This is a genomic window from Hoeflea sp., from assembly GCF_984452065.1.
In genome coordinates, this window is the sequence record NZ_CFHWAF010000011.1 from 1 (window position 1) to 55,439 (window position 55,439).

The following is a 55,439-nucleotide window of genomic DNA, read 5'->3' on the forward strand; positions in this document are numbered from 1 at the left end:
TCGCGAACGGCTTTGCTAACGCACTGCTACACCACTTCAGGGGACACGACCCCGGACTGCGCTGGACGGTCGAGGAATGCTTCCTGCGCGCCAAGGACGATTTGGGGCTCGATCATTGCGAGGCGCGTTCATGGCATGGTTGGCACCGTCACATATCCTTGGTCATGGCTGGTGCGGCATTCCTGGCAAAACTTGCCGCCGATCAACGGCGCTCTGCTGGCAAACGGGACAAAACGAGTCCAAAACCCGGCGCGGCCTGACAATCGCAATCCAGGAACTGCTCACCACATCTGAATTGAAGCATCTCATTGAAAAGAGCCTTGCCGCACCGGCAGTCTCGCCGGCATACTATTGGACATGGTCACGATGGCGACGAAGGCATCAACGCATCGCCGCCCTGTCTCACCGAAAAATGAGAGAACAGGCGCAACTGTAGTACTAATATAGCGGATGGCTGTTGCTGAAGTTTTCTGGTCGATCACTTAGTGTCCTCATTGCCTGCTTCGTATGGAGCCGCCATCGCCCTCACATCCAGGGGGGCGATGCGCTCCAAGAAACAAGGCACCGCCCGCTTTGGCGGTGAGCTTGAGCCTTACTCATCAACATCCCATCGCCGTTGAAGGCGATAACTTAGTATTGGTGCTTTTCGATACCGTAACTTCTCGCCCGTCAAATTGGGATACCGTAACTGCTTTGCAGCAAGCATAGTAAGCACCGGCGGCAATGCATCTTGCGGCATCCAGGCCGTTGCACGGAGAGCCCTTTGGTAAAGATGTATATGACCGACAGTCTTCGGTTGGTGGCTTTCACGGCGACAAAAATCGTGTCCAGGATTAGGCATGAACGTAAACTCGGAGTGCTCGATGTAAAGTGCCTCCGGTCGCAACAGCCTCCCGAACAAACTGAGATGCCGGAACTCGCGATAAGGTCCCTCATGTTTGAGTTCATCGACGCCAAATGAATAGTCCCAATTCCAGTCTTCGATCTCCAGCACATATGAGAGATATGAGAGGATCGCGGGGACCTCGGGTTTCTTGCGGCCTTTTGTTTTTGGCTTTGCGTTGGCAGTCATCACAACGAACCTAAAGAACCCTCAATATGTTAGGAGCATCACTGGCTTATCGCGACGTGTGACCGAGTGATTACAAAGTACAGCCCGGACAAAGCCGGGCTAAACGTAAAAGAATTCACCAGGACTATAGGCCCTAGCAAGCATTGCAATTCAAGCAATATCTTCGTGTTCAACATGCAATCTGTGTATGTTATCGGCAGCACGCTGTGCATTCGCCGCTGTGGCAATAAAAGCCACGCCCGCTATCTGCGGGCGTAGCAAATCTATCCAAATCCGTTCAGACGCTCCCTACTGATATCGAGCATTTTTTGAGCGCTATACTTGAGCTTATCGCTGATGCCATCTATTTCCGGCAGGGAAACAAGTTCCAATCCCGTCTTGAACTTGCCAAGCAGTTCATCCATCGCTCCATTGGCATCGCCGGCGGTCAAGCCTGCTGTTGCCGCCGCTTTGATGAAGTCGGCGCGGCGCAGCCTGTTGTCCTTTCCACATAGCTTGAGCGCCATACGATCATCCTCAAGGTTTGGAAAGACCCGTGTGGTTACAGCATCGTAGAGCGGTGCCATCCTGACGGTTTCAAATGTTCGGGCACCTGGCTGCGTGATTTTGAGTAGAGCCAGATTTTTCAGGTGCATATCGCCATCAGCAATAAGCCAGGCAAACATAGCCCGCTTGAGGATCAATAGCATGTCCTCTTCTGGACTGGTCGATAGTGGTCGAACAGCCCGCGCCATACGTTCGATCGTGCCGTCGTATTTCGCACCTGGAGGCAGATCCAGAACAGAACAAAGATCTTCCAGAGCAAGACGACGCTTATCGTCAGCGGCAATTCGAATATCAAAACGCTCGACGATTAGTGCCGGCGGCATCTCATCGGGCATCGCAGTCAATGCAATCTGCGGTGCTTCAAACCCGGCATGATGACCAAGTGTCATGGAAAGATATTCAATGATAGGAAGCGCTTCGAATCCGCTGGTTCCGGCCGGTTTGAGAATATGCGTAAAAGGCTTCTCGGAGGCCGGGACCAACCCACCGTATTCGTCCAGATACATCGGCGCCTTGATCTGAACACCAGATAGTCTGGGCGTATCCGACCTTGCATAAAGCCGCGCAAGATTTTCTTCGAAGCTCTTTTCGATGTCACCGCGCTCCGGCCCGCCATAGGTGCCGGAAAAGACACCGTCCTGAGAATGGTCCGTAAGGCGACTGACCATTACATCATCCGGCAATTCAGTCAGATCATCGGGCTGATCGGTGATGATGATGTTGGACATGTAACGCTTGCCCGAGCGCAGCATCGAGCGTTCATCCGCTTCTTTGAGAACACGTTCCAGCCAACCTTCAGGAAGCAGGGACAGTATGAAGGGTGGAAGCTGTCCCGGAATGCGCTGCTGAATGAGTGGCAAGTCAAACTCAGGGTCAGCACTCCACCGCCATTCATATCCGTCATGGCGAAGATGCCCGATCGGCTTATGATGCCATGCGACTAAAAATTCGAGGGCTGCTTCGTTGCGAACCTCGATCATTTCAGGCGCTTTCTTGAGATAGCGCTCGGCCTGTTCCCCTTCGCGATACCATTCATTTTCGCGAGCAAGAGCCCAAAGGGCATCAGCTGCCTTTGTCGGGTCACCAAACTCTTCAATCAACCTTTCCGCAATCGCGGTACGCATGGACTCATCAATTGATGCTGCGTGTTCGCTCCGAATACGAAACGCTTCGAGAAAACGCTGCCGCATGGAGGAAACAGGTATTTTGAATTCGCCAAGACCATCCTTGACCGTGGCTGTTGCTATTGAGGGGTGATCAGACGCAGCATTTTGGACGATCTCCAATGACCTTATCCGAGTACGCTGCGAGCGCGGCCCGCTTAAGTAAAGACGACCATCACGTGTGGGTGCGAGCAAAGAGGCACTCGCAGCTGATAGAAAAGCTTTTGGATAGAGATAGTGAGCAATACGGACGGCAAAACGTAAAACGGTTTCATCGATATCATCGTTGGCGTCGGCATAAATACCACGCATCAGCTGCACGATCTTGCCGGTTTCAGCCTGATAGTGGGCGCGTGTCTTATCAATGTTTTCACCAACGAGATAGATCATTTTCTAACTTTCGCGTATTTCATCTACGTGAAAGTTAGAATCTTTAGCGACAAAAATCAAGATTTTCTAACTTTTCCGTATATGAAATACGCGAAAGTTAGAATCCACCATTGCGGCTACGAGTCGGTAAATTGCTAAAGCGTTTCTGATTTTCACCGAATCGGAGAGGGATTCCGTTTTGAGTTGATTTGTGATTCAAGATGCGTGCTGGAAGAGGAGGACAGCATGCATGACCCGAGCCTTGAACCTGCGACCTTCAAGTTATGAGCCTGACATTATTGGTTCTATGCAATCCATTGTCACCTGCCCGTCGAAGGATCGATACGAGCGATTTTAGTTTTAAAGTCTTCATAGCGACTAAGAGCCGGTCTTGAAAGTCGAATTAAAGGTGGATGATCGGGTTTAGATGTGCTTCCAAACGGTTGTCGAAGCCAGTTTGGCGGACCTCATGTGGACACCGACCACCCGGCGGCAACGTAGCCGCAATGATCTGCGTTATGGAAGCGATCTGACCGATATGGAATGGAAGATTTTGGCTCCGTTGATGCCACAGCCGGGACGAACGGGCAGGCCTCGCAAGTGGCCGATGCGTGAAATCGTAAACGCCATCTTCTACGTCTTGCGAGGCGGCATTGCCTGGCGGCTGCTGGCGAAGGACTTTCCGCCGATGACGACGGTTTATGGCTGGTTTCTGCGCTTCCGGCGGGATCGTCTGTTCGAGGCGATCAACCACCATCTCGTGATGATCGATCGCCAGAGAGTGGGACGCAAGGCATCGCCTTCAGCGGCCGTGATTGACAGCCAGAGCGTCAAGACGACCGAGGCCGGCGGCCCCAGAGGCTATGACGCAGCCAAGAAGATCAAGGGCCGCAAGCGTCACGCCATGGTCGATACCGACGGACGCGCCCTGATCATCCAGGCGCATCCGGCTGATGTCCAGGATCGCGACGGCGCGGTCCGGCTGCTCAAGGCATCGCGCAAATCCTTCCCATCTGTCGAACATGCCTTCGCCGACAGCGCCTATAATGCACAAAGGGTCTGCGATGCCACGTGTATCACCATAGAGATCGTCAGCAAGATCGCCGATCAGGTCGGCTTTCAGGTCTTGCCGCGACGCTGGGTGGTCGAGCGCTTCTTGCCACGGATCCTGCGCGGTTGCCGTCTCAACAGGCTCAGGAAGGACAGGGCGGCCGCGTCGGTTGCGCAAAGCACGCTTCCCGCCGGCCCGAAACGCGTCGCGCCATCGGTATAGCAATGGACGCTGAATATCCAATTCGCGCGAAAGAGCCGCAACGTTATCACCGGCCTCCATGCGCTTGACGACTTTCAGCTTGAAATCCCGGCTGAAACTGCGGGGCTTCTTGGGTCGGAAACATCAATCCTCCTTACAGAGAACTGTAACCTGTTTCACTGACTCATTTACCGGGTTCAGTCCAGATGGAGCCTGGTAGCGGGAGAGGGACTCGAACCCCCGACACGCGGATTATGATTCCGCTGCTCTAACCACCTGAGCTACCCCGCCGGAGAGCCAAGAACGGCGCGATATAAGGGCGCGGGCTCTGCGGTGTCAAGCAAAAGCTTGCAGAAAATCAGGCCTGCCACTTGCATGCCGCGGGACAGGCCGATATGGCAACGCCAAAACCACGAAGGACGCCGACAATACTTATGAATTCCAATCCGGCAATTGCCGTCATCGGATGCGGATATTGGGGCGGGAACCATGTCAGGACGCTGAGCGGGCTCGGCGTGCTGGCAGCGGTTTGCGACGAGGACAAGGCCCGGGCGGCCGATCTCGCGAACGAATTCGGCGTCGCATCGATGGACATGGCTGCAGTCCTTGCAAGCCGCGAGATCGACGCGGTCGTGCTCGCCCTGCCGCCGCAGTTCCATGCACCGGCCGCGCTCCAGGTCATCGAGGCCGGCAAACATCTCCTCGTCGAAAAGCCGATCGCGCTCAATGTCGAGGACGCGACGGCCGTGGTGGAAGCCGCGGCGGCGACGGATCTCACGGTCATGACCGGCCATGTCCTGCGCTTCCATCCGGCATTCGAAACACTCGAACGCATGGCCCTCGGCGGGGAACTGGGCCAAATCCGGTACATCCACTCCCACCGTGTCGGCCTTGGCCGGTTCCACACCGAGAACGATGCCCTTTGGGATATCGCACCGCACGACCTGTCGCTCATCCTGGCGCTGACGGGCGAGGAGCCGGCCGACATCCGCGGCGAAGGCTCGGCGGTCCTCGACCATCTGAGCGATTTCGCGCACCTGCATCTCACATTCCCGGGCGGCGTTCGCTCGCATGTCTTTGCATCCCGGCTGAACCCCTATCGCGAACGGCGACTGACGGTCATCGGCGACAAGGCAATGGCCGTCTTCGATGATGTCGCACCCTGGGCGCAGAAGCTCGCCGTCTACGATCACCGGGTGTGGAGGGGCGACAACGGCATGCAGTTCGAGACGGCCGAGCCACGTTTTGTCGATATTCCCGAAGGGCTGCCGCTGACGCGGGAATGCGCCCATTTCATCGAATGTATCGCCGAGGGCACGCCCGCGCGCACCCCGGTCGATGACGGTCTGGCGGTCATCAAAATCCTGTCGGCGGGCACGGTCACCCATGACTGATCCGTGATTTTCACGGCAAACATTGCATCAAATGCCGATCACCTGCGGTTACAAACTGCACCTTTGTGTGATGTCCGAGGGGTGGAAATATGTGCAATGACAGCGTATTAGCTAGATTTGAAGGGATTTGACGTTATTGTCGGTGAGAGTGTGGACATCCGGCATGTTGGGGTCCGGGTGTCCACGATACTCTCAATACGGCACTGACTGGCAACCGGCACATTCCGGACCATCACTCGGTGCGACCGCAGGGGACTGAAGCAAATATGCAGTTTATCGATCTTGCTGCGCAAAGAGCGCGCATTGGTGATCGTCTTGAAAAGGCAGTCTCCAAGGTTCTGAGCGAAGGCCGCTACATTCTCGGCCCCGAAGTCTTCGAATTCGAGAAGAAGATTGCCGACTATGTGGGCGTCAGGCACGCGGTCGCCTGCGCCAACGGGACCGATGCCCTGCTGATCCCGCTCATGGCCTGGGAAATCGGCCCGGGAGACGCGGTCTTCGTACCCTCCTTCACATTTGCAGCAACCGCCGAAGTCGTGGTGCTCACCGGCGCCACCCCTGTTTTTGTCGAGGTCTCGCACGAGACTTACAATATCGACCCGGCGCGCCTCGAAGAGGCGGTCGTCGCCACCCGCGCCGAGGGACGCCTCAATCCGAGGGCCGTCATCCCGGTCGATCTGTTCGGCACGCCTGCCGACTACCCGGCACTCAGCGCCATCTGCAACAAGCACGGCCTGCTCATGCTGGAGGATGCGGCGCAAAGTGTCGGCGGCAAGACACCGGCCGGCCGTTGCGGTGCATTCGGCCATGCCGCCGCGACAAGTTTCTACCCGGCCAAGCCGCTCGGCTGCTACGGCGACGGCGGTGCGATGTTCACCAACGACGACGGCGTGATGGAAAAGCTGCGCTCCTATGCCTTCCACGGCAAGGGCGAAAGCCAGTATGACAACATCCATGTCGGCCTCAACTCCCGGCTCGACACGATCCAGGCGGCCATCCTGCTTGAAAAGCTGGCGATCTTCGATGAAGAACTGGAAGCACGCCAGAGGATCGCCGGCTATTACCGCGACAATCTGAAAGACCATGTCCGCGTTCCCCATATTCCGCGGGGCATGGTTTCGGCCTGGGCCCAGTTCGCAATCGAAACGGTCGACCGGGATGCGCTCAAGGCCCTGCTTGCCGAACGGGACATTCCGTCGGTGATCTATTACGTCAAGCCGCTGCACCGGCAGCCGGCCTATGCGCATTATCCGAAGGGCTCCGGCGAACTGACGGTAACGGAACAGTTGCCCAATTCGATCCTCTGCCTGCCCATGCATCCGTATCTGCAGCGCGGCGACCAGGATCGCATCATCGAAACGATCATCGAATTCGCGTCCTCCCGCCAAGCGGTGGCGGCGGAATAATCAAACCGCTATCTGGGGCATATGGCCGGCCATTGCGTCGGCCATCTTTTTGAGCACGCATTGTTCAGCGGCAACTTTTTGAGCACGCATTGTTCAGCGGCAACGCGGCGGATGCGCTGCCGCTCAGCTCTGATGCAGAGCCGCCGGTTTTGCGGCGTTCGACAAAAGCGCCTGCAGCAGCCGCTCCGCCTCTTCGGTCCGCTCGGTGCGGTCGATGAAGCCGCCGCCGAAAATGCGTGCATCGTCTTCGTCGCTCGAATAAAGAGCGCAGGCCTGCCCCGGCGCTATACCCGCCTCCCCTTCGGCAAGCTCAACCATCAGCGTGCCGTCCTGGAACCAGACGGTGGCCGGTTTCGGGGGGCGCGTCGACCGGACCTTGGCAAAACAGCCGAACCCGTTCTCGGGCAGCGCGGTGTGCGGCATGTCACCCAGCCAGTTTACATCGCGCAGGAAGACCCTGTGGGTGTCGAGGGCCGATCGCGGACCGACGACGACCCGGGACGACGGCGCGTCGAGATGAACGACGTAAAGAGGCTCGCCGATCGCAACGCCGATGCCGCGGCGCTGACCGATCGTGTAATGCATGATCCCGTCATGACGCCCCAGAACCCGGCCGTCCAAATGCACGATCTCGCCTTTCGCGGCCGCCTCCGGCCGCAGCTTGGCGATAATGTCGCTGTATTTTCCCTGCGGCACGAAACAAATATCCTGGCTCTCCGCCTTGTCGGCGACGCTCAGCCCCATACTGGCCGCCAGTGCCCGGGTCTCGGCCTTCGGCAGGTTGCCGAGCGGAAACCGCAGGAAATCGATCTGCTCCTGGGTGGTGGCAAAGAGAAAGTAGCTCTGGTCCTTGTCGCAATCGAGCGGGCGATAGAGCGCACGATGCTCGCCATTGGGCCGCGAACGGATATAGTGCCCCGTCGCCAGCGCGTCGGCTCCGAGCTCGCGTGCGGTCTTGAGAAGATCGGCGAATTTGACCGTCTGATTGCAGGCAACGCACGGAATGGGCGTTTCGCCTGCCACATAGCTTTCCGCAAACGGGTTGATGACCGCCTCGCGGAAGCGCTGCTCGTAATCGAGCACATAATGGGGAATGCCGAGCGTATCGGACACACGCCGCGCGTCGTCAATGTCCTGGCCCGCACAACACGATCCCGCCCGGTGCACGGCGGCGCCGTGATCGTAGAGCTGCAGTGTGACGCCGACGACGTCATATCCTTCGCGCTTCAACAGGCCGGCAACGACCGACGAGTCGACGCCGCCGGACATGGCGACGACAACCCGCGTGTCTTCGGGCTTCTTGTCGATATCAAGTGTATTCAAAACAGTTTTCCGCGTTCAAAGGCGTTAAAGGCGCCAATCAAGCTTTCCCGCATGATATATGCAATCGGCCGTCTGACGGCAAGTTGTTCGTGAAGACGGCGGATTGGCGACATCTGTCCGTGGCCGGAAGGCCGCAATCCCGATCCGTTGGAAAATCCTTCCGCGGCCCAAGGCCCGGCCGGCCCGAAAGGCTGCAGCCAAAGAGAGCACCGGGACTTCCATTCAATTGCCTTGCCGGACCGCCAATACCCGGCCGTCAGGTTTAGCGACGTAATTTTCACGTTTTTAAACAATAGATTAAACAATAAGCGCAGAAGACGACAGAAACCGCCTCGCAACCGCCCGCGACGCCATCACTCAAATTCGTATAAAGTCACGAGCTTTTGTTTAGACAATCTTTAAACCTCAATCTGTATGGTTGGCACAGATAGGTCTTTGAGTTTGTGTAGAGTGTCCAATGACCGAGATGGTACGATCGAGAATTAAATATGTTATCGGCCCCGACGGCAGTCCGTTGACGATCGCCGATCTTCCCCCCAGCACCACGAGGCGCTGGGTGATCCGCCGCAAGGCGGAGGTGGTTGCGGCCGTGCGCGGCGGGCTTCTCAGCCTCGAGGAGGCGTGTGAGCGCTACACACTGACCGTTGAGGAATTCCTTTCCTGGCAGGCGTCCATCGACGCCCATGGCCTCGCCGGGCTGCGGACAACCCGCATCCAGCAATACCGCCACTGACCGTGGTGCATTCGAGCCGGCCGACCCCCGGACCGGCTTGACATTCTCTCCTGCGATCACAGCACAATACCCAACCCGGACCGCGATCATGCCAGGTCGGACGAGGGCCTTGCCTGTATCAGCCAGTGCGCCAGGGTCACGGTCAGAGCTGAGCCTGCATAGCACCATAATCCCGGTTGTGTGAAAGCGCTGGCAACACCGCTCGTCTTGGCGGCAACGATGACCAGGGCCACCAGCAGCACATCCATCATCGACCATTTTGACAGCAGCGGGATAAATCTGCTCATCAGCGCCGGATGACCCGGTTCATTATCCCGCCTGGCGGCTTCATAGAGGACGGTCAGGATCTTCGCGATGGGAAAAACGGCCGAAAACAGCGCCACCAGCAGCGAGAGTGCAATGCTGCCGTCCTGCCAGAGCGAGACGATGATGTCCGCAAGCGACGGCGTTTCCTCGAAAAAATACAGCTTCTCAAACCGCACCAGCGGCAGGATCAGCCCGAGTGCCAGCAGGAACGGACCTGCAAACAACAAGGGCGGCAACAACAGCGGATAGCGCAAGAGCGAACCTCGGCCTGAGAATGTTCGGGCGTTCCGTCCCCGGATTGCCCGCCTGGCTTCGGAGCCGATCTGCTCCAGCCCGCAAACAGCAAAGCACATCCGCGCTGGCAGAACCAGCCGGATGCTCTTGCGTCAGGCGGAACGGGTTCGGCTATCCGACCTTTGTGCCGCGCGCATTCGCGTCGCGCACTTCAAGCGCCTCTGCCTTCTCCAGGTCGGCTTCGGCCTCCTCGACCGCAAGCTCGGCGGCGTCCTGCTGCACGCGCAATTCACGGATCGAACCCTGAAGGTTCTCGGCACGCTGACGCGCCGCCTTGGCGAATGTGGGATAGGCGAAGTGGGAAGGATCCGAAATCCCCGCCTTCTTTTCTTCTGCGGCAATCTGATATTCGAGCTCGGCGGCCATGCGCTCGAACTCCGACATCATCAGCTGAATCTGGTTCAGCTGCCGGCGTTTGTCGTTGACCTGAAACTCCTTCAGGCGAACGAGGCTCTCACTAGACTTCATACGCATTACTCCCGTGACGCGAGATCCCGGCAATTCAATTCCGTTATCCGTCCCCGGTTACCGTTTTCGCAAAGCTTCAAGCCGACGAAACAGCCGTTTGGCCGTTTTGGTAACCTTTCGTTTACGGACATCGTTAATCATAGGGCCAATCGCTTAAAACCGGGTAAATGAAATTCACCTGAATCGAGTTTTCTTTCGTGAATCTACCGAGTCGGTTATAAGCTTTTCTTAATGTATCAAATTAACTTCTGTTTTTTTGATTCACATTAAGAATCAGTGGTTTGAACATCACAACTGACGACAGAATTAAGGGTTGCGTTACCGAATTAGAATTTGTTAACCATTTCGTGACAGGTTCGGCGGGCGACGACTCGGTCCATAGAGTGCACATGGCCGTTGCGGCCTTTTGCGGCGGAAAAGGGGAAATTCATGCGGGTTTTATTGATCGAGGACGACAGTGCGACAGCACAGAGCATTGAGTTGATGCTCAAATCGGAAAGTTTCAATGTATATACCACCGACCTCGGCGAAGAAGGCGTGGACCTGGGAAAGCTGTATGATTACGACATTATTCTGCTTGACCTGAACCTGCCGGATATGTCCGGCTACGAGGTTCTGCGCACCCTGCGCCTCTCGAAGGTCAAGACACCCATTCTCATACTGTCCGGCATGGCCGGCATCGAGGACAAGGTCCGCGGTCTCGGCTTCGGCGCCGACGACTATATGACCAAGCCGTTCCACAAGGACGAGCTGATTGCCCGCATCCATGCCATCGTTCGCCGCTCCAAGGGGCATGCACAGTCGGTCATCACGACCGGAGACCTGCTGGTCAATCTCGACGCCAAGACCGTCGAAGTCGCCGGACAGCGCGTCCACCTGACCGGCAAGGAATATCAGATGCTGGAACTTCTTTCCCTGCGCAAGGGCACGACCCTGACCAAGGAAATGTTCCTCAACCATCTTTACGGCGGAATGGACGAGCCGGAACTCAAGATCATCGACGTCTTCATCTGCAAGCTGCGCAAGAAACTGGCGACGGCGGCTGGCGGCCGCAACTATATCGAGACCGTATGGGGTCGCGGTTACGTGCTCCGCGAGCCGGAAGACAGCGAGATACTCGAGAGCGCCTGATCGGAGGCGACTCACAGAAAACCGAATGGTTGGACCCGCCGAGGCAGATGCTTCCGGCGGGTTTTGCTTGTCCTGAAATACGTCATTGGCAAAACCATCCGTTACGGTTCGGCCACCGAGGGGAAAAACTCCTCAAGATCAGACCAGACCGGCATCAGAAAAAAGCAATGCGGCGCAGTTCACTGCGCCGCAATCGGCTGTGGAGGAGCGATGGGAAAGGAGCAGCGCCCGGTCAGGCCGCCGTCTTCGCCTGATCGGAGAAGACTTTTGTCAGAATTTCCCGGTCAAACGGCTTGAGCAGGAAATCGTCCGCACCGGCGCGCTTTCCCTGCATCATGTTCTTCAGCTTGCCCTCGATCAGGCAGTAGTAGATCTTCACCTTGTCGCCGCCGGGAAGGTTCCTCACGTCGCTGATAAGCTCGGTCGCTCCCGGCAGATCCGCATCGACGATCAGCACGGCCGGCACACGACCCTTGCAGATCGACATGGCGGTCTCGACATCGTCGGCCTCTGAAACCAGAAAACCGAGATCCGCCAGTATCCGTTTGGCGACCTTCCGAATGATCACCGATTTATCGACCAGAATAAGCCGTTGCATCATCGTATCTCCCCAATAACTGGCCCGAACCCCAAACACCCGTCTACGAGCGATCGGAGTAAGGAGCCGTTGCGGCGCCCGTTCGACACCAATTTAGGCTGGAGAGCTTCAGATTTGGTTACTGGAAAGGCTTAACGGCCGGTTAAGATGAAAGCCGTTTGCATGGCTGCGACATGCATTCAGGACGCCGTAAAGACCACGTCCTCGGCGCCGGCAGTGCTTGTCAGCGTCATCCCGGCGGTCTCGGCCAAAAGCACGGTGTAGTATGGCTGAATGGAATGCGCATCGATCGGCTCACTGCTTTCGCCGCTGTGAATTTCCAGGAATTTGGGCGGCACCCGCAGCATGCCGCCGCTGGCCTTCAGCGTGAATTTGGGAGCGGTCTCGAGATCTTCCAGAACCACCGATATGGATCCGCCGCGCGGGATCGATCCATAGGCGACGAGAAACAGGTTGAGGAGCAGCTTGACCTTGTTCTTTGCGACAATCGCCCGTGTTCCCTGCCAGGAGATCTCGGTTTTGTTGTCGGCTCCGGCAAAGTCCATGATCACCTTTTCCGCCTCGCCGGTATCGATCGACGCGCCGACGGAGCCTGACGCGCCAAACGCCAGCCGGGCAAATTTCAGGCGCACAGAAGCGTTATGCGCACTGGTCCGGATGAGGTTCATTGCATCTTCGTCCGCACCGCCTTCATCGAGCAGTTCCAGTCCGTTGTTGATGGCGCCGACGGGCGAAATGATGTCATGGCACACCCGGCTGCAAAGGAGCGCCGCTAGGTCCGGACCGGAAAGCGTAAGATTAGGATTTGAAGACATGTCGTGCTCCTTGTTCAGGCCTGCCCAGGCAGATGTCCGAGACCCGGCTACAGCCTGTTAGACACCATTCGAAGCCACAATGACAACACATTTGGTAAACCGACTGTTAACGTCCTCGAGCGATGATACCCAGGCATTATGAGTGCCAGGTTAATTCCGAATCGGAGATATAAAATGAACCGCGTGCATCGCGCAATCACTGCCTTGTTTCTGCATGTGACAATCGCCTCCATACTCGCGGCGGCGACCTTTTCCGCGGCAAGCGCGCAACAGGTCGAGCCGGCCGGCTCGCAACAATACACGATGCAGGAAATGGTCGACGCCGGGCACAATTATTTCGGGTCCGCGACCGACGGCCTTGCCCGCGTCGTCGAAAGGGCATTCCAGCAATACGGCCTGCCCAACGGCTATGTCCTCGGCGAGGAGGCCTCCGGCGCCCTTGTCGGCGGGCTGACCTACGGGGAAGGCCAGCTCTATACAAAAAATGCCGGTGAACATCAGGTCTTCTGGCAGGGGCCATCCCTCGGCTTCGACTATGGCGGCCAGGGCAGCCGGGTCATGATGCTGGTTTATGAACTCGGCAGCGTCGACGACATATATGGCCGCTTTGCCGGTGTCAGCGGTCAGGCTTACGCGATCGCCGGTGCGGGCATGACCGTGCTGCAGGGCGGGCATGTCGTCATTGTACCCATCCGCACCGGTGTGGGCGCCCGTATCGGCATCAATATCGGCTATTTGAAGCTGACCCCCCGTCCGACCTGGAACCCGTTCTGACCGGGCCGCCGGCGCCATCGCCGCCGCGACCGAAAGGACACGTTGGTTAACCAGAAGTAATCGGGAGCCCTTTACCCGTATCTGCTAGCATGCTTTATGCAGGTGGGCGCGGCAAACGACGGAATATCCGGCACATCCTGTGTGTTGCGGTTGCCGCGAGAACGGGTGTCGGTAATCGGCCCCGGCCATCCCGCGGGAACGGATACGTGCAACCAGAAAACCGCAAGTCAGCTTTGTCTGTATTGTCTGCGATAAAGGGGCCAGACCGGTCAGCGGGTACGCCGCGTGATTGAGTTCCTCCTCATATTCGCCCTGGGTTTTCTGGCGGCTGCGATCCTCGCAATGCTGGTCACGCCGGCCATATATGGCCGTATCGTCAAACTGACCGAAAAGCGCATCGAGGCGACGGTGCCGCTGAGCCTTTCGGAGATCAAGGGCAAGGCGGATCAGATACGCGCCGTCTTTGCCGCCGAATCCGCCAAACTGACGACCGAATTGAAGTCCGAGCGCGAACAGGTCGTGCTCCAGAAGGTCAGGGCCGAAAAGCTCCAATCCGACCTCGCCGAGCTTGCCGGCGACAAAAAGCTGGCGGATCAGCACATCGAGGAACTGGTCACCGAAGCCGGTGAATTGCGTTCCGACGGCCGCAAGCAACAACAGCTCATCGACAAGCTGTCGGAAACCGTGCGCGAGTTTGAGCGCATGAAGAAGATGGACAATGCCCAGATCGCGCGGCTGCACAACGACCTGATCGCCATGTCCACGGAAGTCGAGAGCACCAAGATCGACCTCGCCGCCAGCCACACGGAGATGGTCAATCTGCGCACGCAACTCGATGCGGTGACGATGGAGCGCGATCAATTGCTCAATGACATCGCCTCCATCGCCGATGCGGCGCAGACACTTGAACAGACCCTGCAACAGGAGCAGGAAGCGCACAACCAGACACGCATCGAACTGGCGGCGGCCCAATCCTCACACGCCGACACCGAGGCCCAGTTGCAGGACACGTTTGAACTGCTTGAACTTCAGAAGAAACGGCTCGGAGACGAAATCAGCGCGCTGGAAGAGAGCCTGAAGGCCGCGGCGGAAGCGGCCGTCGATCAGGAAAACGTCCTGCAGGGCGAAAAACAGGAACACGAGGCGACCCGCATAGAACTGGCGGCCGCCCAATCCGGCGTCGCAGACCGCGACAGTCAGCTCGCCCAGCTCGACGGCGCAATGAAACAGCAGGCCAATGAACTGAACGGCCAGATCGATGCACTCATCAAGGAGGGCGAGACGCTGACCGCCGAACTGACGCGTCAGGCGGAACGATACAGCCTGCTTGAGCGCGAGCTGAGCACGGAGCAGGACACCCACAAGCAAACCGGCGCCGAGCTTAAGGCGGCCGATGCTGCCTTCAAGGACAGCGTTGCGCAGCACGAAAAGACGCAGAAGGAAAACGCCAAAACCACCGCCGCTCTGGAGAAACAGATAAAGGCGCTGCAAAATGAGGGCGACAAACGCACCTCGGAACTCGAAACGGCGCACAAACGCCACGAGGCGCTTCAGGATAATTTGAGCACCGAGAAGGCAAACCATAAGGAAACCCGGATCGAGCTCTCCACCCGGCAGTCCCTGCTCGACGAGCGCATCCGCCAGCTCGGCGAAGCAAACGCGCAGATCGACGACCTGCATGGCAAGGTCGAGGAGGCGAGCGAGGCCCACCGGCTGAGCCTGGCCGACCAGCAAAAGGCGCAACGCGAGATCGAAGCGCTCACCGGACGTGTCGAGAATACCAAGACGGCACTGGAAAAGAGCAGGGTGACGGAGCGCGGCGGACGCGAACAGATCATCGTGCTCAAAGCTGAAAACCGGCAGCTTCGGAAGGATCTGAAAACCTCAGAGGCCGCGGCGAAGGATTGGCAGCGCCGCCTTGAACACGAGCGGGAACAGACGATCAGGCTGGCAAAGACCGTCAAGTCGAAGGAACAGGAGATTGCCGGGGCGGCCCGCAAGCTCGAGAGCGCAAAAAAAGCCCTGGCCGGACAGGAAGAGATGCTGAGGCGTGCGCCTGCGGCACAATCGGCGCCGCAGGCGCAGGCGACCAACGGATCTGTGCGTGTCGCAAACGGTGATGCCGAGGAGATAAAAGAGGAGAAAAGGGACATTAACGGAACCATAAAAGGACGGATGGAGGATCTTCGCCTGCGCCACACCGCTTTGGTCGACAAGCTGAAGAGCACGCCGGACAGCAGCGACGATTCGGGAATGCGCGAGGAGATCGCCGCCATTGCCGCCGCCGTCGTCGGCCTGTCCGGGCGGCGTGAAGGCGACGCTTCACCGATCCATAAAATCATCTCGGACGCGGGAACGCCGGTTCATGCGGGCGCCGAACGGGTCAGTCTCGCCAGCCGGGCGAAATCCGAACTGGAAAGCTGAGCTGCCTGCACGGGATTTACGTCAGTCGCTGCTGGCCTGTCGCAACGCAGTAAAGGGCGATGCCTGCCGCGGTCGCGACATTGAGGCTGTCCAATCCCTTCGCCTGCGGGATTCGCACCCTGCCAAGCCGGTCGAGCAGCGCTTTCGGCAGCCCCTCCCCCTCGGTTCCGACGAGCAGCGCGGTGCGCGATCCGACATTCACACCGCCGATCGCCTGCCCGCCATCGGGAGAAAGCGCGACGAGCTCGAACTGCCGGTCGGATAACTGCTCCGCAATCTCATCAACGCGTCCGCCGCGGACGAAAGGCACCGTCAGGGCAGCGCCGACGGAAACGCGGATGGATTTGCGGTACAGCGGATCGCAGCATTCGGTATCCAGGCAGACAAGGTCGACACCGAACGCCGCAGCATTGCGGAACAGCCCGCCCAGATTGTCATGATTGGAAATGGCGTTGCACACCAGGACGAGCGCGTTCGCGGGCAGGCCGGCGATCGCATCCCCGAAAGGCTGAGCCCGGCGCACCCTGCCGACCGCAAGGACACCGCGATGCATGGGAAAACCGGCAATGGCGTCGATGGTCTCGCGCCCGCAGACCATTACCTGGACAGTCGGGCCGAACGCCTCGAGGATATCCGCCACACCCGCCAGCCGGCTCTCCAGAAGCAGGAGCTTTTCCGCCTCGAAACGGTCGGAAGCGGCAAGCATGCGAAGGACCACCGTGCCTTCGGCAATGAAGCGTCCCTCGCGGCCGACAAGATCGCGCTCGCGGATATGCCTGAATTCGGCGACGCGCTCATCATCGGGATCAAGAATGCGAACAAACCGGCCGGTCGCCTCGGTCATCTCCCGGTCGCCTCGGTCATCTCCCGGTCGCCTCGGTCATTTCAATGTGATTTCCGCAGCCATGCGGCCGGTCTCGACATCCAGAACATAGGCTTTTTGCGAATCGTCGGCCATCCGGCCGAAAAACAGGATACGCGGTCCGTCGAGCGCAACATCGTCAACGATAAAGCCCTGCGGCAGGGACGCATCGCGCTGAACGGGCCCTTCCGAGGGCACGACGAGGCCCTGCCCGGCGGCAACACGGTTTTCCTCATCCGGCTGCACGACCCTGTAGACAACACCGGCAAGGACCGCCATAACTCCCAAAATCATAATGCCGATGGAAACGACAAGCAGCCGAACCATCTTTCGCCGCACTTTTTCCATTTCCGGATCAAGCGGCTTTTCCTCTTCCGGTTCGATTTCCACCTTGTTCATCTGGGCCCCTGTTTCACCGATTGCAGTTCCATGACTGATCCCTTTACCCAAGCATCGCACGAGAAGAAAGTGCTCAAGGCGGACGCTTCCGCCGCCGGCCGGCTCGATGCATGGCTGGTTTCGGCACTTTCCGGCAAGCTTTCGCGCAGCCGGCTGCAGTCGTTGATACGAAACGGTTCCGTCAGCGTGAACGGCATCGTGGTCACCGAGCCGAAGCGTGCAGTCGCGCCCGGCGACGCCATAGAACTGGCAGTGCCGGAGCCGCGTGACGCCGCGCCGAAAGGCGAAGCGCTGGCGCTGGACATTCTTTACGAGGACGACGATCTCATCGTGATATCGAAAGCCGCCGGCATGGTCGTCCATCCCGGCGCGGGCAACCACACCGGAACGCTGGTCAATGCGCTCATTCACCACTGCGGCGACAGCCTGTCCGGTATCGGCGGGGTCAAACGGCCCGGCATCGTTCATCGCTTGGACAAGAACACCAGCGGCGTGATGGTGGCGGCCAAAAACGACTTCGCCCACAACCGCCTGGCCGAACAGTTCGCGGATCATGGCCTGTCCGGCCCCCTGCGGCGCGCATATCTCGCTCTTGTCTGGGGCTGCCCCTCACCGCTGAAAGGCACGATCGACGCGCCCATCGGCCGCTCACCCTCAGACCGGACAAAGCGTTCGGTCCATCGCGCGCAGGGACCCGACACGCGTCACGCCGTGACCCATTACGAAGTCAAACAACGGTTTGGCGCAAGAGACGGAACACCGGCTTCGGCATCCCTGGTGGATTGCCGGCTTGAAACCGGGCGGACGCACCAGATCCGCGTTCATCTGGAACATGTGGGACATCCTCTTATCGGCGATCCCGAATACGGTGCGGCCTTCCGCACCAAGATCAACACGCTGCCCGCCGAGATCGCCGAAGCGGTGGCGAAAATGAACCGGCAGGCCCTGCATGCCTATCTCCTGCAGTTTTCCCATCCGCGCGACGGACACACGCTGCGCTTCGAGGCGCCGCTTGCGCCCGATATGAGCGAGATTATTGCAGCGTTTTCATAGTCTTGGACAAATTATGATACCCGTGCGGATTTGTCGCAAAAAATCGTGTCTTTCAAGCTAAAAGCCGCCTGAAATCAAAGGCATAAATGGATTCATGCGGCGCTGGCTTGATCTCGCCGCTATTCGTGACTATGTCAAAACCGAATGTGCCTGGCGAACAACGGGCACGGCGGGCTTGCCTCGAAGAGGGAGCCTCAAACAAGGAAGGAGGGGTGCTGTAATGGCCCGAAACACCTTACCGACGGTGACTGCTGGCGAAGGTGGCCTGAACCGTTATCTCGAAGAAATCCGACGTTTTCCGATGCTGGAGCCCCAGCAGGAATACATGCTGGCCAAGCGTTATCACGAACATCACGATACCGAGGCGGCCCATGAACTGGTGACCAGCCATCTGCGCCTTGTCGCCAAGATCGCCATGGGTTATCGCGGCTATGGCCTGCCGATCGGTGAAGTCATCTCCGAAGGCAATGTCGGATTGATGCAGGCCGTGAAAAAATTCGATCCCGAGCGCGGCTTCCGCCTCGCGACCTATGCCATGTGGTGGATCAAGGCCTCCATACAGGAGTACATCTTGCGCTCCTGGTCGCTGGTGAAAATGGGCACGACGGCGAATCAGAAGCGCCTTTTCTTCAACCTGCGCAAGCTGAAGGGCCGCATCCAGGCCCTCGAAGAGGGCGATCTCAGACCGGACCAGGTCGCCGAGATCGCCACCAAGCTCAATGTCAGCGAAGACGAGGTCGTGTCGATGAACCGCCGCCTGTCGGGCGACGCGTCGCTGAACGCACCGATCAAGGCTTCGGAAGGCGAATCGGGACAGTGGCAGGACTGGCTCGTCGATGAAAGCGACGATCAGGAAACCCTGCTGATCCAGCAGGATGAGCTGGAAGACCGTCGTGCCATGCTGGCCTCGGCGATGGATGTGCTGAACGATCGCGAAAAACGCATCTTCCAGGCCCGCAGGCTGTCGGAGAAGCCGATGACGCTCGAGGAGTTGTCCGGCGAATTCGACATCAGCCGCGAGCGTGTGCGGCAGATCGAAGTCCGGGCTTTCGAGAAAGTACAGAACGCGGTCCGCAAGGCCGCGGTCGAGCGGGCAAACAGCCTTCAGCCGGTGTCACAATAGATCAACGGCTTCGCTTCTTGTATCGCCGCCGGCACTACTGGGTGCCGCTGGCCGTGCGCGCTTCCCAGGCACGAATGACCTGATCGAAGACCTCCGCTCCGGTTGACCCTTTTTCGAGGGTCATCAGCGCCCTGCGGCCGTTGCCGTAGCTGACGGGAAGGTCGATCCAGTTTCTCTCGCGCAAGAGGCGCAGATTGAGCTGGACCGCTTCGACATAGTCGTTGAGCGCGATCATGAAGAAGCTGTCGGTGATCTTTGCCGGTACGGCAATGAGCGAATCGCCCGTGTCCTGCTCCGTCTGCTTGAGCGCGAAATTCTGGATGGAACCGATCCCGCTGCCGTCGAATTCCTCCGTCACGGCAAACACGATCTCTATGAGATGGCTCGCGGGCAATGACTGATCGGCATTGCGCTTGATGGTCATGATCGCGCTCAGCCCCTTGCCGGGCACGTTGATCTGCGCCTCGATCGCGGGTTCCGGAGGAAGATTGTCTCCAGGAGATTCGCGCACGATGGACCACACCACGCTGCCTTCTTCGGCGGTCGGCGCCTGCTGGCCGAGACGCTCCTCGTAAAGGAACATCTTCTGCCCGACCTGAGGCGGCGTGGCCGCAGCCGGCACGCCGGTCTCATCGGCCAGATTCGCCGCCGCTGCCGGCTGGTCGTCCGTTGCGGCCGCATCGGGCTGCGACAGGTCGAGCGCCGCAACCGATTTGCCCTCCGCATCCACGGCGAGGTCCGCATTGACACCCGGACCTTCATCGACCTCCGATCCGTCCGGCATCAGCCGTTGGGTGAATTTCTCCGGACCCGACGTCGCGGCCCCGGCGGACTGACCGGCATCGCTGCCGGCAGCAGGCGCCTCGCCTCCGGCGGATGCAGGCTGACCGTCCGCCGTCTCGACATCGCTTGAAGGTCCGAAAACCAGCGCGGAAAGATCACTTCGGAATGTCCACAGCCCGACCGCGACAACCACGATGACAAGCAGCGCCGCGGCAACGGAAATGATCGTTCCGTAGCCTCCGCTTCGGCGCGGCTGGAGATAGTCGGCACTGCTGTTGTCGCTGAGACGACGCGCTTCGGGACGAACCGAATCGTCGAGCGAAAAATCGTCATATTCCTCGTCTTCCTCGTCCTCTTCATCATCGAATTCGTCTTCGATGGCTTGACGGTGGGGACGCGAGGAACGAGCGCCTTGCGGCTCCCGCGGAAGGATTTCTTCCTCATCGCCGATATCACCGGCATCTATCTCGGCGTCCGACAGGATATCGGCAAAGGCATCCTCGTCGAATTCGGAGAGCGCCTGCGTGTTCCGGTCCTCGATCTCCTGAATGGCCTCTTCAAGTTTCGCGAGCTGTTTGTCGCGCACCGCATCGCTGACGGGCGGGTTCAGATTTTCCAGTTGACGGCGAATTGCTCCGCGGGCTTTTTCATAGACCTTCCCACGCATCTCCGGCGTGTTGTCGCCCAGCCCGCTAACAGCCTTTTCAATAACTGCTACAAAATCCACCATATAACTGCTCTGTAAATATAAGTCCTTGCGGGCTCAACCCTAATCTTCAAACGGGTCGGTCACAAGGATTGTGTCATCGCGTTCAGGACTTGTCGACAAGAGTGCGACCGGCGCGCCGATGAGTTCCTCGATATGACGGACATATTTGACCGCCTGCGCGGGCAGGTCATTCCAGCTTCGCGCACCCACCGTCGAGCCTTTCCATCCCTCCAGCGTCTCGTAGATCGGCTCCACCCGCGCCTGCTGCCCCTGGCTGGCCGGCAGAAAGTCGACCTCATGACCGTCAAGCTTGTAACCGACGCAGATTTTCAGCTCGTCCAGACCGTCAAGCACGTCGAGCTTGGTCAGCGCGATGCCGGTGATGCCGTTGGTCGCCACGGCCTGCCGCACAAGCACGGCATCAAACCAGCCGCAGCGCCTTTTGCGCCCGGTCACCGTGCCGAATTCATTGCCCCGCTCGCCGAGAAACTGGCCGACATCATTGTCCTGCTCGGTCGGGAAAGGCCCCTCGCCCACGCGCGTCGTATAGGCCTTGGTGATGCCCAGCACATAGCCGACCGAGCCAGGGCCCATGCCGGAGCCTGCCGCGGCCTGCCCGGCCACCGTGTTGGACGACGTCACGAACGGATAGGTGCCGTGGTCGATATCCAGAAGCGTGCCCTGCGCGCCCTCGAAGAGAATGCGCTTGCCGGCGCGGCGCTTGGTGTCCAGCAGCCGCCAGACGGTTTCGCGGAACGGAAGAATGCGCCCGGCCACGTCCTTCAGCTCATTCATGATCGCTTCGTGCGCAACCTCTTCCTGGTCGAGGCCGCGCCGCAGGGCGTTGTGATGGGTCAGCATGCGGTCGACCTTCGCCGGCAGGGTTTCCATATTGGCAAGATCCATGACCCGCACGGCGCGCCGGCCGACCTTGTCCTCATAGGCGGGCCCGATGCCGCGACGCGTGGTGCCGATCTTCGTTCCCGAATTGGATGCCGCATCCTCGCGGATGCCGTCCAGTTCGCGATGCAGTGACAAAATGAGCGTCGCATTGTCGGCGATACGCAGATTCTCAGGCGAGATCGGCACGCCCTGCTCGCCGAGCCTGTCGATTTCGGCAACCAGCGCATGCGGGTCGATAACGACGCCGTTGCCGATAACGGCGAGCTTGCCCTGGCGCACGACGCCCGAAGGCAGAAGCGAGAGCTTGTAGCTCACACCGTCGATTACGAGCGTGTGGCCGGCATTGTGCCCGCCCTGGAAGCGGACGACGACATCGGCGCGCTCGGACAGCCAGTCCACGATCTTTCCCTTGCCCTCATCGCCCCATTGCGAGCCGACAACCACGACATTCGTCATGTGTTTCCTCAAATTGTTGGACCGCAACCGGTCGCAAGTGCACCAAACCGGCGCATCTATAACGCAAGTTCAACGCAAGTAAAATCGCTGCCGGGCGATTTCGAAGGCAGCCGGCGCATGACGGCGGAGAACTTGTAAATCACGTTGACTTTTAACGGCTTTTGCGAAAAAGCTGCGATCTCTCTTTTCTCCTGTTCGGACAGGCCATGGCGGTCAAAGCCTATATTCTGCTGGTCATCACGACGCTTGGCTGGGGCGGTAACGCCGTTGCCGGCAAGTTTGCCGCGGGTCATATCAGCCCGGCGCTGCTGACGAGCGGACGATGGCTGCTCGCCTTGCTGCTCCTGCTGCCGTTCGCATTGCCGCATCTCAGGCGCGAATGGCCGGTCATTCGCGCGCATTTCCTGTTTCTGCTCGCTATGGGAACGGTCGGCTTCGCTCTGTTCAACAATTTCTATTATCTGGCGCTCAACTATACCAGCGCGATCAACGGAGCCATCGAACAGGCGGCAATGCCGCTTCTGGTGTTTGCGGCAAATTTCCTGCTCTTTGGCCAAAGGGTCAGCTACAGCCAGATCGCCGGCTTCTTCATCTCGCTGACCGGTGTCGCGCTGGTTGTCACCAACGGCAACCTGCCCGGCCTTTTGAGGCTGGACGTCGGTTACGGCGATGCGCTGCTGATCCTGTCCATTTCGTTCTACGGCGCATACACGGTTGCCTTGCGCTGGATGCCGAAGCTGCACTGGAGCAGCGCGATGACCGCGCTCGCGCTGGGCGCTCTCATCGGCGGAGCGCCCTTTACCGCATATGAGGCGTGGTCCGGAAACCTCATCCCGCCCGATACGCGCGGATGGCTGGTCATCGCATTCGCCGCGATCTTTCCGTCTATCATATCGCAGGCATGTTTTATCGGCGGCGTGGCGTTGATCGGCGCCAACCGGGCCGGTCTGTTCATCAATCTCGTCCCGATCTTCGGAACCCTGTTCGCCGTTGTTCTTCTCGGCGAGCAGCTCCGGACGTTCCATCTGATCGCGATGGGTCTTGTGCTCGGCGGCATAGCGCTCGCCGAGCGCAAGCCCGGTCGCGTTCAGGTCTGAGCCGACGGTTGCGCGCCTTACGCCACGTCGAACACCAGCGGTTTGGCCGAAGCGATTTCCTTGTGGCTTCGCACCAGATCGAGAACTTTTTCGTCGACGGGCGCATCGACGTAAAGGAGCGCGATGGCGTCGCCACCCGGCCTGTTGCGGCCAAGGGAAAAGTTCGCGATGTTGACGCCGGCCGTGCCGAAGACCGTGCCCAGAAGACCGATGATGCCCGGCGCGTCCGCATTGGTAGTGTAGACCATATTGGCGCCCACCTCCGCGTCCAGATTGATGCCCTTGATCTGGATGAATCGCGGCTTTCCGTCGGAGAAGCACGTGCCGGCGATCGACCGCGTCTTGTTGGCGGTCTTGACCGTCAGCTTGATGTAACCGTCGAACACACCGGACTTGTCGCGACGCGCCTCGGACAGGATGATGCCGCGCTCCTTGACCATGACCGGCGCCGAAACCATGTTCACATCCGCCACCTGCGGACGGATCAGTCCGGCAAGCACCGCACTCGTCAGCGCATTGGTGTTCATCTGCGCGGTCGAGCCGTCGTAAAGAATCTCGACCTCCTTGATGGCGCTTTCGGTCACCTGTCCGACAAACGCACCGAGCACCTCGGCCAGCTTCACGAAGGGCCGCAGGCGCGGCGCTTCCTCGGCGCTGATCGACGGCATGTTGATCGCATTGGCCACCGCGCCCTTGATCAGATAATCGGACATCTGCTCGGCAACCTGAACGGCCACATTCTCCTGCGCCTCGCTCGTGGAGGCGCCGAGATGCGGCGTGCAGACGACATTGGGAAGCCCGAAGAGCGGGCTGTTGGTGGCAGGCTCCTGCTCGAAGACATCGAATCCGGCGCCGGCGACCTTGCCCGACTTGATGGCCTCGGCAAGATCCGCTTCGACCACAAGCCCGCCGCGCGCGCAATTGATGATGCGCACACCGTTCTTCATTTTCGAGATCGCTTCGGCGTCGATGATGTTGCGCGTCTTGTCGGTAAGAGGAACATGCAGGGTGATGAAGTCGGACCGCGCGAGAAGTTCGTCCAGTTCGACCTTTTCGACACCCAGTTCCTGCGCCCGTTCCTCCGAAAGAAAAGGATCGAATGCGATCGCCCGCATCTTCAGGCCGATCCCGCGGGTGGCTGCCACCGAACCGATATTGCCGCAGCCGATCACCCCCAATGTCTTGCCGGTGATCTCGACACCCATGAAACGGGATTTTTCCCATTTGCCGGCCTGGGTAGACGCATCGGCGGACGGTATCTGACGGGCGACGGCCATCAGCATGGCAATCGCGTGCTCGGCCGTGGTGATGGAGTTTCCGAACGGCGTATTCATCACGATGATACCGCGGCGCGAGGCCGCCGGTATCTCGACATTGTCGACACCGATGCCGGCGCGGCCGACGACCTTGAGCCGGCTCGCGGCGTCGATCAGCTTGGACGTTACTTTGGTCGCGGAACGGATGGCGAGACCGTCATACCGATCAATGATCTCAAGCATCTTGTCCTTGTCCTTGCCGACATCCGGCAGGAAATCGACGTCGATGCCGCGATCCTTGAAGATCTGGACGGCGGTCTCGGAAAGCTTGTCGGAAACAAGTACGCGCGGTGCCATTATGGCCTCCCTTTAGTCGCGATGGATGATGTGAAAGCGGGCCGTATGAAACCGGCGGTTCGAAAACTCAGTCAGGCAGCTGACTCGATTGCGGAAATCTGCACGCCAAAGGCCCAGTCGAGCCACGGCATCAACGCCTCGAGATCGGATTTCTCGACCGTACCGCCGGTCCAGATACGAAGGCCGGCGGGCGCGTCACGATACGCTCCGACATCAAAGGCCACGCCTTCCTTCTCAAGCAGCGTTGCCAGGCCTTTCGCAAAGGCGGCCTGTGCATCCGGAGCCAGAGCGGCCACCCGTGGATCGACGATCTTCAGACACACGGACGTGTTCGAACGGGTCGCCGGTTCCACGGCCAGATAGTCGATCCAGCCGGATCGACGGACGAAGGCGTCGATGACGGCGGCGTTTTCATCCGCCCTGCTTATGAGCTGCGGCAGGCCTCCGACCTGCCGCGCCCAGGCGAGCGCATCCAGATAGTCCTCGACGCACAGCATGGAGGGCGTATTGATCGTTGCGCCTTCAAAAATGCCCTCGATCAGCTTGCCGCCTTTGGTCATGCGGAAAATCTTGGGAAGCGGCCAGGGCGGCGTATAGGTTTCAAGGCGCTCGACCGCCCGGGGGCTGAGGATCAGCACGCCATGCGCCGCTTCCCCGCCGAGTACCTTTTGCCAGGAAAAGGTGACGACATCGAGTTTTTCGAAGGGAAGATCCTGCGCGAATGCCGCCGATGTGGCATCGCAGATCGTCAGCCCCTGCCGGTCGCTCGCAATGAAATCGCCGTTTGGAACGCGCACGCCCGACGTCGTGCCGTTCCAGGTGAAAACCACGTCGCGATCGAAATCGATCTGCCCGAGGTCCGGCAGCACGCCGTAATCGGCCTCAAGCACCTCGGCATCCGCCAGCTTGAGCTGTTTGACGACATCGCTGACCCAGCCGAAGCCAAAGGACTCCCAGGCAAGCATCTGCACGCCGCGTGCGCCGAGCATCGACCACAGCGCCATCTCCACGGCGCCGGTATCCGATGCGGGAACGATCCCGATGCGATAGTCGGCGGGAATGCCGAGTATCTCGCGGGTCTCGTCGATCGCGTGCTTGAGTTTACCTTTGCCAACCCTCGCCCGGTGGGAGCGGCCGAGGGCGGCATCGCTCAGCGCCTCGGGCGTCCAGCCAGGACGTTTTGTGCAGGGTCCGGATGAAAAACGGGAATTGGCCGGACGCACGTCCGGCTTTGCATTCTCGGTCATTTGCTATCCTTCCAGATAGTTGCCCCTCGTTGGGGAGGAGTGTCCCACCCCGGCAATTAGCGAAACCCCCGGAAAAGCGCAAGAAAAATAACAACGAACCTGTGACTTCGCGCAGCAACTTGCAGAACGAAGCGGGAACTGTGTCAAAGGATTGGCACAAAACTGACACAGCGTATTCTCCGTCTGTTCCGCGCATATCGGAGGCCGCTCGATGGTTTGCAGATAACTGCGGCAACCGAAAACGGGCCTTCATACCTCTGCTTCGCGACGAATTCGGTCTCACGCCAATTGAGGCGATAGAGGCAGCGCAATTGGCGCGGTCCATGGAGGGCAACAGCCATGGGTAAGGTAACAACGCTGAACTATTTCGGTGCGCTGCCTGGGCGAGCCAGTCACGACAGGCGGCTAACCGCCCTGCACTTCCGTGTGCTGCTGGTCATCGCCGGCCACGACCGCATGGGCCGCAATGGGCAATGCTGCTGGGCCGGTCGAAAGAAACTCGCCGCCCGCGTCGGCTGCGACCCAAGCAGCCTCAGTAGCGCCATATCCGACCTTGTGGGCATGGAATACCTGCAGGAAGAACGTCACGAAAACGACGGTCGGAAAAAGGGCTTCCGGGTGATCTACAGGGCTGAGGAAGACGCCCCTGGGATCGGGATCGAGCTTCAAAAAAATAGGTTCCCGGATGAGAACCTATCGGATGAAAATAGGTTGGCAGATGAGAACCTATCTACCGGAGATAGGTTCCCGGATCGCAACCTATCTCGCAATGATGAGCAGACGAATACTCAACAAAAACAATGCGTTGAGAAGTCTGATCACAAACCTAATATATTACGTAGAAACAAAATATATAAATCAGAAGATTCAACATATCGATCTGAAGATCAAAAATATCATCTGCAGAAGCATCGTCGGGAAGCAGGGAGAAAGCTGTACGGCCCAAACACCCACGCAACCATCGTGCAAGCCTTGGGGCCTGATGGCTGGGGAATACTGACGAGCTTGCCGCCACCGATGTTGGAATATCTTGAACAGCGCGTGACAGATGGAACGCTGAACGGTGAAGACCTGATGATTGCCCGTCGTGAAGCGAGGGAGGCAGCCCATGGCTAAGTGGCCTTACAACACGGCGCGATGGCAGCGGCTGCGAAAAGCCAAGCTATCCGTGGAGCCGCTGTGCCAGGCGTGCAAAGCGCGAGGCAAACTCACATCCGCAGATACCGTCGACCATGTGAAGCCCATCAACGACGGCGGCGATGCGTTCCCATCATTCGACGGGTTGATGTCGATGTGCTCGCGCTGCCACAACGAGAAGACGGCAGCGAACGACCGGCAGAATTCAAAGCCGTTCGCACGGCGCATCAAGGGCTTCGACGCCGATGGCAACCCAGTCGATCCGGGCGATGATTGGCATGGTGGGGGTGCATCAAATCACGAAAAATAGCGGGCGTGGGGACCGACTGGGGAATAGGGAAAATACTTAGTTACGGATGCTAGATATGGGAAAAACCTTTATAAAAGAGGATGTTATCAGATGCCCTTGCGTGGGATAGGCGCAAAGCCACTTTCAGAGCGCGGCAAGCTGGACGAACGGGCCGTCAAGCCGTGGGAAGCCGAGGGGCTGAGCCGGGCGGATCGGGTGATTGCGTTCTGTGAGGATCTACCGATCACAGCGGGTAAGCTCGCCGGCACTCAAATGCAACTGCGCGCCTGGCAGCGCGAATTCATTGCGGCCGTCTACGCCGAGAACGGTGAAGGCTTCCGGCCCGTCCGCACGGCGGTGCTTTCCATGGCCCGCAAAAACGGCAAGACGCAACTGGCCGCGGCGCTGGCGCTGTGCCACCTTCTCGGCCTGGAGGCCGAACCGCGCGGCGAGGTCTATTCCTGCGCCCTCACCCGCGACCAGGCCGCAAAGCTCTACGCCGAAATGGTGGCGATCCTCAACGCGCATCCCGAACTCGACGACCGCTGCAACGTGATCCGCTTCCGGAAGGAAATAGAGGTTCTTTCCGGTGACGGTGCCGGCTCGCTCTATTCGGCGCTGTCGGCCGACGCCGGCTCCAAGATGGGCCTTTCCCCGTCCTTCACCGTCTACGATGAACTCGGCAGTGCGCCGAACCGCGACCTGTTCGACGCCATGGACACGGCCAGCGGCGCGCGCGACAACCCGATGATGATGGTGATCTCGACACAGGCTGCCGCCGACCATGCCGTCATGTCGGAACTGATCGACTACGGCATGAAGGTCCAAGACGGCGAAATCGTCGATCCGTCATTTCACCTGACGCTCTACGCCTCGCCGCAGGACGCCGACCCGTGGAATCCGGAAACCTGGGCGCTCGCCAATCCGGCGATAGGTGATTTCCGTTCGCTGCAGGACGTGGAGCGGCAGGCCGCGCAGGCCCAGATTGTCCCGTCCAAGGAATCGGCCTTCCGAAACCTGATCCTCAACCAGCGTGTGTCTGCGGTGTCGCGCTTCATCCACAAGGCGGAATGGGACGCCTGCGGCGGGTCTGCAGATTTGCAGACCCTCGCCGGCCGCGAATGCTATGGCGGGCTTGATCTCGGCGCGACACGCGACCTGACGGCCTTTGTGATGGTGTTCCCGGGCGATGACGGCCATGTGGACGTGCTGCCGTATTTCTTCATGCCGGAAACCAACATCAAGGAACGCTCAAACGAGGACCGCGTGCCCTATGACCTATGGGCGCAACAAGGCCATATCACGCTGATACCGGGCGCAACGATCGATCCAGGCTATGTCGCCAATGTGATCGGCAATGCGGCGATGACATACGATCTCAAGGCGCTGGCCTATGACCGATGGCGCATAGAGGATCTGAAACGCGAGCTGGGCCTTTTGGGCACGCATCTGCCGCTTGTGCCGCATGGACAGGGCTTCAAGGACATGTCGCCGGCGGTCGATGTGCTGGAGCGTCACGTCGCCGAGCGCATCCTGCGCCATGGCGGCAACCCGGTGATGAACATGTGCGCCGCCAACGCGGTCATCACGCGCGATCCGGCCGGCGGGCGCAAGCTGGACAAGGGAAAGGCCACGGGGCGCATCGACGGGCTTGTGGCGCTGGCCATGGCGCTGTCCGTGGCGCAAAGGCATGAGCCGGAGGCGATTCCGGCGTGTCTTGCAGAGCTCGTGAATTGACCAACAAAAAACCCCGCTAAGCTTGGTATCGCATTGGCGGGGCTTGCCTCATTGAGGTCTTGAGATTCAACGACTTTCGCCGCGAATAATCAACCACAATATGTGTATTTTCTTACAAAATGTCAAGTTAAATCCCCAGTCCAGCTCGGATTGCCGCCTTGATCAACTCAAATTCCTCTATAGGTATTTTGCGCTGCATATACCGGCGTCTTCCATCAACACTACGTCCAGCTCGAAAGAGGTCCAGCCTCGACAAGCCAACCGTGGCCACCATGTCGCACTTTGCCCACATCGTTTGCGCATCGAAGGGCGCTGGCAGTGGTTTCGCAAGTTGCAACTCGACAACATAGGCAAGGTCTCTTGTCGGAGCTGTGGTGGATAACGGGACAACTGCACAAAGCCCATCTCTATAGGGAAGACGGGGTGAGACAACTATCGCGGGGCGTCTTTTGACCATTTCAGGCGTTCTAAATCCGCCTTGGGAATAGTCGCAGAGTAGAATTGTCCTTGGGGCAGGTGCGTATTTTAGTGGCATGAATTGGAATCAGTATCTCGATATCACTTTACACAAATTTGGCCGCCAATCCGCCGTTCAATTCTTCCAGTCCTGCTTAAATTCCTGATCAAACCAATCAATCATATCGCGCATCGGATCGGTGCTTGATTTGAAGTTCAGATACTGCGGGTGATTTAGTTCCATCCATCGATGGAAATCGTAGAAATTTGGGTCCACCGATCCGTCCGTTGGGATTTTATTTTCTCGTGCCCATACCCCGCAATAATATCGGATCATGCGTTCGCTTTCGGCCTTTTTCATTGCAACCTCCAAATGTTCTTTGTCGAAGGAATTACAACATGATTCTTGTTGGATATCCGCATCACACCTGGTGATGGAGGACTGAGCACCAGCTCCAATAAGCACACATACGGTTGTACTGTTCACGACACTAACATGCTCTTTGGAAGCCTCATATTGTGCGCTAGGATCAACCGGCTCAATCATCTTCCGACCTTTTTGCTATCCTCACACCCGCGCCACCGCCGTTTTCAGGAATGAATTCTACACCGGCGTTTGATAGCGCGAGTGCGATTGAATCAACAGTGCGCTCCCTCAGCTCTTCCCCTGCTTCAAACTTGACAATAGTGCTTGGGGAAACTTTGGCCAATGACGCCAGCTCTCTGACACCTATCCCCAGTCCGGCTCGGGCCATTCTGCATTGTGATGCTGCTAAAACTGTCACAGTGTTACATTTTCCAATTGACGTTATTATAAACACCGTGCCATAAGTGGCACAGTGTTACATTAATTACCACAGGAGCAACGCGATGGGCACCCCATTTCGCGAACGGGACAGCTTTGTCCAATTGACACCGGAACTGCGGGCGCGGCTGGAACGGACACTCGACAGCCTGGTCGAATTGCTCGACGCGCTCGACGGTGATGCGGATGAGGAATTCGACCTGGGCTGGAGCGCTACTATGGCGACCGGTGAACTTGATTCGCAATTTCCCGACCGCGAAAGGGAGGAGCACGGCGCATGAAAAACCGTCCCGCTGCGGGACGGTTTTCACGTCAGTAATCGCATTCTCAAATAAAATCAAAGGCTTCCACCGGGACAAACGTGAAGCACCTGTTTTCACCGAAGGTTTCCCGCTTGATCATTGACATTTATGCTCATCAGAGTATCTTTTTTTTGCAAAGATACTCATCAGGGCAAGAACATGAACGAGCTTAAAGAACGAAAGATTCGATTCTCCGATGCGGCTTTTGCAATCGGCGTGACAAACAAAGCTCTCAGGAACTGGCTTCAAAGGAATCCAATGAAGCTTGTTTCCGACTATGAAGGCCCCGGCTGGACGGAATTTACACTCGCCGACATAGCTGTGCTGGCGGTGACCGAGCGCATTGTGAAGTTCGGGTTTCAGGTCAGCTTTGCAAATGCACTCGCGTATGACGCGATCTTCAAACATGCCGGGTTGATGCTTGCCCAGGCGGACATGGCTTCCGACACCTTTGCTTCGGTTCTCGAGCTTTGGGAAATTGAAATCTGGTACAACGGTATCGGCAACTCAGAACACAGGATACGCAACAATGTGAAGCCGGCAAGCAGACCGGCTGACACCTATCTTGCGCTTAATATCGGCAAGGTGGTCGCTACCGCCTTCAAGCGCCTCAAGACCGACGACATCGACGACGAAACGGTCCTCTACAATGGCCTACTAAAACTGCGCCACACCATCGCATCGATGACCGAGGATATACGCTCGGATAGCGATGACACCTGAACTACAGGATTTGGCGGATACCGCCGATATCGCCCCCGTGGGCATAACCCGGATTGAACGTCGTGAGACAGTCCAGTCCCTTAGATGGAGCCTAAAATGAACCTGCAGACACTGAAAGAAAAACGCGCCGCGAAGATCGGTGAAATGACCGCCCTCAACGACAAGGCGAAGGCTGAAAACCGCGACTTCAACGACGACGAGAAAAAGCAGTGGGACACGCTCGACGGCGAGCGGCGCTCGCTGGCTGATCAGATCGATCGGCAGACGACGCTCGATGCTTTTGAGCGCGAGATTGAAGCCGGCGAAACCGTCAGCGGCGGCGAGCAACGCGGCCTGACGGAAGGCTTCTCAGTCGCCAAGGCGGTGACAGAGGCGCTTTCGGGCAAGCTGACCGGGCGCGAGGCCGAATATGCGCAGGAGCGCCGGCAGCAAGGCGAAGAACGGGCGGGGGCCGGCATTCTCGTGCCGGTGCCGACACAGGCCATTCTCGGCGAGGAAAGCCGCGTCCTCAAAACGACGACGCCGGGGGCCGGCCCCGGTTCCAATCTCATCGCCACCGATCTCGCAGCCATGACCGACCGCCGTCGCGCGGCACTCAAGATCGAGAGTATGGGCGCTGTCGTGTTGCGCAACCTGACGGGCAATCTCGACCTGCCACGCCTGAAATCCAGCGGTTCGGCGGGCTGGGTTGCTGAACACACGAACGCGACCCGTTCCGACGCCAGCTTCGAGAAGACCAGCATGGGACCGAAGACGGTGACGGGCGAGTATGAGGTCAGCCGGCGCATGTTGCTGCAAAGCAATACGGCGCTTGAGACGATCCTGCGGGCCGATCTGTCCTACCTGCTGTCGCAGGCGCTGGATTCCGCCGCCATTCGCGGCGGCGGGACCAATGAACCGACCGGCATTCTTGCCAATACCGCCGTGGCGTCCATCACCGGAGGGCCTTTCGATTCTGATATCACTGCCGATCTGATCGCCGCGTTGGAAACCGATAACGTCACCGGGACCACTGGCTTTCTGACAAACCCGGCTGTTATGAACGCGGCCCGCAAGAAGAAGGACACCGATGGCCGCGTGATCTCGCAAGCGGAGTTGTTCCACAATGAGCGCGTTGAAAGCTCCACCCAGGTACCCGGCGATCTCGGCGTTGCCAATGACAAGAACGCACTGATCTATGGCGAATGGGCATCGCTCTATCTCGGTTATTGGAGCGGCATTGACCTGCTTGTGAACCCCTATCACAGCGACGTTGCTTCCAAGGGCGGCGTGCTGCTTCACGCGTTCCTGGACTGCGATGTTGTGGTGCGTCATGCGGAAGGCTTCCGCTATACGGAGATCGATTGATGGTCACGCTTGCTGATGCAAAGGCGTATTGCCGTGTCGATTTCGACGATGATGACGTCCAGCTGGGGCAGATGATTTTGGCTGCACAAAAGCATCTGTCCGATATCGGTGTCGACATGACGCAGGATCCGATGCCGGAAGCTGTTGACCAAGCGGTGCTCATGCTTGTCGGGCATTTCTACGACAATCGAAATGCCATGACGGACGAGCGTTTGCAGATGGTTGACATCGGCGTCGACAGGCTCATCGCATCCCACCGGGGGTTTTGCTTATGACGGGCATGATCGAACATCGGGCATCGCCGTCCGAGATACGCGCCAGCGGGCGGCGGCTGGAAGGTTACGCCGCCGTTTTCGGCGTTGAGGCACGCATCGGTGACACGTTTACCGAGTCGATTGCCCCAGGCGCGTTTGCCGGTTCCTTGCGCGCCGGCAATGACGTTCTCGCCCTGGTCGACCATGACCCGTCGCGCGTGCTGGCGCGTACCCGTTCCGGCACGCTTCGGCTTTCCGAAGACAGCCGGGGGCTGGCCTTTGACCTCGACGTGCCCGACACGCAGGCCGGGCGCGACGTGCTGGCGCTCGCGGCGCGCGGCGATATCGGAGGCATGTCCTTCGGCTTTACGGCAATGGACGAACACCGCGACGGCGATCATCGCGAGTTGCGGGCGGTCGATCTTCGCGAAATCAGCGTGGTCCTGGCTTTCCCGGCCTATGACGGCACAAGCGTGGATGCGCGGTCTTTGCGGGCGGCTTCGCCATTCCGAGCCTTCGCAGACCGCGCCTTGCAGTTGATGGAGGGCGGGCAATGAGTTTCTTCAGCCGCCTTTTGGGCCGCGAAACGCGTGCAGAGACGATAACGGCGTCCGACCCCTATCTTGCCGAATTCTTTGGCCAGCGCGGCGGGCTTCTCGGGCATGTGGATGCGGCACGGGCAAGCGGGCTGGCTGTGGCGCATGGATGCGTTAGCGTGATCTCGCAGACATTGGCGAGCGTGCCGCTGCCGCTCTATCGCCGTGCCGATAATGGCGGGCGCGAGAAGGCTTCCGACCATCCGCTTTATGCGGTTCTGCATGACATGGCGAACGACGCGCAAACGGCTTTCGAGGCGCGTGAACTCCTGACCGCTTCATTGCTGATCTATGGCAATGCCTATGCCCGGCTGGAATGGAGCGGGCGGGGGCAGGTGACGGCGATGTACCCGCTTGACCCCGGAACTGTCGGCGTCGAGCGTCTGCGCAGCGGCCGGCTGCGCTATCGCGTCACCGATCAGCGCGGAACCGTCACCGTGCATACGCAGGATGAAATCCTGCATCTGCGTTATCGTCTGGCGCGGGACGGCGTGATGGGCCTGTCGCCGGTGCAGCTTGCCCGCGAGACATTCAATCTTGGCCTGACGCAACAGGAAACGGCCGGCAAGCAGGCGGCAAAGAGTTTCCGACCGGAGGGTGCCGTGGTGTTCCCGCAGGCGCTGGGACCGGGCGCGAAAGAGGGCGCACTCGCGGCACTTGCGAACAAGATCGAAAGCAGTTCAGCAACGTCCGGCGTGCTTGTTCTCGACGGCGGGGCGGACTGGCGCTCGTTCGCCTTTTCGTCCAAGGACGCTGAGTTTCTGGAAAGCCGCAAACTGACCAATCTCGACGTGTGCCGCGTGTGGAATGTGCCGCCTACCGTTGTCGGTATCACCGACAATGCGACCTATTCCAACACCGATCAGGAAAGCCGGGCGCTTGTTGTCCGTTGTCTGGCGCCCATGGCCCGGCGCATAGAGCAGGCCATGAATGCCGCCCTGTTGCCGGGCGAGAGCCGCAAGCGGCTGTTTATCGAACATGACATGGCCGGGCTCATGCGCGGCGATCTGAAAGCCCGTTATGAGGCGTACCGGATCGGCCGGGAATGGGGCTGGCTCTCACCCGACGAAATCCGCGGCTGGGAGAACCTGCCGAAGATCGAGGGCGGCGGCGAATATCTTTCGCCGCTGAATATGACCCAGCTCGGCGAGCGCGAAAAGGAAGGCGAGGATTGAGCATGGCCGATCTTCTGCCCGTTCATACAACGCCGGAGGAGCTTGCCATGCACCTAGGCGTGCCGGAGCGCACCGTGCGGGAGATCGCCCGCAATATCGGTGCTTGCTCGATGTTCGGACGCAAGATGATACTGACGGAAATCCATGTGCGCGAGATTATGGAGGCGACACGGCCATGCCACTCAAAATCCACAAGCGCGGCAAAGTCTGGCACTACCGGGGCACCGTTGCCGGACGGCGATTACGAGGCTCTACGCAGACTGCGGACAAGGCAACCGCACAGCGGATCGCAGCCGAAAAGGAAAAAGCAGCCTGGACACGTCATCTCGATGGACCGGCCGCGTCCCTGACTTTCGCCCAGGCAGCGACGGCGTACCGCTTTGCCGAAAAGCCGACCCGGTTTCTTGAGCGCATAGAGGACAATTGGCGCGACACACCGGTTAGGGAAATCACTGCCGGCGCAATCCGGCAATCGGCAATAAGGCTCTATCCGAACGGCGGGCCGGCCACGCGCAACCGGCAGGTGATCGTGCCGACACAGGCAATCATCAACCACGCGGCTGAACTCGGGTGGTGCACGCCGATCAAGGTCAAACGCTTCACCGTCGTGGCGAAAAGCAAGGATCCAGTTACTCGCGAATGGGCGGAGGCGTTTGCCGCAAACGCATCCCCTCACCTTGGCGCGCTTTGCCTTTTCATGTTCGGGACCGGAGCGCGAATCTCTGAGGCGTTAGCCGTGATCTGGGCAGATATCGATCTGGCCGCAGCAACGGTCCTGATCCGACAAACCAAGATCAATGACGAGCGCATCGCCCATCTGCCGCCGCGACTGGTCGCCGCCATCGCAAACATCCCTTCGAACCGGCAACCGCAGGAAACTGTTTTCCGATACGTGTCGAGGGACAGCGCGCGGCCTGTCTGGAACAAGGCGATCGAGCGGGCCGGTATCAAGAAACTATCGTTCCATTGCTGCCGGCACGGCTTCGCGACGACGATGCTGCACAGCGGCGTCGATGTCGTCACGGTAGCCAAAATGGGCGGCTGGAAGGACGTCGCCCAGGTGGTCCGGACCTACGGCCACGCCATGACCGACAGGACCGTCACAAACGCGATTTTTGACACAAATCTGGCACAGTCGGCAGAAGCCGATCCAGTAAGTGATTGGAAAGAAAGGAAGAAACGGTGAAACATATGAACCCCTCGTTGGGGAGGAGTGTCCCACTGGCGGGGATAGCCAAAAGACAGGCCGAGCGCAAGCCTGAAATCGGATGCCGTTGTCGCAGACCCTGAACGCCGCGCCACGGCGCTTGAATACGAAATCGCCGCCTTGACCCCAAACGCACCCGGCTATCTAATCATTTCAGGCTGAACAAAGTCGATTGGACTTCTCCATGAGGATGTATTTCGCACGGGCGCTTGTGACCCTGATCTTGCCACTGATCGCAACGGCTGCACTTGCACAAACAACAGGTTATACGACGGCGACAGTCCATATGCGGGCCGGTCCTAGCACGAATTATCCGGTGGTCGCGACTCTGCCCCAGGACACGACCATTGAAGTCTATGGCTGCCAGTCGGGCTATGACTGGTGCGACATCTCATGGAATGCGGCGCGGGGCTGGATTTCCTCGTCATATATTCTGACGGTCAACAACGGCCGGCGGGTTGTTCTCACACCGAATGTCGCCATTGCGATCGGTATCGGCATCGTGGTCTTCAACCAGGCCTATTGGCACGCACACTATCAGAACTATCCCTGGTATCCGTACTGGAACCGATACTATCACCCCTACGCACCTTATGGGCCGTACCGCCCCTATCATCCGTACCACCCCTATGGTCCGTATGGTCCCTACTACCATCCTTATCATCCGTATCACCCGTACCATCCCTATGGGCCCTACGGCCCGCTCTACGCTCCGCACCATGGTGCGTGGCATCGGCGCTAAGCAAGGTGGACGCAAGGCGGTGGTTTGCTGTCTTGCACGGGACCATGGACGAAACAAGAAGGCGGGTCCTCAGGCCCGCCCGCCAATTCATGATTTTGGGCTGGCCTACCAGAGGGCGTAGCGCAGCGAGGTCGTAATCGCGTGCGTATCGTATCCGTTATCGGTGCCCTGAACACCCGTGGCGCCCCTCCCGGCCGACCTGCTGCCGAAACCAAAGGCATCTCCGCCATCGACGCTGGTATATCTGTAACCCACGTCGACTTTCAGATTGCGCATGAACTCGTAGGACACACCGGCCATCAGCGCGTAGGTAAAGCGCCAGTCGGCCTCGCCCTCGCGGGAGACCGCAACCGGCGTTGTCAAAAAACAGGTAGCGGTGCCGTTGACACAGGTTTCCGAGGCATCGAACGTACCGTAATCCACCAGCGTCATGCCGGCGCCGGCACCGACATAGGGCGTGAAGCCGGCATAGGTGCCGAGATCGACATAACCGTTCGCCATCAGGCCATAGGAGGAGAACCCGGCCGAGCCGACGACGTCACAGCCCGTACCGGCCACGATGATGGTCGAACAGGAAACCGTGGTCGAGGAAAAGGATCCGTCAAGATCCCCATGCTGATAGTTCAGCATGCCCTCGGCCCGCAGCCAGTCGGTGAGCTGGTAACCGAAGCCAATGCCACCGCCCCAATTCGCGTCGAATGACGAGGTGGTGAAGTTGCGTGTCGTATAGCTTGTGCCGTCATAGGTGCGGAACGTATCGCCGGAGCCGTCGGTGGAAAAAGCGTAGCTGATGTCGCCGCGCAGATACCAGCCATTGCCGACTTCAACCGAAACGGTTCTGGGCAGTTCGGGCGCGTAGATTATGTTGTCCAGGTCGGCCGAGATGGCGGCGCTTGAACTTCCAAGCAGAAGCGCGGCAATCAGTGAGCGGGACATGAAACTCTTCATCATTAAACCAGTTCCTCTGCCTGTCTCGGGGTGAGAAAGCACCCGACGCAAATTCCATGGGCCGACTATCGGCCAAACTGGTTAAGTTGCGGTTAAGCATGTTTGTTCACCACGTTTGTTTACCGGCCGTTATCCAGGCGCGGGGAAGGCCTGCGCCGCACAAACGCAAACCGCCCGGCCAGCCGGGCGGTTCGAAGATGGTGTATTGTAGGGCCTTACTTGTAGACCGGCGGAACATGCGGCGGCACGTAAGGCGGCTCGCAGTCACGGCCGGGGTAATAACGCAGGCCGAGATTGACCGACTGGACGTGTATGCCGTGATCATTGCCGGGACCGGTCGAGTTTGCATATCCAAACATCGCACCCTCACCGATCTGGCGATAACGGTAGGATGCCTCGCCAGCGAAATCGCAGCGGAAGTAGTATGACGCACCGGCTTCAACCTGCCAGGCAAAGCGCCATGAGTTCTCCCCTCCATGCGTGATCGTCTCACAGTTCGTCAGATTGCCAACTTCACACGCCACGTTCGTCAGCGTGTCCCAGTTGACATAGCTGCCGCCAATACCACCGCCGACAAACGGAACGATATGACCCCAAGCAGAATAATGCTCCCAAAAATCAAGATCGACATAAAGGCTGGCCATGAGCGTATAGGCGTTCCAGCTCGTTGTGTCCGTGGAAACACAATCTACGAGCACGGGTCCGGGCGGTATTCCGACACCACATTCGCCAACCGTAGAACCATTAAAGTCTGAATCAAAAATATAGTCGAACATAAGCTCGGTTCTAAGATAACGGTTAACCTGAAAACCAGCACCAACGCCGGCAAACCAGGAATCGTCCAGTTCACCCGTGAGCTGATTGGTCCCTTCCGTCACCGCATAAGTGGCATCGCGAAAGTCGTTCCACTGATAACCGATCTGACCTTTGACATAAAATCCTTCCCACGGATCGTGCGATCCGCGCATTTCGCCGTAATGAACCGGTTGCGGTTCCGCCGCGGGCACGACGACCGGCGTGTCGGCCGCGAAAACCGGTGTGACGGCAAGTGCCGTTGTGGCTGCTAACAGGAATACTCTCATCGTTACTTCTCCAGGCCCACCAAACCGGCCGGACCCCCTAGCCCGTACCGTGGCGAAATTTCTGTTACACACCCGCAGTGTCGCTCAAAAAGGTTAAGAGCCTGTTATCTATGTCCATTTACCGAAGAAACGGAAATTATCGAGTATTTTCAGTACGTAAACCCGTTCCGGATCGTCACGCATCATGAAAGGGGAGCGGCATTCGCGCGTCGTAAACCACAATACCATGGCTCGCGCGAACAGTTGATCGCGCTGCAACCCATCGTATTTTCGACAGATATGGTGATGAACGGCCAGTGACCGCGCTGACCGCGGATCGGGACCGTCAGGCGGCGCTGCGCACCTCGGAGATAATGCTGACGAGTTCGTCGACGATGCGCTCGACCTTGTCCTGATCGTCGCCTTCCGCCATGACGCGGATCAACGGCTCGGTGCCCGACGGGCGGATCACAAGCCGACCGCTCGAACCGAGTTCGTCCTCGGCGGCGGTCACCGCTTCCTTGACATGCTTGTCCTCAAGCGGCTTGCCGCCCGATATGCGCACATTCTTCAGCACCTGGGGCACCGGCTCGAACCGGCGACACACCTCGCTGACCGGCCGGTCCATGCGCTTCACGCAGGCGAGAATCTGCAATGCGGCGACAAGCCCGTCACCGGTGGTCGCAAAATCCGACATCACGATATGCCCGGACTGCTCGCCGCCGACATTAAAGCCGTTGGCACGCATGTGCTCGACCACATAACGGTCACCGACCTTTGTGCGGGCAAGCATCAGGTCCCTCTCGCCGAGAAACCGTTCGAGACCGAGATTGGACATGACGGTCGCGACGATACCCGCGCCTGCAAGCCGCCCGTCTCCGGCCCAGGATTCGGCAATTACAGCCATCAGCTGATCGCCATCGACGACGGTCCCCTTCTCGTCGACGATCAGCACACGGTCCGCGTCGCCGTCCAGCGCAATTCCGATATCGGCGCGCACTTCGTGGACCTTTTTCGCCAGCGCGACCGGATGCGTGGAGCCGCAGTCCAGGTTGATGTTGCGGCCGTTCGGCTCATTGCCGAAGGTGACGACCTCCGCGCCAAGCTCCCACAGCGCCGCCGGCGCGACCTTGTAGGCGGCCCCGTTGGCGCAGTCGATCGCAACACGCAGCCCGCTCAGGGAAACGTTGCGCGGCAGGGTGCGTTTGGCAAACTCGATATAACGGTCGTGCACGCCGTCAATACGCTTGGCGCGGCCGATATTTTCGGAACCGGCGAGCAATTTGTCCATATCCGCATCGACAAGACGCTCGATCTGCAATTCCAGTTCATCGGACAGTTTGTAACCGTCGGGGCCGAACAGCTTGATGCCGTTGTCCTCGAACGGGTTGTGGGAAGCGGAGATCATCACGCCGATATCGGAGCGGAGCGAACGGGTCAGCATCGCAACGGCAGGCGTCGGTATCGGGCCGAGAAGAAATACATCCATACCGGCCGCGGTGAAGCCTGCCACCAGGGCATTTTCCAGCATATAACCCGACAGCCGCGTGTCCTTGCCGATCACCACACGGTGCCTGTGCTCGCCACGCCGGAAAACGCGTCCGGCGGCAAGACCGACCCGCATGGCCACATCCGGGGTCATCGGAAAACGATTGGACTTTCCGCGAATGCCGTCCGTTCCGAAATATTGACGTGACATCACTTTCCCCTGCACAGCCGCCGGCAATTCCCAATCCATACCACGGGTCTCGGACATTGCCGGTAAGATTTCGTTACAGACCGTTACTAGCAAAAATGGCCGCTCCAGGCGGCCATTTTCGCAAATTTTTGTTGATTTAGGGTTACTGCGGCTGCGGTTCCATGCCCGTATCCGGGTTGTCCGGCTCTTCCTTGCCGTCCTGGCTCTTCGCACCGGCAGTGGGCACGGCGGAGCCGCGGGAGGGCGGCGTGTCGTCACCCATGTCGCGCGAAGGCTTCTCGCCGCGAAGCAGCGCGGTGATCTCGTCACCGGAGAGCGTCTCGTATTCCAGAAGGCCCTCGGCAAGCGTTTTGAAGTCTTTTTCCTTCTCGGTCAGGATCCGTCTTGCGGCGGCATAGGCGTCATCGATCAGCCGGTGGATTTCGCTGTCGATCTTCTGCGCCGTCGATTCCGAGACATTCTTTTGCTGCGCAACGGAATGGCCGAGGAAGACTTCCTGCTGGTTCTCGCCATAGGCGACCTGTCCGAGTTCGTCGGAAAAGCCCCATTGCGTGACCATTGCCCGGGCAAGCTTGGTCGCTTGCTCGATATCCGATGCCGCGCCGGAGGTGATGTTTTCCTTGCCGAAGGTCAGCTCTTCGGCGACGCGCCCGCCCATCATGATGGCAAGCCGCGACACCATGTATTTGTAGCTCATGGAATAGCGGTCGCCTTCCGGCAACTGCATGACCATGCCGAGCGCACGGCCTCGGGGGATGATGGTCGCCTTGTGGACCGGATCGGCCGATTCCACGTTGAGCGCAACGATGGCATGACCCGATTCATGATAGGCGGTGAGCTTCTTTTCCTCCTGCGTCATCGCGGTGGAACGGCGCTCGGCGCCCATCATCACCTTGTCCTTGGCGTCCTCGAACTCAAGCATGGTGACAAGACGCTTGTTGCGCCGCGCCGCCATCAGCGCCGCCTCGTTGACGAGGTTCATCAGATCGGCGCCGGAAAAGCCCGGCGTGCCGCGTGCGATGACCTTGAGGTCGACATTCGGCGCCAGCGGAACATTGCGCACATGCACCTTCAGGATGCGTTCGCGGCCGATAATATCGGGATTGGGAACGACGACCTGACGGTCGAAGCGGCCCGGGCGCAGAAGCGCCGGATCGAGCACGTCGGGACGGTTGGTGGCGGCGATCAGGATGATGCCCTCATTGGCCTCGAAGCCGTCCATCTCCACCAGCAGCTGGTTGAGTGTCTGCTCGCGCTCGTCATTGCCGCCGCCAAGGCCCGCGCCGCGATGCCGTCCGACAGCGTCGATCTCATCGATGAAGATGATGCAGGGAGCGTTTTTCTTCGCCTGTTCGAACATGTCGCGAACGCGGCTCGCGCCGACGCCGACGAACATCTCGACGAAGTCCGAACCGGAAATCGTGAAGAACGGCACGGCCGCCTCGCCGGCGACCGAACGGGCAAGCAGCGTCTTGCCGGTTCCGGGCGGCCCGACGAGAAGAACGCCGCGCGGAATACGTCCGCCCAGACGCTGGAACTTCTGCGGATCGCGCAGGAATTCGACAATTTCCTCAAGATCCTCTTTCGCCTCGTCGACGCCGGCAACGTCGTCGAAGGTCACGCGGCCGTGCGATTCGGTCAGCAGTTTGGCCTTCGACTTGCCGAAGCCCATGGCGCCCCGCGAGCCGCCCTGCATCTGCCGCATGAAGAATATCCACACGCCGAGAATCAGCAGAATGGGAAGCCACGAGATCAGGTAACCGAAAAACGTGTTCGAACCGTCCACCTCCGGTTTCGCGGTGATACCGACGCCGCGATCCTCAAGTCTCTGAACCAGTCCCGAATCCCCCGGGGAGTATGTCTGGAACGATTTACCGCCCTCGGCATAGACGCCTGTGATGGTATCGCCGACAATCGTCACGTTGCGGATACGGCCATTATCGACGTCCTGAAGGAACTCCGAATAGCTGATCTCCCGCGACGCGCTTCGCTCGTTCGGCCCCTGAAACATATTGAACAGGGCAATCAGCAACAGCGCGATGATTGCCCAGAGGGCGAAATTTCTGAAATTTGGGTTCATACGGTTCCCCGAAACTGCCGGAACTCTGCCCTTTTGGCAGGTAAACTCATCTGTTGCACAACATAGGTCCCGGAAGGCCCCTTGCCAAGACCGCAAGCCCCCCGCATATGGCATCAACCTTAATTATTGGTCCATTTCCTCAAAGCTGCGGACCAAAGCCTCGCGGGCCCGAAGCAAACGGGGCGAGAGGGACCGAACTCCTGAAGGACAGTTTAGACGCGAAATCAGGCGAAAACGGGTCCGTCCGGCGATCAGGCGGGCGCTGGCTGCCCTATACGGGCGGCACGGGATAGGGCGCGCAGCCGAAGAGGCGGGCGCACTCATCTGCGACAGCACGGTCGAAATCCGGCAAAAACCGATCGAAATGGGTAAAATGGCGAACACAGGACACCTGGCCTTTGGCGCCGCCGGCGCCGGTCAGAGCTGTCGGTACGCCGTCATTGTCCATCAGTGCGGGCCGTGTGCGGGCCGATCGCGAAATGACCCCGCGCGGCACATCGCCGGACAGCTTTTGCACCATCCGCGGCGGATTGTCGCCCATCGGACCGATCGTCACATCCCGCCGCTTGTAACGGTTCTCGATCCAGTACCGACCGTCCCAGACGGCTCCGGCACCGGGCGCGAGCGACAAGGTGTGAAGGGACCGTCGCTCCCGGTAGATAAAGATGCGGTTTGCCCGCCGGTCGATCACGGAACGGCTGAGATTGACCCGCGGCGGCCCGCCCCCGGCGATCAGGCGGGCAATCTGGTCCTGCGAGCGCGACCCCGGCAGATGAGCTCTCCCGCCCATCACCGCGGCCATCACGGCCACCGCCTGCTGCAGCACATCCGAGAGCCCCTCGGGAACCAGCGGGAGTTCGACGGCCATATCGCCGTGGATGCGCGCGCCCTCGCCCAGAAACCGCGCCAGTCGCTCATTGTCCTTTCGCCGCGCGTCGGCCATCGCCTCGACCATCGACAACAGCTCGCTGTCCGCGCCCGGGTGATGCTCCGACATGCGGATACGCACGCGCTCGAACCGGCGGTCACGGTTGCTCGGATCGTCGCTCCAGGCGATCCCCGCCTTGACGAGGACATCGCGAAGCGCTTCCCGCCTGACCTGCAGGAGCGGCCGCATGATCCAGCAATCGCGCCGGAAGAGCACCTTGCCGGCCATGCCCGAGAGCCCCCGGCCGCCGCCGCGCTGCTGCCGCATCCGGATGGTCTCGATCTGATCGTCCCTTGTGTGGGCCGTCACGACCGCGTTGGTGTCGAGACTCAAGGCAGCCTCGCGCAACAGCGTGTAGCGGACATTGCGCGCCGCATCCTGAAGCCCGCTTGCCGGCTTGCGTCCTGTCCAGGTCATGATGCGGTGTTCTATACCGCGCGGCTTGCAGAACGCGGCAACGCCCGCCGCCTCCTGCGAGGAAGCCGGGCGCAAGGCATGGTCGATGGTAACCGCCACAAGGCGCGGCCCGCCCTTCGCGGGCATATGTTCGTGAAGCAGATGGAGGAGTGCCGTGGAATCACCGCCGCCGGAAACGGCGACACACAGGACCTTCAGCGTCCGTAATCGGGATACGAAGTCGTTGACTGCAGCTTCTGGCCGAACGTCTGGCACCGTTCCCCGTTTCTCTCACCCGGGTGGAAGCGATCCGTTCAGCAGCTCATACGGCTCTGTTCGACCGCCACTTTGCTCCTGACCGCCTCCGAGGAGCCCGGATAGCGCGTCAGCACTTCCCTGTAAGTGGCGCAGGCCGTGTCGCGATTGTCAAGCGCGGCCAGCGACATGCCCAGTTTCAAAAGCATCTCGGGAGCCTTCTGCGCCTCGGGATATTGTTTATGCGCGGTCAGCAGGGTCTTTGCGGCCTGATGAAAGGAGCCTTGCGAATATTGCGCTTCGCCGAGCCAGAAATAGGCATCGGCGATTTTCGGCTCGTCGGGATAGCGCGCTATATAGTCGTTAAAGGCGGCTTCCGCCTGGGGGTAGTCCCCGGACAGAACATAACCATATGCGGCGCGGTAAAGCTGCTCCGCATCCCTGGCGGGAAGCGAGGCGGTTTGCGTGTCGTCCTGTACAGGCGGCTCGGCGGCCGAACCGCCGACGAGCTCTCCATTTTCGTCAAAGGTGATCGTGCCGAGATCGCGCGGTGGTTCCGCCGGACCGCTGGACTGATCCGTCACGGCGACGTCACGCTCACCCTGCGGCGCGGCTTCGGTGCGTTCGCCGGTGGCGCCTTCGATCTCCTGGAAGCGGAACTCGTTGTCCTCCTGCATCTGCCGCATCTGCTCCTGCATCTGAAGCAGAAGGAAATTCATTTCCTCGACGCGCCCGTTCAGCGCCCGGATCTGCTCTTCCATCTGACCCATGCGGAAAGCGGTGTCTCCGGCCTGGGCAAGCACGACGGGCCCGCGTTCCGCCGGCTTGTATGCCTGCGTTGAAGCGCCAATAGAAACCGGTGCGGGTACCGTCCGAGAAGAGAGCGCGGCCTCAGCCATGCCCGGGGCGAGCGCCAGCGCAAGACAAGCGCCCAGAATGCGAGAATACGCGGTCATAAGTTGTTTCCTGCCTTTCTTTGGCGCGATTGCAAGGCCCCCACCCTTGTTTGCGGTCAACTGCCGACGCCGCCGACAACCGTCACGGCGCGCCGGTTCTGCGACCAGCATGAAATGTCGTCACAAACGGCCACCGGACGCTCCTTGCCGTAGGAGATCGTCTTGATGCGGTTTGCCGCCACACCCTTGGAAACAAGATAGGAACGTGTCGCTGCCGCCCTGCGCGCGCCGAGTGCGAGGTTGTACTCGCGTGTTCCGCGCTCGTCGGCGTGGCCTTCGATCGTCACCGATTTGTCCCGGTATTTCGTCAGCCACTGCGCCTGACGGTCGAGCGTCGCGGCCGAATCCGGACGGATTGCCGATGAATCGGTATCAAAGAATATCCTGTCGCCGACATTGAGCGTCAGGTCCTGCTGCGAACCGGGGACCGCGCCGCCGCCGGCAAGCCCAAGTTCGCCCGGGCTGTTGGGCAGCGTTCGTTTGGACGAGCAGCCGGCCACGGCCAGCGCCACGGCCAGCGCAAGCACGGCCGGACTGCGCGCTAAGCTCATCATTGTTGTCATGGTCGATCTCCTCGTTGTGACGACACGTCTGTTTTGCTGCCGGAGTGTACGGCGCTGCGCCGCTTTCCCCTTATACAGCACATTGCGGTTTCCTTGCGATACTATTTCAGCAATGGCGACCAGGCCGGATCCGAGCCGAAATTCGGCGTTTCCACCCGTTGCTCGTTATAGCCGGTCAGGTCGATCGAATAGAGTTGCGGCCCCGCGGCACCCGCCGGCTGGCGGAAGAACATGATCACCCGCCCGTTGGGCGACCATGTCGGTCCCTCATTGTGAAATCCGGTCGTCAGGATGCGCTCGCCGGAGCCGTCCGGCCGCATGACGCCGATGGAAAACTTGCCGCCGGACTGCTTGGTAAAGGCAATGAGATCGCCGCGCGGCGACCAGACCGGTGTCGAATAGGAGCCGTCGCCGAAGGAGATGCGGTTCTGGTTCGACCCGTCCGCGTTCATCACGTAAAGCTGCTGACGTCCGCCGCGGTCCGATTCGAAAACGATTCTGTTGCCGTCCGGCGCATAGGACGGCGATGTGTCGATCGCCGCCGTATCGGTCAGCCGCGTGGTCGCGCGGGTGCGCAGATCCATCGTGTAGATATTGGCGTTTCCGTCCTGCTGCAGGCTCATGATCACTTTTTGCCCGTCCGGCGAAAAGCGCGGCGAGAACGTCATGCCCGGGAAATTGCCGACGATTTCGCGCTGGCCGGTCTCGAGCTGGAGCAGGTAGACACGCGGCTGCCCGTCGGCGAAGGACATATAGGTGACCTCCTGGCGGCTCGGCGAGAAGCGCGGCGTCAGGACAAGATCGTTGCCCTGGGTGAGGAAGCGCAGGTTCTCGCCGTCCTGATCCATGATCGCCAGTTGCTTCTGGCGTTCGTTGCGCGGCCCGGTTTCCGACACGAACACCACGCGGGTATCGAAATAACCGGTTTCGCCGGTCAGCCGCTCATAGATGGCGTCGGCAATGATATGCGCGACCCGGCGCCAGTTTTCAGGCTGCGTGAAAAACTGCTGGCCGATGAGCTGCTCTCCGGCAAAGGTGTCCCAAAGGCGGAATTCCGCGCGCAGCCGGCCGTCCGCCTCCTTGCTGACGCGGCCGACGACCAGCACCTGGGCGTTGATCACCCGCCAGTCCTCGAAACGCGGCGAGACGTCCGGGTCCGAAATCTTCTGGATGAAGGCCTGCTTGTTGATCGGCGCGAAGAGGCCCGAGCGCCGCAGATCGTCGGCAATGACGGACGAGATGTTCGGGCCGAGATCGTCGTCGGAGATGAAGTCCGTGACAGCCATCGGCAACGGTTCGACATTCGCCTGGTTGATGTCGATCTCGACCAGCGCGAGGGCCGGACGCGCGGCCGCCAGCGCACAGCCGGCAAGCGCGACACACAGGATGAACAGGCCGCGCAGGCAACGAAGTTTGGAGTGGGTGCTGGTGGGATATGTTTCGCTCAAGATTCTTTCCTCAGAACATCTTGCTCGGATCGAAGTTTACGACGACTTCGGCCCAGGTCTCGTATTTCTCCGTGGGCAGACTGTAGGGCGCGCAGCGCAGCACGGCCCGTCGCGCCCCACCGGCCAGCACGCGGCGCACCTGCTCCGATCCACCCGTCGCCCGCACATCCGGTTGTCCGTCAATGGCACCGGAGCGGTCAAGCCGCATACTGACCTGAACACGCACTTCGCCGCCGTCGCTCAGCCCCGGGACAATCTGCCAGCAACGCTGGATCTGGCCACGCAGGGCATCCATTTCGCTCTGCGACAACTCCTGGCCGGCGGTCGTGGTTTGACCACCGAGCCCCGCTTCACGCTCGCTGCGCAGGGCGCCGCCGCCACGGGGGTCTTCGCGGTTGAGCAAAGCCGCGATTTCATCGGCGTTAAAATCGCTCTCCCGGGTCGAGGCGGCGCTGGCGGACTGACTTCTGTCCTCATTGTTCCTGCGCTCCGGCGTTTTCGCGGTCTGCGCCCTCGGCGGCGCCGGTTTCAGCGTCGGCGTCGGCACGTTGTCGGGCAACTGCTCGAATTCCGGCTTTAAATCCTCCGCTTCCGCGATCGCTTCGGCGACGGGATCGGGCACGACCTGCTGCTGCGGTTCCGGCAGCGCCGCCACTTCCGTCGCCGGAACGGGTTCCGGTTTCTCCGCCGGTCTCGGCGGTGCGTCGGGTTCGACCGACGGCGTCGGTTCGGCAATATCGGCTTTTTCAGGCTCCGCCGCCGCTTCAACGGTGCGCTCGGAAGGCTCTTCGACCGGCGTCGGCTTCAGATCGACGGTGTTGTCGCCGACATTCTGCGCGTCTTCCACCGGCTCCGGCCGGCTGGTCGGCTTCGGCGCGGCGCGCTCCTGCAGCGCCGCTGAACGGTCACCCTGCTGGATCTGGGTGATCGAAGATACCGGAATGATGTCGACCGGAATGGACTCTATCTCCAGCGCCTCATGGGATTCCGGTGCGGAGAGCCAGAAGAGCCCCCAACTCAACAACATCGCGTGGCACAGGCCGGATATGAAGATGCCGAGCTTCATGGCGGCGGATCACCCATCCTGCTCCTGGAGCGTGACGAGGCCGAGATTCTTGTACCCGGCCGACGATATGCGCGCCATGACCTTCATCACCGTGCCGTAATCGGCATTGCGGTCGCCGCGCACATAGATGCGTTCCTGATAACCGGTCGTTGCAATGGCCTGAAGCTTCGGCACAACCTCATCGAGCGGGATAGATGTCTCCTGAAGATAAATCTCCCCGGCCTCATTGACCGAAACGGTAATGGGCTGTGTCTCGGAATTGAGGGCGCTCGCCTCGGTTTCCGGCAGGTCGATCGGAACGCCCACCGTCAACAATGGTGCCGCAACCATGAAGATGATCAGCAGCACCAGCATGACGTCGACAAAGGGCGTCACGTTGATCTCGCTCATCGGTTTGCGGCGGCGGCCTTTGCGATGGTTGCCGCCTCTGCGCGGAGCCGCGCTGCCTGAAGTATCCGTTCCCATGGCCATGGCGGCTCTCCCTACTCAGCCGCCTGCCGCTGCTGCAGCTTCTCGTCGATCTGACGCGACAGGATACCGGAGAACTCGTCGGCAAATCCTTCCATGCGCCCCGTCAGCTTGCCCGCATCGGACGAAAACTTGTTATAGGCGATAACCGCCGGAATGGCTGCGAGCAGGCCCATGGCCGTCGCCAGCAGCGCTTCGGCAATGCCCGGCGCGACAACGGCGAGATTGGTCGATTTCGATCCGGCAATCGCCTGGAAGGAGGTCATGATGCCGACCACCGTTCCGAACAGCCCGATGAACGGTGCCGCCGAGCCGATCGACGCCAGTGAACCGAGCCGCGCTTCAAGCTTTTCGGATTCGCGCGCCATAGTGACATCCATGGCCTTGTCGATGCGCATCTGCAGCCCCATGGGCGAGCGCGCGCCGCGCTCGAATGACTTTTTCCATTCGCCCATGGCTGCAACGAAGATCGAGCTCATGCCGCTCGTATTGCGGTCCGAGAGCATCTGGTAGAGATCCTCCAGCGACTGGCCCGACCAGAAGACCTGCTCGAAGCGGTCGAACTGGCGCCGCGCCCGGGCATAGTTGAAGCTCTTGTCGATGATGATAGCCCATGTCCAGACCGAGGCGGCCACGAGCCCGATCATGACGAGCTTGACCACAAAACCGGCCTCGACGAAAAGCGCCCAAAGCGTCACCTCGTTCGTGGCGGCCAGACCTACCTGTTCCATTCTGTTCCGATCCTAGATGTTCAAGTGTCCCGCTTCAATCAAGCCGGGAAACCGCAATGACTGCCGCAACACGCGGTCCGGTTTCGCTGTCGTTGCCTGCACCGTCTCACTCACCCGGCCTGCCTTGTTGCGGCTAATTTTGGTCAAAGGAAGGCGCGCGAAATGCCCGGTTCCTCACATCTCATTAAGGCACGGTTATGGTTAATGACAGGTTAGGAAATAAGGCAAGCACTAACACCGCGCAATGACATGAACGTGAAAACGGCGCTCGAAACAGCCGATGCGGCGGTCTGGGAGGGCCGCTACACCGCGAACTTGCGCGCGACGTCCTCAGGCAGGCGTGTCAGACGTCCCTGTCTGTCGACAATGGCAACGGTCACGGTTGCTTCAATCAGCGTCCTGTCGCCGCACGTGATCTTCTGGTCCAGCACAAAGCGCACGCCCGTCGCCTTCTTCGGCTCGGTAACGATCTCGATTACATCATCCATCCGCGCCGCACCGCGAAAGGCGATATCCATGTGATAGACGACGAAGGCCAGCCCCTTGCCGTCGGACGCGCCGGCAAGCTCGCTCTGGCTGATCCCGAGGCAGCGAAGATAATCGGTCCGGCCGCGTTCGAGGAAATGCAGGTAGCGGGCGTGATAGACGACACCCGAGAAGTCCGTATCCTCATAATAGACACGCTGGACCAGCCTGTGCCCGTTTGCGACCAGTTCCCCGGCGAGTGCCTCGATCAACGCATTCTCCATCAACAACTATAGGGGCCGCCGCGGTTGACGCGGCATAATTCTGTTGCCACAGCAATTGTGTTTCATCACACGCGCAGGGCAATTGTCCACCGGCCATTGCAATCCTGTCACAATTGCGGGCTAACGCTCGCTCCAAGAGGCCATTGGAGGGTTTGACCATGAAGATTGCGGTTCTCGGCGGGGACGGGTTTGTCGGTTGGCCAACGTCGCTGCACCTGTCGGACCAGGGCCACGATGTCCACATCATCGATAACCTGTCCCGGCGCTGGATCGACACGGAACTGGGCGTGCAGTCGCTGACGCCGATGGACTCGATCCAGGAGCGCACCCGCATCTGGCACCAGGAGACCGGCCGGCGCATCCATTTCCACCTCATCGACATTGCCCGCGATTACGACGTTTTCAAAGCCTGGCTGACCGAGCACGAACCGGATGCGATCGTCCACTTCGCCGAACAGCGCGCCGCCCCCTATTCGATGAAATCCGACCGCCACAAGAATTACACGGTCAACAACAACGTCAACGCCACGCACAACCTGCTCAACGCCATGGTCGAGACCGGCGTCGACGCGCATCTCGTCCACCTCGGCACAATGGGCGTTTACGGATATTCGACCGTCGGCGCGGCGATCCCCGAAGGCTATCTGCCGGTCGGCATCGAAACGATGGGCGGCGACACGGTCACCCAGGATATTCTGTACCCGGCCAATCCGGGTTCGATCTATCACATGACCAAATGCCTGGATCAGCTGCTTTTCCAGTTCTACGCGAAGAATGACGGCCTGCGCATCACCGATCTGCACCAGGGCATTGTCTGGGGTACGCATACCGAACAGACGCGGCGCCACGAACAGCTGATCAACCGGTTCGACTATGACGGCGACTACGGCACCGTCCTCAACCGGTTTCTCATCCAGGCGGCGATCGGCTATCCGCTGACCGTTCACGGCACCGGCGGACAGACGCGGGCCTTTATCCACATTCAGGATTCCGTGCGCTGCGTTGATCTCGCTTTGCAGAACCCGCCCGAAGCCGGTGACAAGGTCAAGATCTTCAACCAGATGACCGAGACGCACCGGGTCAAGGATCTGGCCGAACTGGTCTCGAAGCTGACGGGCACGGACGTCGCCTATCTGCCCAACCCGCGCAAGGAAGCGGCCGAAAACGACCTCGTGGTTCACAACGAGCAGTTCCTGAAGCTCGGGCTCGATCCGATCACGCTCGAGGAAGGGCTTCTGGAAGAGGTTGTCGAGGTTGCGCGGAAATATGCCTACCGCGTCGACCGCAGCCGCATCCCGGCCGTGTCGGCATGGACAAAGGACATCGAGCCGACGATCAACCGCGATCCGGAAGGCAAATCGCTGAAATCGGCGTCCTGACCGGACCTGCCAGCCCGTGAGCGACCATCCGAAACAGACCGGCGGACCATCCACCGAAAGCCGTTTTGCCTATGTCACGCTGGTCACCAACAGCGACTACGTCATGGGCGCAGAGGCGCTGATCCGCTCGATCGCGCTGAGCGGCAGTTCCGCCGACTGTGTGGTGCTTCATACCGGGGCTGTCGCGCCCGATCGGCTTTCCCGCCTCGAAGCGCTTGGCGCGCGCCTGATGCGCGCCGACCTCCTGCCGACATCGGATGCCTTCAACGAACGGCATGCACGCAAGACGCTGCACGCCGACGCACCCTTCACCAAAGGCCGCAAACCGGCCTTCCACACCCCGCTCGACAATTTCGTCAAGCTGAGGCTGTGGCAGTTGGAAGACTATGAACGCTGCGTCTTTGTCGACGCCGATGCGCTGGTGCTTCGAAACATCGACCGCCTGTTCTCCTACCCGCAATTTTCGGCGGCACCGAACGTCTACGAATCGCTCGCCGATTTTCACCGGTTGAATTCCGGTGTTTTTGGTGCCCGGCCGTCGCCCGGAACCTTTTCCGACATGCTTGCGAAACTCGACAAGCCGGACAAATTCTGGCGCCGCACGGACCAGACGTTCCTCGAGAGTTATTTCCCGCAATGGCACGGCTTGCCGGTCTTCGACAACATGCTGCAATATGTGTGGTTCAACCTTCCGCAACTTTGGGACTGGTCCTGCGTCAACGTGCTGCATTTCCAATATGAAAAGCCCTGGGAACGGGACCACCCGAAGGCCGGGCGCCTCGCCCCGCTGATCGACCTCTGGCAGGCCTATTACACCGGCAATGCCATTCCGGATCTCGATACGCTCAGCAACCCGGCGGACACGGCGTGAAAAGGGTCCTTGTCACCGGCGGCAGCGGGACGGTCGGGCGCTTCATCGTCGAGGAACTCGCCCGAAACGGCTACGATGTCACGATTGCCGGCCGCACGGCGCCGGACCGGAGCCTCTTTGGCGAGCAGCACAGATATATTGAAATGTCGCTTGACCCGAAGACCCGGTTCCAGGAGGTCGTAAGCGGGTTCGGCAGCCTGGTTCATGCCGGGTTCTCGCATGCGCCCGGGCTCTATCGCGGCGGCGAAGGCAAGGATGTGTCCGGTTTCTGGCGGCATAATTTCCTGGCGACGCTTCTGCTGTTTCAGGCTGCGGCGCACGCCGGCGTTCAGCGTGCGGTTTTTCTCTCCAGCCGCGCAGCCTATGGCAAGCAGCGGCGGGGCGCGCGCCTTTACGAACAGACCGAATGCCGTCCCGACACGCATTACGGGGCGATCAAACTGGCGTGCGAGCGCCATCTTCCGCAACTGGCGGCGCAGACCGGACTGTGCACTGCCAGCCTTCGCATCACCGGCGTCTACGGAGCGCCGTCGACCGGTGGACCCCATAAATGGTCGGCCCTTTTTTCCGACTATCTCGAAGGCAGACCGATTGAACCGCGTTGCGGAACCGAGGTTCACGGAAGCGACGTGGCAAAGGCCGCGCGCCTGATGCTGGAGGCGAAGGACAGGGATATCCGGGCGGAAACGTTCAATGTGTCGGACCTGATGATCGACCGGCGCGATCTGCTCAGCCTGGTTCAGGCCGAGACCGGTTGCAGCAACGCGCCGCCGGAGCCCGCCGACCGGCGCGGCTACAATATCATGGATACGTCAAAGATCGCCGCGCTTGGCTGGAAACCCGGCGGAGAACCGCTGCTGGAAGAGGAGGTTTCAAGGCTTGTCGCTCGGACAGGTCAGCGTCAGTCGTCGCCTTCCTGAAACAGACTGGTCTGCTGCTGCTCAAGATCCTTCGGCACGTCCAGCCCCAAATGCCGCCAGGCATTGGCGGTCAGCATCCGGCCGCGCGGCGTGCGCTGGATCAGGCCCTGCTGGATGAGATAGGGCTCGATAATGTCCTCGATCGCATCGCGCGGTTCCGAAAGGCCCGCGGCGATCGTCTCGACGCCGACCGGTCCGCCGCCGAAACTGTGCGCGATCATGGTGAGGTACCGGGCGTCAAGCTGATCGAGTCCCTTATTGTCCACCGAAAGCCGGGTGAGCGCCTCGCCTGCGATCTGCCGGGTGACCGATTCGGCCTTCGCCACCTCGGCAAAATCCCGCACCCGCCGCAAAAGCCGGCCGGCAATGCGCGGTGTGCCGCGAGCGCGCCGGGCGATCTCCTGCGCGCCGTCGTCGGTCATGGCAAGCGCCATCAGCCGAGCGCCGCGACGCACGATCTGCTCCAGTTCCTCGACCGTGTAGAAATTGAGCCGCACCGGGATGCCGAAGCGGTCACGCAGCGGCGTGGTCAGAAGGCCGAGCCGGGTTGTCGCGGCAACCAGCGTGAACCGCGCCAGATCGATCTTGACCGAGCGGGCGGCCGGCCCCTCACCGATGATCAGATCGAGTTGATAGTCCTCCATTGCCGGATAGAGGATTTCCTCAACCGCCGGATTGAGCCGGTGAATCTCGTCGATGAACAGCACATCGCGCTCTTCAAGATTGGTGAGCAGGGCGGCCAGATCCCCGGCCTTGGCGATCACCGGCCCCGATGTCGAACGGAAATTGACGCCCAGCTCCTTCGCCATGATCTGCGCGAGCGTCGTCTTGCCGAGGCCGGGAGGGCCGACAAAGAGCACATGATCGAGCGCTTCGCCCCTCGCCTTCGCGGCCTCGATGAAAATCTTCAGGTTCGAGCGCGCCTCGGCCTGGCCGGTAAACTCGTCGAGGCTTTGCGGCCGCAGACCGGCCTCGGCATCTTCCCCGCGAATATCGGCGGTTACGATCCTGTCATGCTCACTCATCGCTCAACACCGCTTCGCAAACGCATTTTCATTGCGACAATTTCGCAAACACGTTTTCATTGCGACAATTCCTTCAGGCCGAGCCGTATCAGCGTTGCCGAATCGGGCGATTCGCCGGCCGTTTTCATCGCCGCGGCCACCGCGCCGGCCGCCTGATCCCGGGAATAACCGAGATTCGAAAGGGCCGAAACCGCATCGGTGACCGGGCCGCTTGCCGTCCCCTCTCCGAGTTCCTGCTTCAGGCCGATCCCGGCCGGGGCATCGCCGGCAACGGCTGGTGTCTTGTTTTTCAACTCGGTGACGATGCGCTGCGCCACCTTGGGACCTATCCCCGGCGCGCGGGCAACCATCGCCTTGTCCTGCAATGCAATCGCATTGGCAAGATCGGCGGAAGAGAGCGTCGAGAGCACCGCGAGCGCCACTTTGGCGCCGACGCCCTGCACGCTCTGAAGAAGCCGGAACCATTCCCGCTCCGTCGCCGACGAAAACCCGTAGAGCTTGAGTTGATCCTCCCGCACGAAGGTTTCGATATAAAGCACGACGGCTTCACCGGCCTGCCCAAGACCTGCGAGCGTTCGGGCAGAACAGAACGCCACATAACAAACCCCATGGACATCGAGCAGCACATGGTCCTCGCCGATCTCGTCGATGGTGCCCTTCAGCTTGCCGATCATGCCGCGCCCGCCCCGGCGGCAAGCCGCAGCCGGCCTGCCGCGCTCTGCCGGTGATGCGCGTGGCATATGGCGATGGCGAGCGCATCGGCCGCGTCATCCGTATCGAACCGGGCCTTGGGCAGCAGCACCTTGACCATCA

General features: G+C 59.9%; 53 protein-coding genes, 1 tRNA gene and 3 pseudogenes. 25 read left to right on the top strand and 32 right to left on the bottom strand.

Annotated elements, in window-relative coordinates:
• A pseudogene (locus tag AC5E6N_RS03835) lies at nt 1–260 on the top strand (hypothetical protein); the annotation flags it as partial.
• Between the two features lie 332 nt (nt 261–592).
• Here AC5E6N_RS03835 and AC5E6N_RS03840 read toward each other — a convergent pair.
• Together AC5E6N_RS03840 and AC5E6N_RS03845 are read right to left on the bottom strand one after the other, a co-directional pair.
• Complete coding sequence (locus AC5E6N_RS03840; RefSeq protein WP_491746577.1) at nt 593–1,072, bottom strand: hypothetical protein; 480 nt, start codon at nt 1,070–1,072, stop codon at nt 593–595.
• 263 nt (nt 1,073–1,335) lie between these two features.
• Nucleotides 1,336–3,171 (bottom strand): type II toxin-antitoxin system HipA family toxin, encoded by a 1,836-nt coding sequence (locus tag AC5E6N_RS03845; RefSeq protein WP_491746578.1) that lies wholly within the window; start codon nt 3,169–3,171, stop codon nt 1,336–1,338.
• A gap of 448 nt (nt 3,172–3,619) precedes the next feature.
• Here AC5E6N_RS03845 and AC5E6N_RS03850 point away from each other — a divergent pair, with 448 nt between their 5' ends.
• Nucleotides 3,620–4,423, top strand: coding sequence for an IS5 family transposase (locus AC5E6N_RS03850; RefSeq protein WP_491746579.1), 804 nt, complete (start codon nt 3,620–3,622; stop codon nt 4,421–4,423).
• Here AC5E6N_RS03850 and AC5E6N_RS03855 read toward each other — a convergent pair.
• A pseudogene (locus tag AC5E6N_RS03855) lies at nt 4,415–4,483 on the bottom strand (hypothetical protein); the annotation flags it as partial. The gene AC5E6N_RS03850 and the pseudogene AC5E6N_RS03855 overlap by 9 nt on opposite strands.
• A 133-nt stretch (nt 4,484–4,616) precedes the next feature.
• A tRNA-Met gene (locus AC5E6N_RS03860) sits at nt 4,617–4,693 on the bottom strand.
• A gap of 143 nt (nt 4,694–4,836) precedes the next feature.
• On the opposite strand from AC5E6N_RS03860, the gene AC5E6N_RS03865 reads away from it, so the two are divergent.
• On the top strand, nt 4,837–5,796 hold the full coding sequence (locus tag AC5E6N_RS03865) for a Gfo/Idh/MocA family protein (protein ID WP_491746580.1): 960 nt from the start codon (nt 4,837–4,839) through the stop codon (nt 5,794–5,796).
• 266 nt (nt 5,797–6,062) lie between these two features.
• Nucleotides 6,063–7,202, top strand: coding sequence for a DegT/DnrJ/EryC1/StrS family aminotransferase (locus AC5E6N_RS03870; protein ID WP_491746581.1), 1,140 nt, complete (start codon nt 6,063–6,065; stop codon nt 7,200–7,202).
• A 123-nt stretch (nt 7,203–7,325) separates the two neighbouring features.
• On the opposite strand, the gene mnmA is transcribed toward AC5E6N_RS03870, so the two are convergent.
• The gene (mnmA, locus tag AC5E6N_RS03875) at nt 7,326–8,525 is read right to left on the bottom strand and encodes a tRNA 2-thiouridine(34) synthase MnmA (protein ID WP_491746582.1); all 1,200 of its coding nucleotides are present in this window, start codon (nt 8,523–8,525) and stop codon (nt 7,326–7,328) included.
• Between the two features lie 457 nt (nt 8,526–8,982).
• Between mnmA and sciP the strand changes: the two genes are divergently transcribed.
• Nucleotides 8,983–9,258, top strand: coding sequence for a CtrA inhibitor SciP (gene sciP, locus AC5E6N_RS03880; RefSeq protein WP_491688780.1), 276 nt, complete (start codon nt 8,983–8,985; stop codon nt 9,256–9,258).
• Between the two features lie 86 nt (nt 9,259–9,344).
• Here the strand turns inward: sciP and AC5E6N_RS03885 are convergent, their stop codons facing one another.
• Both AC5E6N_RS03885 and AC5E6N_RS03890 read right to left on the bottom strand, forming a co-directional pair.
• On the bottom strand, nt 9,345–9,917 hold the full coding sequence (locus AC5E6N_RS03885; protein WP_491746583.1) for a paraquat-inducible protein A: 573 nt from the start codon (nt 9,915–9,917) through the stop codon (nt 9,345–9,347).
• A gap of 52 nt (nt 9,918–9,969) precedes the next feature.
• Nucleotides 9,970–10,326: a flagellar export protein FliJ gene (locus AC5E6N_RS03890; RefSeq protein ID WP_491746584.1), complete on the bottom strand. Its 357-nt coding sequence runs from the start codon at nt 10,324–10,326 to the stop codon at nt 9,970–9,972.
• Between the two features lie 429 nt (nt 10,327–10,755).
• Here AC5E6N_RS03890 and ctrA point away from each other — a divergent pair, with 429 nt between their 5' ends.
• Nucleotides 10,756–11,457, top strand: a complete 702-nt coding sequence (gene ctrA / locus AC5E6N_RS03895; RefSeq protein WP_267988608.1) for a response regulator transcription factor CtrA — start codon at nt 10,756–10,758, stop codon at nt 11,455–11,457.
• 232 nt (nt 11,458–11,689) lie between these two features.
• Here ctrA and AC5E6N_RS03900 read toward each other — a convergent pair whose 3' ends face one another.
• A complete protein-coding gene (locus AC5E6N_RS03900; RefSeq protein ID WP_491688916.1) occupies nt 11,690–12,055 on the bottom strand; it encodes a response regulator in 366 nt (121 codons plus the stop codon).
• A 179-nt stretch (nt 12,056–12,234) separates the two neighbouring features.
• On the bottom strand, nt 12,235–12,870 hold the full coding sequence (gene chpT / locus AC5E6N_RS03905) for a histidine phosphotransferase ChpT (protein ID WP_491746585.1): 636 nt from the start codon (nt 12,868–12,870) through the stop codon (nt 12,235–12,237).
• Between the two features lie 174 nt (nt 12,871–13,044).
• On the opposite strand from chpT, the gene AC5E6N_RS03910 reads away from it, so the two are divergent.
• Together AC5E6N_RS03910 and AC5E6N_RS03915 are read left to right on the top strand one after the other, a co-directional pair.
• Nucleotides 13,045–13,644 carry a DUF1134 domain-containing protein gene (locus tag AC5E6N_RS03910; protein WP_491746586.1) on the top strand — a complete coding sequence of 200 codons (600 nt, stop codon included), beginning with the start codon at nt 13,045–13,047 and terminating at the stop codon, nt 13,642–13,644.
• Nucleotides 13,645–13,929: 285 nt separating this feature from the next.
• Nucleotides 13,930–16,068, top strand: a complete 2,139-nt coding sequence (locus AC5E6N_RS03915; RefSeq protein WP_491746587.1) for a coiled-coil domain-containing protein — start codon at nt 13,930–13,932, stop codon at nt 16,066–16,068.
• Between the two features lie 16 nt (nt 16,069–16,084).
• On the opposite strand, the gene AC5E6N_RS03920 is transcribed toward AC5E6N_RS03915, so the two are convergent.
• Nucleotides 16,085–16,912 (bottom strand): TrmH family RNA methyltransferase, encoded by an 828-nt coding sequence (locus tag AC5E6N_RS03920; RefSeq protein WP_491746588.1) that lies wholly within the window; start codon nt 16,910–16,912, stop codon nt 16,085–16,087.
• A 36-nt stretch (nt 16,913–16,948) separates the two neighbouring features.
• On the bottom strand, nt 16,949–17,329 hold the full coding sequence (locus tag AC5E6N_RS03925) for a hypothetical protein (protein ID WP_491746589.1): 381 nt from the start codon (nt 17,327–17,329) through the stop codon (nt 16,949–16,951).
• Nucleotides 17,330–17,359: 30 nt separating this feature from the next.
• Between AC5E6N_RS03925 and AC5E6N_RS03930 the strand changes: the two genes are divergently transcribed.
• Nucleotides 17,360–18,382 (top strand): RluA family pseudouridine synthase, encoded by a 1,023-nt coding sequence (locus AC5E6N_RS03930; protein ID WP_491746590.1) that lies wholly within the window; start codon nt 17,360–17,362, stop codon nt 18,380–18,382.
• Between the two features lie 220 nt (nt 18,383–18,602).
• A complete protein-coding gene (rpoH, locus tag AC5E6N_RS03935) occupies nt 18,603–19,505 on the top strand; it encodes an RNA polymerase sigma factor RpoH (RefSeq protein ID WP_491746591.1) in 903 nt (300 codons plus the stop codon).
• A gap of 34 nt (nt 19,506–19,539) precedes the next feature.
• Here rpoH and AC5E6N_RS03940 read toward each other — a convergent pair whose 3' ends face one another.
• Entirely contained in the window at nt 19,540–21,018 is a 1,479-nt protein-coding gene (locus AC5E6N_RS03940) for a hypothetical protein (RefSeq protein WP_491746592.1), read from the bottom strand.
• 39 nt (nt 21,019–21,057) lie between these two features.
• A complete protein-coding gene (locus AC5E6N_RS03945; RefSeq protein ID WP_491688771.1) occupies nt 21,058–22,356 on the bottom strand; it encodes an adenylosuccinate synthase in 1,299 nt (432 codons plus the stop codon).
• 206 nt (nt 22,357–22,562) lie between these two features.
• Here AC5E6N_RS03945 and AC5E6N_RS03950 point away from each other — a divergent pair, with 206 nt between their 5' ends.
• On the top strand, nt 22,563–23,453 hold the full coding sequence (locus AC5E6N_RS03950; protein WP_491746593.1) for a DMT family transporter: 891 nt from the start codon (nt 22,563–22,565) through the stop codon (nt 23,451–23,453).
• A 17-nt stretch (nt 23,454–23,470) separates the two neighbouring features.
• Here the strand turns inward: AC5E6N_RS03950 and serA are convergent, their stop codons facing one another.
• The gene (gene serA / locus AC5E6N_RS03955; protein ID WP_491746594.1) at nt 23,471–25,066 is read right to left on the bottom strand and encodes a phosphoglycerate dehydrogenase; all 1,596 of its coding nucleotides are present in this window, start codon (nt 25,064–25,066) and stop codon (nt 23,471–23,473) included.
• A 71-nt stretch (nt 25,067–25,137) separates the two neighbouring features.
• Nucleotides 25,138–26,313, bottom strand: a complete 1,176-nt coding sequence (locus AC5E6N_RS03960; protein ID WP_491746595.1) for a phosphoserine transaminase — start codon at nt 26,311–26,313, stop codon at nt 25,138–25,140.
• A gap of 339 nt (nt 26,314–26,652) precedes the next feature.
• Here AC5E6N_RS03960 and AC5E6N_RS03965 point away from each other — a divergent pair, with 339 nt between their 5' ends.
• The 3 genes from AC5E6N_RS03965 to AC5E6N_RS03975 all read left to right on the top strand — a co-directional run bounded on the left by AC5E6N_RS03965 (nt 26,653) and on the right by AC5E6N_RS03975 (nt 29,476).
• On the top strand, nt 26,653–27,429 hold the full coding sequence (locus AC5E6N_RS03965; RefSeq protein WP_491746596.1) for a helix-turn-helix domain-containing protein: 777 nt from the start codon (nt 26,653–26,655) through the stop codon (nt 27,427–27,429).
• Nucleotides 27,422–27,760 carry an HNH endonuclease signature motif containing protein gene (locus AC5E6N_RS03970; RefSeq protein WP_491746597.1) on the top strand — a complete coding sequence of 113 codons (339 nt, stop codon included), beginning with the start codon at nt 27,422–27,424 and terminating at the stop codon, nt 27,758–27,760. Before AC5E6N_RS03965 ends, AC5E6N_RS03970 begins: the two co-directional genes overlap by 8 nt.
• A gap of 90 nt (nt 27,761–27,850) precedes the next feature.
• Entirely contained in the window at nt 27,851–29,476 is a 1,626-nt protein-coding gene (locus tag AC5E6N_RS03975) for a terminase large subunit (RefSeq protein ID WP_491746598.1), read from the top strand.
• 127 nt (nt 29,477–29,603) lie between these two features.
• Here AC5E6N_RS03975 and AC5E6N_RS03980 read toward each other — a convergent pair whose 3' ends face one another.
• Entirely contained in the window at nt 29,604–30,011 is a 408-nt protein-coding gene (locus AC5E6N_RS03980) for a type II toxin-antitoxin system PemK/MazF family toxin (RefSeq protein WP_491746599.1), read from the bottom strand.
• Between the two features lie 57 nt (nt 30,012–30,068).
• Nucleotides 30,069–30,479 carry a hypothetical protein gene (locus AC5E6N_RS03985; RefSeq protein WP_491746600.1) on the bottom strand — a complete coding sequence of 137 codons (411 nt, stop codon included), beginning with the start codon at nt 30,477–30,479 and terminating at the stop codon, nt 30,069–30,071.
• Between the two features lie 323 nt (nt 30,480–30,802).
• Here AC5E6N_RS03985 and AC5E6N_RS03990 point away from each other — a divergent pair, with 323 nt between their 5' ends.
• From AC5E6N_RS03990 to AC5E6N_RS04025, 8 genes are all read left to right on the top strand, one after another.
• Entirely contained in the window at nt 30,803–31,018 is a 216-nt protein-coding gene (locus AC5E6N_RS03990; RefSeq protein WP_491746601.1) for a hypothetical protein, read from the top strand.
• 180 nt (nt 31,019–31,198) lie between these two features.
• Nucleotides 31,199–31,762, top strand: a complete 564-nt coding sequence (locus AC5E6N_RS03995) for a hypothetical protein (RefSeq protein WP_491746602.1) — start codon at nt 31,199–31,201, stop codon at nt 31,760–31,762.
• 96 nt (nt 31,763–31,858) lie between these two features.
• Entirely contained in the window at nt 31,859–33,109 is a 1,251-nt protein-coding gene (locus AC5E6N_RS04000; protein ID WP_491746603.1) for a phage major capsid protein, read from the top strand.
• A complete protein-coding gene (locus AC5E6N_RS04005; RefSeq protein WP_491746621.1) occupies nt 33,109–33,384 on the top strand; it encodes a head-tail connector protein in 276 nt (91 codons plus the stop codon). Before AC5E6N_RS04000 ends, AC5E6N_RS04005 begins: the two co-directional genes overlap by 1 nt.
• Nucleotides 33,381–33,920 (top strand): HK97 family phage prohead protease, encoded by a 540-nt coding sequence (locus AC5E6N_RS04010; RefSeq protein ID WP_491746604.1) that lies wholly within the window; start codon nt 33,381–33,383, stop codon nt 33,918–33,920. The genes AC5E6N_RS04005 and AC5E6N_RS04010 overlap by 4 nt, the downstream gene beginning before the upstream one ends.
• Nucleotides 33,917–35,134: a phage portal protein gene (locus tag AC5E6N_RS04015; protein WP_491746605.1), complete on the top strand. Its 1,218-nt coding sequence runs from the start codon at nt 33,917–33,919 to the stop codon at nt 35,132–35,134. Before AC5E6N_RS04010 ends, AC5E6N_RS04015 begins: the two co-directional genes overlap by 4 nt.
• A gap of 175 nt (nt 35,135–35,309) precedes the next feature.
• Nucleotides 35,310–36,320, top strand: a complete 1,011-nt coding sequence (locus tag AC5E6N_RS04020) for a tyrosine-type recombinase/integrase (RefSeq protein ID WP_491746606.1) — start codon at nt 35,310–35,312, stop codon at nt 36,318–36,320.
• 205 nt (nt 36,321–36,525) lie between these two features.
• Nucleotides 36,526–37,083, top strand: coding sequence for an SH3 domain-containing protein (locus AC5E6N_RS04025; protein ID WP_491746607.1), 558 nt, complete (start codon nt 36,526–36,528; stop codon nt 37,081–37,083).
• Between the two features lie 105 nt (nt 37,084–37,188).
• On the opposite strand, the gene AC5E6N_RS04030 is transcribed toward AC5E6N_RS04025, so the two are convergent.
• From AC5E6N_RS04030 to ybgC, 12 genes are all read right to left on the bottom strand, one after another.
• Nucleotides 37,189–38,019 carry an outer membrane protein gene (locus AC5E6N_RS04030; RefSeq protein ID WP_491746608.1) on the bottom strand — a complete coding sequence of 277 codons (831 nt, stop codon included), beginning with the start codon at nt 38,017–38,019 and terminating at the stop codon, nt 37,189–37,191.
• A 227-nt stretch (nt 38,020–38,246) separates the two neighbouring features.
• Nucleotides 38,247–39,113, bottom strand: coding sequence for an outer membrane protein (locus tag AC5E6N_RS04035; RefSeq protein ID WP_491746609.1), 867 nt, complete (start codon nt 39,111–39,113; stop codon nt 38,247–38,249).
• 325 nt (nt 39,114–39,438) lie between these two features.
• On the bottom strand, nt 39,439–40,791 hold the full coding sequence (glmM, locus tag AC5E6N_RS04040; protein WP_491746610.1) for a phosphoglucosamine mutase: 1,353 nt from the start codon (nt 40,789–40,791) through the stop codon (nt 39,439–39,441).
• A gap of 142 nt (nt 40,792–40,933) precedes the next feature.
• On the bottom strand, nt 40,934–42,871 hold the full coding sequence (gene ftsH / locus AC5E6N_RS04045; protein WP_491691207.1) for an ATP-dependent zinc metalloprotease FtsH: 1,938 nt from the start codon (nt 42,869–42,871) through the stop codon (nt 40,934–40,936).
• 271 nt (nt 42,872–43,142) lie between these two features.
• Nucleotides 43,143–44,471: a tRNA lysidine(34) synthetase TilS gene (gene tilS, locus AC5E6N_RS04050; protein ID WP_491746611.1), complete on the bottom strand. Its 1,329-nt coding sequence runs from the start codon at nt 44,469–44,471 to the stop codon at nt 43,143–43,145.
• Nucleotides 44,472–44,509: 38 nt separating this feature from the next.
• On the bottom strand, nt 44,510–45,406 hold the full coding sequence (ybgF, locus tag AC5E6N_RS04055) for a tol-pal system protein YbgF (protein ID WP_491746612.1): 897 nt from the start codon (nt 45,404–45,406) through the stop codon (nt 44,510–44,512).
• Between the two features lie 56 nt (nt 45,407–45,462).
• A complete protein-coding gene (gene pal / locus AC5E6N_RS04060) occupies nt 45,463–45,969 on the bottom strand; it encodes a peptidoglycan-associated lipoprotein Pal (RefSeq protein ID WP_491691210.1) in 507 nt (168 codons plus the stop codon).
• Between the two features lie 101 nt (nt 45,970–46,070).
• Nucleotides 46,071–47,372: a Tol-Pal system beta propeller repeat protein TolB gene (gene tolB, locus AC5E6N_RS04065; RefSeq protein ID WP_491746622.1), complete on the bottom strand. Its 1,302-nt coding sequence runs from the start codon at nt 47,370–47,372 to the stop codon at nt 46,071–46,073.
• A gap of 55 nt (nt 47,373–47,427) precedes the next feature.
• Nucleotides 47,428–48,483 carry a cell envelope integrity TolA family protein gene (locus tag AC5E6N_RS04070; RefSeq protein WP_491746613.1) on the bottom strand — a complete coding sequence of 352 codons (1,056 nt, stop codon included), beginning with the start codon at nt 48,481–48,483 and terminating at the stop codon, nt 47,428–47,430.
• A gap of 9 nt (nt 48,484–48,492) precedes the next feature.
• Complete coding sequence (gene tolR, locus AC5E6N_RS04075) at nt 48,493–48,948, bottom strand: protein TolR (RefSeq protein ID WP_491746623.1); 456 nt, start codon at nt 48,946–48,948, stop codon at nt 48,493–48,495.
• Nucleotides 48,949–48,965: 17 nt separating this feature from the next.
• Nucleotides 48,966–49,682, bottom strand: a complete 717-nt coding sequence (gene tolQ, locus AC5E6N_RS04080) for a protein TolQ (RefSeq protein ID WP_491746614.1) — start codon at nt 49,680–49,682, stop codon at nt 48,966–48,968.
• Between the two features lie 302 nt (nt 49,683–49,984).
• Complete coding sequence (gene ybgC / locus AC5E6N_RS04085; RefSeq protein WP_491746615.1) at nt 49,985–50,431, bottom strand: tol-pal system-associated acyl-CoA thioesterase; 447 nt, start codon at nt 50,429–50,431, stop codon at nt 49,985–49,987.
• Between the two features lie 158 nt (nt 50,432–50,589).
• On the opposite strand from ybgC, the gene AC5E6N_RS04090 reads away from it, so the two are divergent.
• The 3 genes from AC5E6N_RS04090 to AC5E6N_RS04100 are packed head-to-tail and all read left to right on the top strand — an operon-like array spanning nt 50,590 to nt 53,601.
• Nucleotides 50,590–51,810, top strand: coding sequence for an NAD-dependent epimerase/dehydratase family protein (locus tag AC5E6N_RS04090; protein WP_491746616.1), 1,221 nt, complete (start codon nt 50,590–50,592; stop codon nt 51,808–51,810).
• Between the two features lie 16 nt (nt 51,811–51,826).
• Entirely contained in the window at nt 51,827–52,681 is an 855-nt protein-coding gene (locus AC5E6N_RS04095; RefSeq protein ID WP_491746617.1) for a glycosyltransferase, read from the top strand.
• Nucleotides 52,678–53,601 (top strand): NAD-dependent epimerase/dehydratase family protein, encoded by a 924-nt coding sequence (locus AC5E6N_RS04100; protein WP_491746618.1) that lies wholly within the window; start codon nt 52,678–52,680, stop codon nt 53,599–53,601. The genes AC5E6N_RS04095 and AC5E6N_RS04100 overlap by 4 nt, the downstream gene beginning before the upstream one ends.
• Here AC5E6N_RS04100 and ruvB read toward each other — a convergent pair.
• The 3 genes and pseudogenes from ruvB to AC5E6N_RS04115 all read right to left on the bottom strand — a co-directional run.
• Nucleotides 53,583–54,626, bottom strand: a complete 1,044-nt coding sequence (gene ruvB / locus AC5E6N_RS04105) for a Holliday junction branch migration DNA helicase RuvB (RefSeq protein WP_491746619.1) — start codon at nt 54,624–54,626, stop codon at nt 53,583–53,585. The two genes, AC5E6N_RS04100 and ruvB, sit on opposite strands and share 19 nt — an antisense overlap.
• A 56-nt stretch (nt 54,627–54,682) precedes the next feature.
• Entirely contained in the window at nt 54,683–55,300 is a 618-nt protein-coding gene (gene ruvA / locus AC5E6N_RS04110) for a Holliday junction branch migration protein RuvA (protein WP_491746620.1), read from the bottom strand.
• Nucleotides 55,297–55,439, bottom strand: a pseudogene (locus AC5E6N_RS04115) (crossover junction endodeoxyribonuclease RuvC); the annotation flags it as partial. The pseudogene AC5E6N_RS04115 and the gene ruvA, both read right to left, overlap by 4 nt.

What these genes read in the sequence shown, in the direction of transcription:
- AC5E6N_RS03980 (WP_491746599.1), bottom strand. Translation starts at nt 30,011, where the DNA reads ATGCCACTAAAATACGCACCTGCCCCAAGGACAATTCTACTCTGCGAC.
- AC5E6N_RS04035 (WP_491746609.1), bottom strand. Translation starts at nt 39,113, where the DNA reads ATGAGAGTATTCCTGTTAGCAGCCACAACGGCACTTGCCGTCACACCG.
- chpT (WP_491746585.1), bottom strand. Translation starts at nt 12,870, where the DNA reads ATGTCTTCAAATCCTAATCTTACGCTTTCCGGTCCGGACCTAGCGGCG.
- AC5E6N_RS04030 (WP_491746608.1), bottom strand. Translation starts at nt 38,019, where the DNA reads ATGTCCCGCTCACTGATTGCCGCGCTTCTGCTTGGAAGTTCAAGCGCC.
- sciP (WP_491688780.1), top strand. Translation starts at nt 8,983, where the DNA reads ATGACCGAGATGGTACGATCGAGAATTAAATATGTTATCGGCCCCGAC.
- AC5E6N_RS03995 (WP_491746602.1), top strand. Translation starts at nt 31,199, where the DNA reads ATGAACGAGCTTAAAGAACGAAAGATTCGATTCTCCGATGCGGCTTTT.
- AC5E6N_RS03965 (WP_491746596.1), top strand. Translation starts at nt 26,653, where the DNA reads ATGGGTAAGGTAACAACGCTGAACTATTTCGGTGCGCTGCCTGGGCGA.
- ruvB (WP_491746619.1), bottom strand. Translation starts at nt 54,626, where the DNA reads ATGAGTGAGCATGACAGGATCGTAACCGCCGATATTCGCGGGGAAGAT.
- ctrA (WP_267988608.1), top strand. Translation starts at nt 10,756, where the DNA reads ATGCGGGTTTTATTGATCGAGGACGACAGTGCGACAGCACAGAGCATT.
- AC5E6N_RS03925 (WP_491746589.1), bottom strand. Translation starts at nt 17,329, where the DNA reads ATGAACAAGGTGGAAATCGAACCGGAAGAGGAAAAGCCGCTTGATCCG.
- glmM (WP_491746610.1), bottom strand. Translation starts at nt 40,791, where the DNA reads ATGTCACGTCAATATTTCGGAACGGACGGCATTCGCGGAAAGTCCAAT.
- AC5E6N_RS04070 (WP_491746613.1), bottom strand. Translation starts at nt 48,483, where the DNA reads ATGAAGCTCGGCATCTTCATATCCGGCCTGTGCCACGCGATGTTGTTG.
- tolR (WP_491746623.1), bottom strand. Translation starts at nt 48,948, where the DNA reads ATGGGAACGGATACTTCAGGCAGCGCGGCTCCGCGCAGAGGCGGCAAC.
- AC5E6N_RS03885 (WP_491746583.1), bottom strand. Translation starts at nt 9,917, where the DNA reads ATGTGCTTTGCTGTTTGCGGGCTGGAGCAGATCGGCTCCGAAGCCAGG.
- rpoH (WP_491746591.1), top strand. Translation starts at nt 18,603, where the DNA reads ATGGCCCGAAACACCTTACCGACGGTGACTGCTGGCGAAGGTGGCCTG.
- AC5E6N_RS04090 (WP_491746616.1), top strand. Translation starts at nt 50,590, where the DNA reads ATGAAGATTGCGGTTCTCGGCGGGGACGGGTTTGTCGGTTGGCCAACG.
- AC5E6N_RS03840 (WP_491746577.1), bottom strand. Translation starts at nt 1,072, where the DNA reads ATGACTGCCAACGCAAAGCCAAAAACAAAAGGCCGCAAGAAACCCGAG.
- pal (WP_491691210.1), bottom strand. Translation starts at nt 45,969, where the DNA reads ATGACAACAATGATGAGCTTAGCGCGCAGTCCGGCCGTGCTTGCGCTG.
- AC5E6N_RS03940 (WP_491746592.1), bottom strand. Translation starts at nt 21,018, where the DNA reads ATGGTGGATTTTGTAGCAGTTATTGAAAAGGCTGTTAGCGGGCTGGGC.
- AC5E6N_RS04010 (WP_491746604.1), top strand. Translation starts at nt 33,381, where the DNA reads ATGACGGGCATGATCGAACATCGGGCATCGCCGTCCGAGATACGCGCC.
- AC5E6N_RS03920 (WP_491746588.1), bottom strand. Translation starts at nt 16,912, where the DNA reads ATGACCGAGGCGACCGGCCGGTTTGTTCGCATTCTTGATCCCGATGAT.
- tolQ (WP_491746614.1), bottom strand. Translation starts at nt 49,682, where the DNA reads ATGGAACAGGTAGGTCTGGCCGCCACGAACGAGGTGACGCTTTGGGCG.
- ftsH (WP_491691207.1), bottom strand. Translation starts at nt 42,871, where the DNA reads ATGAACCCAAATTTCAGAAATTTCGCCCTCTGGGCAATCATCGCGCTG.
- ybgF (WP_491746612.1), bottom strand. Translation starts at nt 45,406, where the DNA reads ATGACCGCGTATTCTCGCATTCTGGGCGCTTGTCTTGCGCTGGCGCTC.
- AC5E6N_RS03870 (WP_491746581.1), top strand. Translation starts at nt 6,063, where the DNA reads ATGCAGTTTATCGATCTTGCTGCGCAAAGAGCGCGCATTGGTGATCGT.
- AC5E6N_RS04020 (WP_491746606.1), top strand. Translation starts at nt 35,310, where the DNA reads ATGCCACTCAAAATCCACAAGCGCGGCAAAGTCTGGCACTACCGGGGC.
- ybgC (WP_491746615.1), bottom strand. Translation starts at nt 50,431, where the DNA reads ATGGAGAATGCGTTGATCGAGGCACTCGCCGGGGAACTGGTCGCAAAC.
- ruvA (WP_491746620.1), bottom strand. Translation starts at nt 55,300, where the DNA reads ATGATCGGCAAGCTGAAGGGCACCATCGACGAGATCGGCGAGGACCAT.
- AC5E6N_RS03930 (WP_491746590.1), top strand. Translation starts at nt 17,360, where the DNA reads ATGACTGATCCCTTTACCCAAGCATCGCACGAGAAGAAAGTGCTCAAG.
- AC5E6N_RS04025 (WP_491746607.1), top strand. Translation starts at nt 36,526, where the DNA reads ATGAGGATGTATTTCGCACGGGCGCTTGTGACCCTGATCTTGCCACTG.
- AC5E6N_RS03845 (WP_491746578.1), bottom strand. Translation starts at nt 3,171, where the DNA reads ATGATCTATCTCGTTGGTGAAAACATTGATAAGACACGCGCCCACTAT.
- serA (WP_491746594.1), bottom strand. Translation starts at nt 25,066, where the DNA reads ATGGCACCGCGCGTACTTGTTTCCGACAAGCTTTCCGAGACCGCCGTC.
- AC5E6N_RS03975 (WP_491746598.1), top strand. Translation starts at nt 27,851, where the DNA reads ATGCCCTTGCGTGGGATAGGCGCAAAGCCACTTTCAGAGCGCGGCAAG.
- AC5E6N_RS03985 (WP_491746600.1), bottom strand. Translation starts at nt 30,479, where the DNA reads ATGATTGAGCCGGTTGATCCTAGCGCACAATATGAGGCTTCCAAAGAG.
- AC5E6N_RS03850 (WP_491746579.1), top strand. Translation starts at nt 3,620, where the DNA reads ATGTGGACACCGACCACCCGGCGGCAACGTAGCCGCAATGATCTGCGT.
- AC5E6N_RS03945 (WP_491688771.1), bottom strand. Translation starts at nt 22,356, where the DNA reads ATGACGAATGTCGTGGTTGTCGGCTCGCAATGGGGCGATGAGGGCAAG.
- AC5E6N_RS04005 (WP_491746621.1), top strand. Translation starts at nt 33,109, where the DNA reads ATGGTCACGCTTGCTGATGCAAAGGCGTATTGCCGTGTCGATTTCGAC.
- AC5E6N_RS03950 (WP_491746593.1), top strand. Translation starts at nt 22,563, where the DNA reads ATGGCGGTCAAAGCCTATATTCTGCTGGTCATCACGACGCTTGGCTGG.
- AC5E6N_RS03900 (WP_491688916.1), bottom strand. Translation starts at nt 12,055, where the DNA reads ATGCAACGGCTTATTCTGGTCGATAAATCGGTGATCATTCGGAAGGTC.
- AC5E6N_RS04000 (WP_491746603.1), top strand. Translation starts at nt 31,859, where the DNA reads ATGAACCTGCAGACACTGAAAGAAAAACGCGCCGCGAAGATCGGTGAA.
- AC5E6N_RS03910 (WP_491746586.1), top strand. Translation starts at nt 13,045, where the DNA reads ATGAACCGCGTGCATCGCGCAATCACTGCCTTGTTTCTGCATGTGACA.
- AC5E6N_RS03890 (WP_491746584.1), bottom strand. Translation starts at nt 10,326, where the DNA reads ATGAAGTCTAGTGAGAGCCTCGTTCGCCTGAAGGAGTTTCAGGTCAAC.
- AC5E6N_RS03960 (WP_491746595.1), bottom strand. Translation starts at nt 26,313, where the DNA reads ATGACCGAGAATGCAAAGCCGGACGTGCGTCCGGCCAATTCCCGTTTT.
- AC5E6N_RS03990 (WP_491746601.1), top strand. Translation starts at nt 30,803, where the DNA reads ATGGGCACCCCATTTCGCGAACGGGACAGCTTTGTCCAATTGACACCG.
- AC5E6N_RS03865 (WP_491746580.1), top strand. Translation starts at nt 4,837, where the DNA reads ATGAATTCCAATCCGGCAATTGCCGTCATCGGATGCGGATATTGGGGC.
- AC5E6N_RS04015 (WP_491746605.1), top strand. Translation starts at nt 33,917, where the DNA reads ATGAGTTTCTTCAGCCGCCTTTTGGGCCGCGAAACGCGTGCAGAGACG.
- AC5E6N_RS03970 (WP_491746597.1), top strand. Translation starts at nt 27,422, where the DNA reads ATGGCTAAGTGGCCTTACAACACGGCGCGATGGCAGCGGCTGCGAAAA.